Below are 57,336 nucleotides of genomic sequence, written 5' to 3' on the forward strand. Positions count from 1 at the left end.
CGATTTCGTGAACGTTCATACCGGAAGCATAAAGGGCACCAACCGCGGAGCCGGCGCTGGTGCCCACCACGATATCCACCGGTATTTTCAGTTCCTCCAGCACTCGCAGCACACCGACATGGGCCATGCCCTTGGCGCCACCACCGCTGAGTACCAGCCCTACCTTTGGCCTCCCTGCATCGGCCAGTGCCGGCATACCGGCCAGCACCACACCCACCAGAACCAGTAATCTCAATGCCGACATCATCCCGCCTGTAGTTTATTGGTCGTCCGTGCGGTCTTCGTCTGCCAGCGACAGGTGGGATACATCGGGTACGACCGGTGGCGGCAGGTCTCGCTTGACGCCCAGTTCGGTGCCCGGTGGCGCCAGCGTCCAGTCGTCCAGGTGCTGAAACATGGGGGTCGGAGCCTCCCGGTGTTCCTCAAGGGTTACGCCGACCGGATCAAGAGTCAGCCCGGATCCGGACAGGATCGAGTCAACTTTCTCACCCGCCACCGGCAAGCGATCACCCGGCTCCACGGCCACGGATGACGCCGGTTTACCCGCAGCAGATGCAGGCTCAGCCTGTTCTGGTGCGGCTTGCGCAGGTGCCTGTTCGGGTTGCGCCTGTGCCCGGGGCCTGGTGGCTGGCGCCGGACGGGAGGGCGGAGGTGGCGCTGCACCTTCCATTGGCTGCACGTAGGCCACCATACCGTGTTTTTGCAATACCGCCCGGTATTTTTCCGCCTGCAACTCTTCCAGCTTGTTGCGGATAACCACCGGCTGACCGCTGAACATGCGGTCAACCTGTTCTACCGTGGCCTTGAACAGGTTTTTTGCATTACTACGGGCTGTCGCCGGGTCCGTCCCCGGCGTACACTCACCTCTGAAAACGAGCTGGAACATGATCCTGCCTCTTACTGCATCTGTTTTTCATCATAATAGTTGATCCTGGCGGGCTGCGGAAACTTGCAGCTATCTGTCCAGTGTTTGGGCAAACTGCAAACAATTGAAAAATGTGTGCAACAATCAGGCAAAACTGCCTGGACTCTGCAATAATGATAAGTAACTAAATGTTACATATGTTTACAAACCTCCACGGACTCACATCACAGGAGTGACTCCATGCCCATCAGATGCATCACTGGCGTCTTTGCTCTGTTGCTGGCCATGTCCTTGCAGCCCGCAGCGGCTAGCAATCTGGACCTTCTGCTGAGCGGGATTTTTCCGGACCAGCAGGCCACCTACATCGGCTATGAGAGTATCGAGAGGGAGGATATACCCACGACATCCCACATTGAACGCAAGTACCTGGTGGTGGACTTCCGCTTCAAGTCCGATCCTGCCAGCGACCAGTTACAGGCCAGTGTCCACAAGGTCTGCATGGCGCTTCTGAAAGACCGGGAACTGATTCGGTCCCTGTCCAATTCCGGTTACGACATGGTCGCCGTCGCCTTTGACCGACAGTCCCAGTACGACTGTCTCTGAGGCGACCCTACTGATCCCGGCCCAGCAGGCGCGGAAATGCATCCAGCGCACTGTTCACCGAGTCCAGATTGAAAGCCTCAACATCCGCCAGCAGTTTCTCACCGTAACGGGTGACAGAGGGCGACCGGAAGCGCTTGCCCCATTCCAGCAAGCGCAAGGCAAAGTCCGTCATCTGTTCCGGGTCGCCGCTTTCCCGTACGGTTTCCCATTCGTTCCCGAAATCCCTGGCCAGCTGCTCCCGCAGCCAGCCACGCTCCTGCATGCTCAGGGTCTGGGCCAGCAAACGCTCTGACTCCTCCGGCGTGCCCTCCTCCTCGGCCTGCTCCTCTGTCACTGCGACCCGGGGCAGGCTGACAGTAAAGGTGGAGCCTGCCCCCGGCTCACTTTCAACCTTCAGCTCGCCCCCCATCATTCGTACCAGCTTGCGGCTGATAGCCAGGCCCAGGCCGGTGCCCCCGTAACGCCGGCTGTTCTGTCCTTCCTGTTGTTCAAAGGCTTCGAAGATCTGCTCCTGTTGACCCGGGGGAATACCGATACCGGTGTCCGCAACCGTTACCATCAGGCGATACCATCTGCGCTTGTCGGTGTCGCCATCCCCGGGGGGCTCGCCACCCGCAGATTTGTGGGGTGTGGCAGTGGCACGAACGGTCACACCGCCCTCATGGGTAAATTTGATCGCGTTACCCACAAGATTGAACAGCACCTGACGCAGCCGGGTTTCATCCAGCATCATCGCCGCCGGCATTCTGGAATCAACACTGACCTCAAGTGATATCCCCTGCTCGGTCGCTCTCAGATCAAATATATGCCGTACGTCACTCAGCAGGCGGCGCACGGACACCGCCGAATAGTCCAGCCGCATTTTCCCCGCCTCGATGCGGGAAAGATCAAGGATATCGTTGATCAGCATCAGCAAGCTGCGACTGCCGGCACGAATGGCATCCAGGTAATTTCTTTGCTGGGGGTCCGTCACCGTGTTGCTGAGCAGATCGCTGTAGCCGATGACCGCATTCATCGGGGTGCGGATTTCGTGGGACATATTGGCGAGGAATTCGCTCTTGGTCAGGCTGGCTGCCTCTGCCTCCCGCGCCAGGCGCTCTGCTTCCAGTTTCGCCGCCCGCAACTCGTCTTCACTTCTGCGCAAGGCATTTTCCGAGCGGATTCTTTCGTCCACCTCCCGCGACAGCTTGCGGTTCCAGTACAGGAAAATCAGCACTACCACGATGGCAATCAGCACAATCCGGCGCACCACGGTGTAATCCGTTTCCTGCTCGATATCCAGGTGAATCCAGCGGTTGTAGATAGACTCGGTTTCAGCAGCATCCAGGCTGCCCAGTGCCTTGTTCAGGATGCGCTGCAGTTCCGGCCGGTCCTTGTCGACGGCGAACCGCAGCTCGTACTGGTAAGGTGTAATGCTGGTAATCCGCAGATTTGAAAGCCCCAGCCTGGCCACCGTGTAGCTCACTGCCGGGATGTGCGTCACCATCACATCAAGGTCACCATTGGACAATGCCAGCAGCCCTTCCTCAATGGACGTTACCGGATAGAGGTCGAGATTGGGATGGTTGATCAGCAGGTAATCATGCCCGGCCTGGCGACTGACCACACCTACTTTTTCATCCCTGAGCTGCTGCAGCTCACCAATAAAACGCCCGTCATCGCGGATCGCCAGGGCAATGGGCACCGTCAGATAGGCACGGCTGAAAAGGAATTCCTCCTCCACCCTGGGCGTTCGGGACAGTGCCGGCAGGATGTCCACATCCCCGGAACGCAGAGCCGCTTCGGCATTGGCACTGTCGGTCATCACTTCGCGACTGAAACGGATATTGAGCTTTTCTTCCAGGCGAGTAACCAGGTCCGGCACCAGCCCGGTGGGCTGACCATCCTGGGTGAACTCGAACGGCGGCCAGTCTGGCCGGAAGGCCAGTTTCAGATCGGAATGACGCTTGAGGAATTCACTTTCGCTGGCAGACAGTGAGATGGCGGTTGGATCCTGCTCGGGTATCTCCGTTTGCAGCCAGGACTGGCGAATGGTCCGATGCTCATTGTGGTCAATGGCGAGAACGGCCTGGTTGAGAACCCGGTAAATCTGGTCTTCGCCCGCTTTGACTTCAAGTACCGCGTCCACGGACTGATGATTCAGCAGCGTGGCCATCCCCACTCCGTTCACCATGGCGGACTGGAGGTAATCGGAAACCACCGGAACCGGCCCGAGGAAGGCATCAGCCTGGCCGGACAGAAGCATACTGACCGCTTCACTGATACTGGCTACGGGTACCGGGGAGAGACGGTCAACTGGATCCAGCAACGCAAACTGATTGGAGTCGTTGGTAATCAGTGCAATGCGTGCGCCTTCAAGGTCAGCCAGCTTGCGGATGCCGGCATCCCCGGAGTGGACAAAAATGCCATAGGTCAGACTCATCAGTGGCGACGTTACGGCAACATCAGACGGCGCCGGTTGTCGGGCCAGGCGGGTGGTCAGCCTGGCATCCAGCGTGCCGTCCCTGAGCCATTCCTCCAGCTGCGCCTCGTCGCCTGCAACCGGTTCAACGGGCACCTTCAATTTGTCCGATAGCCGGTTGAGGTAGTCGATGAATATGCCGGCCAGCTCCCCCTCCCCGGTGTCGAACGCCAAAGGCACCTGGGCGGCACGGACACCAATGCGGAAGGCGTCACGTTGCTGCAGCCACTGCAGGTCTTCCTTGCCCAGAACCGGCGCCGGTGAGGGCTGGGGTGGCTCTGCGGCGGACATACCGGAAACCAGAAGGCAACTGACTAGCAACAGAAAATAAAAGGCGCCCCTCACTGGATATCCTCACCGGTTTGGCTACAGTTCAGGGAACCATACCCGTAAATTCTTCTGATTGCATTCAGCGGCTTACCCGCTTTATCGTAAGCAGACCCGCAGTCATCGACAAAACGGGGACCACCCCGGGGAGAACCATTCCGATGGACACCAGCAACCACACGTTCAGCGCCCTTTTTGAGCAGCTTGGTATGCCCGCTGACAAACAGAGCATCGAGGATTTCATTGCGAAACACTCACCCCTTCCTTCCGAGATTGCGCTGCAGGATGCGCCCTTCTGGTCCGAAAGCCAGTCCCAATTCCTTGAAGAAGGCCTGGAAGACGACTCCGACTGGGCGGAAATTATTGATGAACTGGATGCGCTGATGCGTCACTGATGACCACCTTGTCGCGCCCCGAGTCCTTGGCCAGATAAAGTGCTTTGTCTGCGCGATCAAAAACGTCATCCTCGTCATCTCCTTCAACAAATTCCGCAAGCCCGGCGGAAAAGGTGACAGACACAGGGTCACCCCGGAAATGGAACGGCAATGCCGCGATGTGCTTGCGCATGCCGTCGAGGACCGAACTGGCGATATCCGGTGGCGTCTCCGGCATCAGAACCACAAATTCCTCGCCACCAAACCGGGCAATGAAATCCGTTGTTCGCAGCCGGTCACTCAGGGCCTTGGCCACCAGTTGAAGGACCCGGTCACCAGCCTTGTGGCCGTAGGAATCGTTGACCCGCTTGAAGTAATCAATATCGAGCACACCGACTGTCAGGGGGTGACGGTATCGTTGCCAGCGTTGGTACTCAAAGGCAAGGCGCTCCTGCCAGGCCTCCCGGTTGGGCAACTGGGTGAGGACGTCTCTCAACGCCTTCTGACGTTCTTCTGCCAGCTCTTCCCGCACCTGCTCCGAGTGCGTTTCAACCGCCGCGAGTTTTTCGTGCATCAATTCCAGCTGTTGTGACAGGTTCTTCTCACGTTCGGTCTCCTGAGTGCGGAAGCGTTCAACAGCGCCACTGATCGACTCCAGATGCTGCCCCACTGACGCCTTCAACTGGTCAAAATCGGCACTGGACTCCACCTGTTCGCCAAGTGTCTGCAGTTCATCCCGGATTTCACGATCCAGCGCTTCGGAGGCATTGAGGCGCCCGGTCTGCGCAGTGGTCTGGTCGGAAAAACACTGCCGCAATGACTCCAGCCGCTCATCCAGCCGCCGAAGAAAGGCTTCAAACTCCCTCTGGCTACGGGTAACGGCAGCAATCACCAGCTCCGCGACACCGTTGAGGCCCTCACGTAATTCATCCCAGTTGTCACTGTTAAGCAGTGACTCCTGAAGCCGCTTGGCCCTGGCTTCGGAGGCCGGCTCCAGGGCTACCTGACCCAGCATGTGCCCGAGCAACTCGCCAACCCGCCGGGCAATTCTCAGGCGCTGATTGGCCTCTTCCACGCCACCCTGGTCCAGCTCCGATTCGTCCCGGCATGGTTTGTCAGACTCACTATCGGCGCCCCCTTCCGTTGTCGTCGGCCGGGAATCCCGGGAACCGAACAGCCGGCCCAACACGCCGGGCCTGGCCGCCTGCTCTCCGGTTTCCGCCAGCCCGCCCGCCAGTGCCTTCTCCAGAACGACACCAAAGTCCGACAACCAGTCGGCAAAGTACAATTGCAGCGTTTCCGGTTTATGGAGCCGTTTTTCCAGATCCTTCAGTTGATCCTTGCTGCCCGCAAACAGGGAACTGGAGCGAAGCCCGGACAACAAGTGTTCAAGGGTCGTCCTGGTCCGGCGGGCAGATTCGGCCTTCTGGTCGTCGAGTTCGGATACCTGGCGATCGATCCGGTCCTGCAGCTTGTGCCAGCTCCCGGAATCGGGAGATGTTTTACGCAATTCGCTGCGCAAACCTGCAAGCAAACGGTCCAGCTCCGGATTCTGTCCCTCGGAGGCCAGGCTGGTACGAACCAGCATTCGCTGCAGCTGATTTCTTTCACTCTCCCACTGCAACTCGCGCTCTTCCGATTGTTCAAGCGCCCTCAGATACTTTTCCTTCCAGGGTGAATCCGATGACATCTAGCTCTCCCTGCCTTTCTTCAGGCCACGGCGGGCGCGGGGATGGCTCTGGTCGTAAACCTTTGCCAGGTGCTGGAAATCGAGATGGGTATAGACCTGTGTCGTTGCTATGTCGGCATGGCCCAGCAACTCCTGCACCGCCCGCAAGTCACCACTGGATTCCAGCATATGACTGGCAAAGGAGTGCCGTAAAAGATGAGGGTGCAAACGCTGGTCCGCCCCTTTCGCCAGGCCCCACCGGCTCAACCGGGACTGGATACTGCGGGTGCTCAGCCTGTCTCCACGCCGGCTTACATACAGGGCGCTCTCATCGTCAGGTGCTATGGCCTTCCGCACTTCGAGCCAGCGGGCAAGCGCGTCAAGCGCCTTGCGTCCCACGGGGAGGATGCGTTCCTTGCTGCCTTTGCCCAGCACCCGGACTTCTCCGCCACGAGGGTCCACCGAGTGCAGGTTCAGACCGGCCAGCTCGGACAACCGCAGGCCGGATGAATACATCAGTTCAAACATGCTCAGGTCACGAATTTCCAGCGGGTCGTCAGGGGTGGCATCGAGCAGATGGTTAAGCTGGTCAACGTCCGCCACCTTGGGCAGACGACGCCCCGCCTTCGGGGCGCGGATATCCAGGGCCGGATTATCAGTGGCCAGGTGTTCCCGCAGCAGGTATTCGTAAAAGCGCCGTATCGCGGACAGGTGACGGGCGATACTGCGCCCCCCGAGCCCTTCCCGGCTCAACTGGGCGACGTAGCGCCGCAGCTCATGGCTTGTCACAGCCCGCCAGGCGGGGGATGGCTGTTGTTCTACCCAGGCGAGGAAACGTTTGAGGTCGTCACAGTAACTGCTGCAGGTGCGTGGTGAGTGCCGTTTCTCCGATGCCAGGTAACGCAAGAAACCTTCCAGCGGCTCCGAGAGCGCCGCAACCGGGGCCCTCTCACCAACAGCGACCGTCATACTCAGCGAGACTCCGCCACCACGTCAGTCACCGGTACCGCAGCGGTATGTCGCTGCAGGATGGGTGGCAGTAGCCGGCTGAGAGTATCGCTGATATAGGTCAGGAACAGTGAACCCATGCTCTGGTCGAAATACCCGGTTTCACAGCTGCCAACCGCGAACACCCCAACCAGTTCGTCAGTTCTTAGAGGCACCAGCGCCACTGAAGCAATCGGCTCTTCCCGGTCAGGAAACAGGAAACTGCGCTCACTTTCACGGAACTGGCCACACACCGCGCGATCACCCTCCAGAAGGCCACCCAGCCGGGCTTTTGCCACTTCCGGCGCGACCACATGCAGGGCACCCTGCGCAGCTGTTGGTAGCTCGGAATCGGTGAACAGAATGACTGACGCCGCATCCAGGCCGAAGTCGCCACGAATACTGTCATCAATCGCCGCCGCCATGTCATTCAGGTTGCGGGCCTCGATTACCTGCATCAACAGCCGTTTGCTTTTCTCGAACAGCCGGTCGTTATGACGGGCAATGGAGACCAGCTCGACCAGCTCGCGGCGGAGGGTATCGCGCTGCTCACGGAACAGGTGCACCTGACGCTCCACCAGCGATATCGCACGGCCGCTGTCATGGGGCAGTGTCAGGCTCCGCAGGAGTTCGTCCTGTTCAACAAAGAAGTCGGGGTTGTCCCGCAGATAGTCTGCGACCGCTTCCGGGCTGAGCTCTCCGGCCTTCTTGTGGGCCGTTTGGTCTGTCATGCTGCTCTCCTGATAGTCAGGGCTTTGATGTAACTGGCTGGCGATGGCGATTCTGCTGCCGTTGATGCCCCGGCCTTGTATCGCCCTGCCGCGCACTTCTGCGACGTCGAGGGGGCTGGTCTCCCGGCAGGCGAAGCTGACCTTCGAACACGCTGGACGTGGGGCCCTCCATCATAACAGGGGACCCTTCACCCTGCCATTCAATGACGAGGTGGCCGCCTTTCAGCTCTACATCCACCCGGTTGTCCAGCAGGCCGCGCAAACAACCCGCAACAACAGCCGCACAGGCACCGCTGCCACAAGCCATGGTTTCACCGGAACCGCGCTCGAATACCCGCAGCCGGGCGTGAGTGCGATCTACAATCTGCAGAAAACCGATATTGGCCCGCGCGGGAAACCGGGGATGGTTCTCCAGCCGGGGGCCGAGTTCACCCACCGGCGCAGTGTCCACATCATCCACCACCAGCACCCCATGGGGATTGCCCATGGATACGGCGCTGAGCTCCACGGTTTCACCACCCACTTCCACCGTATAGACATCCTTGCGACGGTCGGCGGCAAAAGGAATGGCCGGGGGATTCAGCTCCGGCACGCCCATGTCCACTGTCACCATACCGCCACGGCCGACCCTGAGTTCAATCACGCCCTTGGCGGTCTGCACCCGGATCACCTTCTTGTTGGTCAGGCGCTGATCGCGGACAAAACGGGCAAAACAGCGGGCGCCATTGCCGCATTGTTCCACTTCCGAACCGTCGCTGTTGAAGATCCGGTAACGAAAGTCCACATCCGGCAGACCCGGGGGTTCAACCACCAACAGCTGGTCGAAGCCGATGCCAAAGTGCCGGTCGGCAAGCTCGCGAATCGTTTCCGGGCGCAGGCGGAACGGCTGGCTGATGGCATCCACCACCATGAAGTCGTTCCCCAGACCGTGCATCTTGGTAAAATTGAGCATTGGGCCCTGCCCGCGTCGAGGCTGATTCATAGCATCATCCTCATTCATTCCGGCAAACAGCTTTCAGGACCAAGCTGCTCTTCCAGGGTTTCCCGGCGGCGCACCACGTGCACCTGGTCGCCATCCACCATCAGTTCCGGAGGGCGATTGCGGGTGTTGTAGTTGGAGCTCATGACAAAACCATAGGCGCCAGCGGAGCGGACCGCCAGCAGATCCCCGGCCTGAAGTCGTAGTTTGCGATCCTTGCCCAGAAAATCCCCGGTTTCACACACCGGCCCCACCAGGTCCCAGGCTTTTTCCTCGCCGTCTGTGCGGGGCGTCACCGGTATGATCGACTGCCAGGCGCTATAGAGGGCAGGCCGGATCAGGTCGTTCATCGCCGCATCAATAATGGCAAAATTGCGATGCTCGGTGCACTTGAGGAATTCCACCCGCGTCAACAGGATACCGGCGTTGGCCGCGATGGAGCGGCCCGGCTCCATGATCAGTTCCAGTTTCCGCGTGCCGAGACGTTCCGACAGCGCCGTGACATAGTCCGACGGCTGTGGTGGTTGCTCCCGGTCGTAGGTAACACCCAGGCCGCCGCCCATGTCCAGATGGCGGATAACGATGTTCTTTTGCGCCAGGGTCTCGATCAGCACCAGCACCCGGTCCAGAGCATCCAGGAACGGTGTTACCGACGTCAGCTGGGAACCGATATGGCAATCCACGCCCTGTATGTCGAGGTTGGGCATGGTGGCGGCGCGCTCATAGACCGCAGGTGCTTCAGCGATATCGATCCCGAACTTGTTTTCTTTCAGGCCCGTGGAAATGTAGGGATGAGTCCCTGCGTCCACATCGGGATTCACCCGCAGGGACACCGGAGCCCTGACGCCAAGCTCACCCGCCACTTCGTTGAGCCGGTCCAGCTCGGTGTCGGATTCCACATTGAAACAGCGAACTCCGGCCTCAAGCGCCTGCCGCATTTCCCAGCGCTGCTTGCCCACCCCTGAGAAAACGGTTTTTGCAGGATCGCCACCGGCGCGAATCACCCGCTCCAGTTCTCCGGCAGAGACGATATCGAAGCCCGCACCAAGCCGCGCCAGCACATTCAGCACAGCCAGGTTGCTATTGGCCTTGACGGCATAACAGACCAGGTGGGGGCGGCCTGCCAGGGCATCATCATAAGCGTGATAATGACGTTCCAGAGTCGCACGGGAATACACATAAGCGGGCGTCCCGAAGCGATCGGCAATGGTAGCCACCGGTACGTCTTCGGCGTACAGCTCGCCATTGCGGTAGTTAAAGTGATCCATGGATATCCTGAGTCTGTTGATGGGGCAGCCGGCCGGCCCTAGCGGTCACCGGTGTCATCGCTACGGCTCTGTTCGCTGTCGCTGGCCTGCTCGGCAGCCGTGTTGTTATCGGAAGGTACGTCCCGGTACAACGGCCCTTTCTGACCACAGCCCGCAACAAACCCGGCCATAACCAGCAGGAAGATGATTGTCTGTCCTGGTTTCATGGGTAACTGCCCCTGTTTTCTGTATGGGCGAAGTATACCTGAGTGGGGCCGTGCCCGGCGAGATGCCAGAGGTACTGAATGAGTGGCGTTAAAGGTGCTGATTCAGGGCATTTTCCAGCTCTGACCGGTAATACAGGTACTGAATGGTCTGAATGTCCTGCTGATAGACCTGGGGGTCCAGGTCATGGGGCAGGTGAATATCGGTAAGATACACCGGATACCGCTCCGGGCTGTGACGGAGGGAGCGAATATAGTGGGCCACCGCCGGAATCAGCTGATTGCCATATTCCTGCACGGTGAACTCCTGATCGCCACAGAAAATGTCAAAACGAACCCTGGAATCCCCTTCCTGAATACCGATCGCCTGCACCTCAAGCCCGGGCAGCGGTACGTTGCTGTCTGCATCGGGACGCCGCTCGGCATGCCACTGGCCGTCCCGAAGTGCCATTTCATAGCATTGGGTGCCGCCGATATCCGCCACTGTCTCGAGCTGCCTTAACTGCCGCCGCTCAGTCAGATTCTCCAGGAATCGCAGCAACGGCACCAACAGATAGCGACGATTGACATACCCCTGCTGCCAGGAAAAAACAGACCCCAGCTCATCCACCACCCAGACACGGGCCTTGTCACCACTCAAGCGGTAAAACACCTGGATATTGCCTGACTCGCTGGCATGGCAGACCGTTCGCAACGGCAGGTCTGTCAGCAGGGCATGGCGGTCAAACACCACCGGAACATAGGATTGCTGGGGCTTGGCCAGGTAGTCCATCAGGGCTCCGGTGCTGTCCAGGGCCACAAACCCGGGCTCGGTCCCATTGAACCGCAGCACAAAAAACCGCCGGTCCATCTCGATGACATAGCGCAGCGGATGAGGCCCCAATCCACCGGCAAAGAAGTGGCGCATGACGTCGGTGAAGAGCTCCTTCACCCGGCGGGCGATGGTGGCACCGTGCCCTTTGTTGTGGCTGTGAACCATGATTTCCGGCAGGCGCTCCGGTGCGCCTGCAACCGAAGCCAGTACATTTTTCAGGCACTGGATCAGGGTGTCGCCGGCCGCATAATGTTGCAGACTGACCTCGTGCCAGCTGTTGAAAGTAACCTGGTCAATGGTGTTCACCAGGTTTTCCCGGCCACCGCTGAAGCCCAGCGAATCGTGCCGGGCGCTGAGTTTGTGCAGTCCCCGTTCGGTCAGGTGGGCCTGTGGATCCAGCCCCACATTGACGAACAGCAAACTCCGTAACGGATGCACACCCCGGGACAGGGCCTCCCGGGCGGCCGGTTCGACAGGAAACGGCAGAAACGAACCCAGGGCGTCCAGCATTTCCCGCAACTCCGCCACCGACGCCGTACTGGTGCCGCCACGCACATTGAGACGGGTAGATCGACTCAACAGGCCATTGCAGTAGCACCAGACCATCAGTTCGGTCAGGTTTCCGGAACGGCGAATCACCGGTTGCCAGAACGCATCGGAAGGATCTTCAAGATCCCGGTATAACAGCCAGCCGTCATAACCGGCTGCCCCACCCTGCTCTGACTGATGATGGAAGGCCAGATTCTCTTCCGCCAGGGAGGGCGCCAGCCCGGGATTGATCTGCTCAATCTTGCCGGCCTTGCGCTGGAACGCGGCATAGAGCTTTCGCCCCAACAGGTTCATATCGTTACTGCTGATGGCGGCACGAGTGCCATGATCCCGGGCCAGTCGGGACAGCAGGCGGTAGCTGTGGGTGAGCTCCGCCACCACGGCCCTGCGCAAGGTCACAACGTCTTCAGCGCGCCAGCGGACCCGGTTATCCAGATTCTCGATTTCCGCGGCGGACCAGCCCCAGTTGTCAACCAGTGACTGAAGCAGGCCGGTTCGCCAACCGGAGACCAACTGGGCAGAGCGGGTCAGCGGCAGCCCGGCTTTCAGGTAGAGGCTCTGCCGCACCAGCGCCAGGCGCTCAGGGGCCTCTTCTTCCAGCAGCCACTGCTCCAGGCGCTCGTAAAGCAATACATAGGGGTCAAGCCGGTCAGGATCGGTTTGTCCGGCATAGATCGCCGCCTTGAACACCCGCGACAACAGCGGCTGGTGCTCCCCCCGGGCATAACACTCGATCAGCAGCAACTTGAGAATGGACTTCCAGGGCGCATCAATGCCCTTGTACAACTGCCAGACACCGGCACCGAGAAATTCTTCCTGCGGTATCGACAGCGCCGGTCCGAAATCAATGTACTCATCGCCACGGATAAAGCGACAGTCAATCAACTGCCGGGCACATTCGTCATAACGGCCTTCGTCTTCAACCGGAACCAGCCACCACAACGGGTAGCAGCCACCCAGGTGTATGCTGGTGCGATAGAACTCGTCCAGCAGAAGATAATGCTGCGCACTGCCGCAGTTTTCGCCAGTGACCTCGGCGCGCTGGCGCCCGGCCCGCCAGTCTGCGGCGGAGAAAACAAACACATGAAGCTCCACACCCAGCGTTGACGCCCAGGCCGCAAGGCTCTCTGCCTTACGCTCGAGACAACGCACCCCGCGTTCGGGCAGGTCCGCGCGATGACACAACCAGATATCCAGGTCGCTTGCCACCGAGTGCCCCAGTGTACCGGGGCTGCCCATCAGGAACAGGGCCTCCAGGTCCGGCTTCCGTCGCCCTTCGTCCTTGATCGAGAAGGTCCGCGCAAGTCGCCTGGCAGCGTTCAACGTAGACTCCGTGGGCCGGTAGTGGCTCAGTCCATAGGGGCAGTCGCTGTCGAGGTAACCGGGAAGCGCAGGATGGTTGAGGTGAAACACCAGCGGCAGTACTTCCAGGGCTACCTGCTGGCGATAGGTCAGTGCCGAGCGGGCGCGTTCCCAGCGATGCTGATTCACGACCATGAAACGGTCCCGCAGCCGGCGCAGCGTTTTTCGGTCGATACCCTCGTCAAAATCCAGGGCAATAGGAGCGGTATGGACGGTCACGGCGACTCCGCGGGAGAGGTTCTTTCCGATGTCATTATCAGTATGATGAACGCATCGTGGCAAAACCGGCAAAAAAATAAAAGCGGGACTACTTTATAACACTTCTTGTAACACCCCGCGGCAAGACTGGCTGAGGTTATTGTGTCGTGAAAGAATTCTTTATCCGTCGAGACCGCTCCGACGCGCCTCCGGGCATCGAGCGCCGAACCCTGATCCGCATTGACGATGAGGGCGTGATTGTCTTTGCCGACCATCATGCCGAGTCGGTGCTGGGTTACGACGCCAGCGAGCTGGAAGGGCACAAAGTACAATGCATTCTGGCTGCCCGCCAGGACGATCCGTTCGCCCCGGCTCACCGCCATCGTATCGAAAACGGCGAATCGATACTGATCACCTTCCGCCACAAGGAAGGTTTCTTCTTCACCGCCGGTCTCAGCCTGCGCATGGATATCCGTGATGCGGACCAGGCTGCCAGCGCCTGTATCAGCCAGCGTGACCACTCCCCCATTGACCACCGCCTGATACGGCTGATGGAAACCTCGGGTGATCTTGGCCTGTGGGAACTGAACGTCAACAGCAATGAAATGACCTGGACAGATGGCATGTACCAGTTACTGGAGTTACGGCCCGGCAGCGAGATCACGCCGGACCAGGCACTGTTCTATTGCCAGTCCAGTCAGGGCCGTATTCGCGCCCGCATCCGGCGATGCATCCGCAGCGGGCAGCCCTTCTCCCTGACCCTCGACCTGCTGACCGCCAGGCAGAACATACGCCAGGTCAAGCTGACCGGCCGCGCACTGAAAACCGGCGAACGGATTCAGCGCCTGGGGGGCACCCTCGTTGACCAGACCCCCGAACGACGCCAGCACCTGGCGCGCAAACAGGCGGAACAGTTGCTGGGTGCCACCATCGATGCCACCAGTGATCTGGTGGTGGCGGTGGACCGTGCGCTGAACCTGCTGCACTTTAATCAGGCCTTCAGTCGCCAGTTCGAACTGACTTTTGGCCAGATTCCGGAACGGGGCAACAACCTCAACAGCCTGTTACAGGACTACCCCAACGAACGGCGACTGATCGAACGGCTATGGGCCAGGGCCTTTGAGCGCGACAGTTTTGTCGTGGAAATGCCCATGGCCCAGCAACACCGGGAGCTGCCCCTTTACGAGATTCATTACCAGCGGCTGACCAGCGAGCAGGGCGAAGTCATCGGCGCGGTGCACGTGGCCCGAGATATCAGCGACCGGCTGCAGAGCTCCTCCAGCAGCGAGTACCGAATCCAGCACGACCCGGTGACGGGCCTGATGAATCGCAAAGCCTTTCTGGCCCGCCTGCAGCGTACTCTGGAGCAGAAATCAAGGCGCGAGGGTAGCAACAGCCTGCTGTACCTCGACCTGGATGGCTTTGATCACTTCAATGAGATTGCCGGCAGCGGCACCTGTGACCGCTATCTGCGCGAACTGGCCGGCAACCTGGGCGTCAAGGTGCGGCAGCGGGATGCACTGGCAAGACTGGCGGGCGACACCTTCGCACTGCTGATCGATAACTGCCCCGAGGCGCGTGCCCGCAAGATTGCCGACAGCATCCTTGAGCTGATTGGCGGCTTTGTCTTCCACTGGCAGGACAAACAGCTGCAGACCACGGCCAGTGGTGGCCTGCTGTTCATGGACGACGATTCGCCAGGCGACCCGGAACAATTACTGACCCAGGCCGCGGACCTGTGTCACACCGCAAAAACCTCCGGGCGCAACCGTATTCATGCCGCCCAGGTCATGTCACAGTCCATGGACGAAGGCGCCACCAATGTGGTCCTGGACAGGCTCCGGCAAGCGCTCGATAACGGGCACGTTCAGCTTGAGTTCCAGTCACTGCGACCAGTGGCCAGCGTTACCTGGGGTGATCATATTGAAATCCTCACCCGGATACCCGGCGAGACTCCCGAAAGCCCACCGCTGACCCCGGATGCCTTCCTGCCAGTGGCAGAGCGGTTCGATCTCGCCAAACGCCTCGACCGCCAGGTCATCCGCCAGACCCTGGCCTGGCTGGAGCAACACCGCCTGATGGAGCCACGTCTGAAGTACTGCGGTTTCAATCTGTCCCTTGCCAGTGTGCTCGACGACACCTTTGCGGACTTTATCGAAGCGGCGCTCAAAGACTCACCCTATGCCCCGGAGTGCTTTTGCCTGGAAATCCGCGAAGCCCACGCCACCCAGTACCCGGACGACGTCGCCGTGCTCTGCGACACCCTGCACCGCATTGGTTGCCGGGTGGCACTGGATGGCGCAGGCGCCTCGGTTGAGAGCTACAGCATGGCGGCGAAGCTGCCAGTGGATATCATCAAGCTGGACCACAAGATCATGCAGCACCTGAACGATGACCCGGTGCAACAGGTGATGGTGGAAGCACTGCACAAGATCGCGGCAGCCTCGGGCAAGATGACCGTGGCCACCTTTATCGAGAACGACGACACCTTGCGCAAGGTACGCACCCTGGGCATCCATTATGGCCAGGGCTTCCGCCTCTACCGGCCCCGCCCCCTGGAGGAGCTGACACCGGCAGAAGTCACCCTGACCACGGGGAAAATCGGCGGCTGAAATTCGCTGACTAGAGTGCCTTCCGCGCGCGGGCAACGGCGGCACGCACCTGGTTGGGCGCGGTACCGCCGAGGTGATCACGTGCCTGCACCGACCCTTCCAGGGTCAATACATCGAACACGTCCTCACCGATAACATCGGAGAAACGCTTCAGCTCGTCGGTGGTCATTTCTGACAGGTCACGACCCTCGGCCACACCAAAGGCCACTGCCTTGCCCACAATCTCGTGAGCATCGCGGAAGGCCACGCCCTTCTTGACAAGGTAGTCCGCCAGATCGGTGGCGGTTGAGAAACCCCGCTTGGCCGCCACGCGCATGTTGTCTGCCCGGGCTTCGATGGCTGGAATCATGTCGGCGTAGGCTTTGAGACAACCCTTCACGGTATCCACCGTGTCAAACAGCGGCTCCTTGTCCTCCTGGTTGTCCTTGTTGTAGGCCAGCGGCTGGCTCTTCATCAGGGTCAGCAGGCTGATCAGATGGCCGTTCACCCGGCCGGTCTTGCCGCGCACCAGCTCTGGCACGTCCGGATTCTTCTTCTGGGGCATGATCGAGGATCCGGTGCAGAAACGGTCCGGCAGATCGATGAAATCAAACTGTGCGGAGGTCCACAGCACCAGTTCTTCGCTGAATCTCGACAAGTGCGTCATCAGCAGGGCCGCGAAGCTGCAGAATTCGATGGCAAAGTCCCGGTCGCTGACGGAGTCCAGGGAGTTCTCGCTGGGCCGGTCAAAGCCCAACAGGTTTGCGGTAATGCTGCGGTCAATCGGGTAAGTGGTCCCGGCCAGTGCGGCGGCACCCAGGGGCATCACATTCACCCGCTTGCGGCAGTCCTGCAGGCGCTCGGCGTCCCTGACCAGCATTTCATACCAGGCCAGAAGATGGTGGCCGAAAGTAACCGGCTGGGCGGTCTGCAGGTGGGTGAACCCGGGCATGATCGTCTCCGCCTCACGCTCGGCCAGGTCCAGCAAACCGGCCTGCAGGCGCCGGAGCTCTTCGGCAATGACATCGATTTCATCGCGCAGGTACAGGCGGATGTCCGTGGCCACCTGGTCATTACGGCTGCGACCGGTATGCAGCTTCTTGCCGGTAATTCCGATGCGGTCCGTCAGCCGCGCTTCGATGTTCATGTGCACGTCTTCCAGGCTCACGGACCATTCGAACGTGCCTGCCTCGATGTCTGCCTTGACGGCTTTCAGACCTTCGATGATGGTGTCACGCTCTTCGAGGGTCAGCACGCCCACTTCCGCCAGCATGGTGGCGTGGGCAATGGAACCGGTAATATCGTGGTGATACAGGCGCTGGTCAAAGCCCACGGACGCGGTAAAACGTTCCACGAAGGCATCGGTGGGCTCGGTAAAACGACCGCCCCAGGGTTTCTCGGCGCTCTTGTTCTGATCCGTCATGGTCTATCTTTCCTGCTGACAGCCCGGCATCATTCTGCGGGAATGGGTAAATGGAGTGTCGCGGGATTATAGCATTCTGCAGCCGACAGTTGCCCTCTCGATTGCCCTCCCGATTCACGAACAGGGATTCAGGAACAGGTTCAATGGCAGCACGACAAAACAGGGAGACCCCGGCAAGGGAAGCTCCAGTCAGCGACTCCGATTTCTATGTGCCGGACCTGTGCCGGGTGCGGGCCGTTTTCATGCTGGTGGTGACCAGCGAACTGCTGGTGCTGGTGTTGTCCATCGTTCAGGCCCAGAGTCACTGGATTGACTGGAACTATTTCGGCCTGCTGTCGCTGTTCGTGCAATGGACCGTCCTCACCAGTGCCGCCCTGATCTGCCTGCTGCGGCGCTGGCTCTCAGGGCTGAACGTTCCCCGCGCCACCGCCGTGATTGTTGCCATCGTGTTGCTGGACGTGCTGGCTTTCAGCCTCTTCGCCGACAGCGTGCTGAATCCCCGGCCCGGTGTGGAAGCCTGGCAGGGCGTGGCCAAGAAACTGTTACTGGCGCTGCTGATCACGCTGATGGTACTGCGTTACTTCTACCTGCAGTTCCAGTGGCAGCAGCAGCGGGAATCGGAAATGCAGGCGCGGCTGACGGCCCTGCAGGCGAGGATTCACCCCCACTTCCTGTTCAACAGCATGAACACCATTGCCAGCCTGATATCGGTAAACCCGGAAAGGGCCGAGGACGCTGTACTCGATCTGTCCGAACTGTTCCGCGCCAGCCTCCGTAACGGTGACCGCCTGATCGCCCTGGCTGATGAGCTGGACCTGTGCCGGCGCTACCTGGCCATCGAAAAGCTACGCCTGGAAGACCGGCTGACACTGGACTGGCATATTGAGGACGGCCTGGACCAGCAGGCCATTCCACCCCTGACCCTGCAGCCTCTGGTGGAGAATGCCATCTATCACGGTATCCAGCCCCGGCCGAACGGGGGCACCGTGAAGGTTGAGGGCTACCGTAAGGGGCCATTTGTCTATCTGATGGTGCAAAACCCTCGCCCCGCCCCCGACCAGGGCGGCCACGACGGCAACCGCATGGCGCTGGCCAACATCCAGTCCCGCCTCCACGCCCTGTTCGGCGAGCCAGCGGTACTGAAACACAGCCACCAGAATGATATATATACCGTCACTGTCCGTCTGCCCTGGCAGAAGGCGAGTGGCAATGCCAACCCGGGATAAGGAGTGAACAGCCGCCTATGGCCGATGTAAACAGCCGCAGTGTACTGATTGCCGATGACGAGCCCCTGGCCCGGGAACGCATCCGCAGGCTGGTGGAAGCCATGCCAGGCTATGATGTGTGTGGCGAGGCCGGTGACGGTGAAGAGGTGCTGGCAAAAATCGCGCAGCAGGCACCCGATATCCTGCTACTGGACATCCGCATGCCGGGCATGGACGGTATGGAAGCCGCAGAGCGAATTGCGACACTGGAAGCACCACCGGCCATTATCTTCTGCACCGCGTATGACCATTACGCCATCCAGGCATTCGATGTGCATGCAGTGGCCTACCTGCTCAAGCCGGTTCGTCGCGAGGCCCTGGCAGAGGCATTGAAGCGTGCCGGCCGGGTCAACCGGGTGCAATTGCAGGCGCTGGCAGCAAAGGAGTCAGGTACGGATGAACAGATTGCGGTTCGCACCCACCGCGGCACCGAACTGGTCGATATCCGGGGAATCCTCTACTGCGAGGCCGACCAGAAATACGTCACCATCCACCATGTCCGTGGCGAGACGGTGACCGATTACACCCTGAAAGAACTGGAAAGCACTTATCCACAACACTTGCTGAGAATTCACCGCCACACCCTGGTTGGCGTGCGGTTTATCCAGGCCCTGCTGAGACGCGGTGACGGTCAGAATTTTATCGACCTGACAGACAATCACGGCCAACTGCCCGTAAGCCGGAGGCACACGGCCTCGGTCCGGCAGTGGTTAAACGAGCACCGCCCCGGGTAGCCCTTCCGTCAACGCAGGAGCGCGACATTCGGCTCCACAATTGGCCCCACAAAGGGTACCCTTGGCATACCATTTTTCAGATCCGGCAACGAGCAACATGTCAAAACGAACCCTTCGCATTGCAACCCGTAGCAGCGCCCTGGCGCTGTGGCAGGCGGAATTCATCAAATCCGAACTGGAACGGCTCAACGACAGCATCGAGGTTGAGCTGGTCAAGATCAAAACCCAGGGCGACAAAATCCTGGACGTACCGCTGGCCAAAATTGGCGGCAAGGGCCTGTTTGTCAAGGAACTGGAAGAGGCCATGCTGGCAGGTCAGGCGGATCTGGCCGTGCACTCCATGAAGGATGTACCCATGGAGTTCCCGGAAGGTCTCGGCCTGGTGGCTATCTGCGAACGAGAAGATCCCACCGACGCTTTCGTCAGCAATGACTTTGAAAACGTGGACGCGCTGCCCCACGGCGCTGTCGTGGGTACCGCCAGCCTGCGCCGTGAGGCCCAGCTTCGTGCCTATCGGCCGGACCTGGAAATCCGCACCCTGCGCGGCAACGTCAATACCCGTCTGGCGAAGCTGGATGCCGGCGACTACAACGCCATCATACTGGCCAGCTCCGGGCTCAAACGCCTGGGCTTCCAGGAGCGTATCCGCTATTGCCTGCCGGACAGCATCTCTCTGCCCGCCGTGGGCCAGGGCGCACTGGGTATTGAGTGCCGGCTGGACGATGCCGAGCTGATCAGCATGCTGGACCCCCTGGATCACCGGGACACCTCGGATCGCGTCAAGGCGGAGCGGGCATTGAACCGTCGCCTGCAGGGTGGCTGCCAGGTGCCTATCGCCGCCTACGCCCTGCTGGAAGACGATGACACCCTGTGGCTGCGAGGCCTGGTGGGCGCCGTTGATGGCACCAAGGTGTTCCGGGTGGAAGGCCGCGCCCCCCGAAGCGAAGGCGAACGCCTGGGCCGCGAGCTGGCAGAAGACCTGCTCGCCCTGGGCGCAGACAAGGTACTGGCTGACATCTATGGCCACACCCCGACCTGACTCCCCGCTGCTTGAAGGCCGGCGGATCCTTATCTGCCGGCCACAACCCGAGGCAGACCGCCTCGCCGCCAGCTTCCGTGATGCCGGCGCCGATGCGCGGGTATTGCCGCTGATTACCCGGAAACCTCTTCCGGAAGACCCCGCTACCCGCACGCTCATCCTCAACCTGGATGAATTCTCCCATGTGATTGCCGTCAGCCCTTATGCCGCCAGCCTGCTGCTGGAATGGCTGGATACCTGGTGGCCGCAAACCCCTGAAGGCATAAACTGGTACGGCGTCGGGGCAGGAACCGCAGCGGTGCTGGCCAGCCATGGCCTGAATACCCGACAGCCGCAAACCGGCCATACCAGTGAAGATTTGCTACAGTTGCCAGAGCTGGCCACGCTGGACCATGAGAAAGTTCTGGTGGTGCGGGGGCAGGAAGGCCGCGAATTGATCCCGCAAACTCTGGAACAACGGGGCGCGCGGGTCACTATGCTGCCACTTTATCACCGGTATTGTCCCGACTATGATGAAGCCACACTGAGAGCGATGCTGAATGACTTTTCCCCCGAGGCCATCGTCACACTGTCGGGAGAAACATTGAACAATCTCATCGCACTAAGTGAAAATACCGGCCATAATCTTGAAGATACTTTGCTGGTTGTCCCCGTCGAGCGGATTGCCGAACAAGCACGTCAGGCCGGCCTGCGGCGAACGTGCATACCAGGAAGCCTTGCCGATAGCACAATTGTGGCTGCAGTTGCCGAGCAACTTGCCAGCCTGGACGGTGGCTCCGGAAACACCAAGTAAGGATGCCCGTGACAGAATCAAAAGCACAACTGCCCGCCCCGATTGCAAAGCCCCAGCAAACCCGGCAACGGCTGTGGCCTCTCTGGATCATCACCCTGCTGGCGCTTGCCCTGGCGATAGCGCTGGCGCTGTGGAGCTGGCAGCAGTGGAATAATTACCAGGCACTGCAGCAATCCATTACCAGCCTGGAAAGCGACACCGAGCAACTGGACCGCATGTACGGCCAGACCGGTAGTGAACAGAGCCAGCGCCTGCAGGCGCTGGAAGAAAAACTGGCGGAACAGCGCGAACTCATCGCCACCCAGCAACGCCAGATCGACCATAATGCCCGCGAACTGCTGGAAGCCGGTAACCGCACCCGCACCGACTGGCTGCTGGCGGAAGCCGAATACCTGCTGCGGGTCGGCAACCAGCGCCTGATGATTGAAAAGGATATCCGTGGCGCACTGGCGGCGCTGGAATCGGCTGATGAGGTTCTTGCCGAGTCCGACGATATTGGTGTCTACCCGGTACGCCAGCAATTGGCAAAGGAAATTCTCGCCCTCAAAGGCCTGGCCGACGTCGACCGCACCGGGCTCTACCTGAAGCTGGAAGCGGCGATCGACAGCATTCACCAGCTCACCGACAGCGCCCTGGTCCACGATCGTGCCCCCGGGTTTATCAGCGACAGCAACAGCCAGGAAAGTGCCAGCGCCGAGCCAGGGCTGGTGGCCGAAGCGTGGCACGAAGTCAAGCAAACCCTGTCACAGGTGGTTGTGGTCCGCAGGATGGATGAGCCGGTCAAACCCCTGCTCTCCCCGGAACAGAGCGCCTACGCCCGGCTCAATATCCAGTTGATGCTGGAAGAGGCGGAACTGGCAGTGCTGCGCGGCCACCAGGAGCTGTATTCCCGCGCCCTAACCAAGGCCAGCAACGCCATCAACAACTGGTACGACAGCAGCAACAGCCGCATCATCGCCCTCTCCAAAACCCTGGAGGAGCTGTCGGACAGGAACGTTGACCCGGAACTGCCGGACATCAGTCGCTCCCTGGAACTGCTCAAGTCCCGCCTGGCAGGACGACTGGACAGCAACGAGAACGGTGAAAGCAACGAGGAAAACACGCAGGAAACCGGTAACAACGGCGAGCAGGGAGATGCCTCATGATCCGCATTCTGCTGATCATCCTGATAGCCCTGTTGCTCGGCACCGCCCTTGCCATGGGGCTGCAGTACGACCTCGGCTATATTCGCATCAGTCTGGGCAACTACCTGGTTGAAACCAACTTCTGGATCGGTCTGGCGTTGCTGGTAGTGCTGGTTGTGGGCTCGGTAATGACCATCAACCTGTTTCGCCGCCTGCGCCATGGCACCGGCATGGTTGCGGGCTGGCTGGCGCGCAGCAATGAACGCCGCGCACGTCGCCGCACCACCCAGGGCCTGCTGGCCCTGGCGGAAGGCAACTGGCCCCGTGCACGCAAGCTGCTCACCTCATCGGCGGAGCACGCCGATACGCCGCTCATCAATTATCTGGCCGCCGCCCAGGCCGCGTTTGAGTCCGGCGATCACGAAGCCGTTGACGAACTGCTGCGTAAAGCCTTTGAAAGCACCCCCGGGTCTGACATGGCCGTGGGCATCACCCAGGCCCAGCTGCAACTGGCGGGAAACCGCCTGGAGCAGGCCCTGGCGACATTGTTAAGGCTGCGCAAGCAGGCCCCCCATCATCCGTTCGTGCTCAAACTGCTGAAAAACACCTACGTTCGCCTGGAAGACTGGCGCGAACTCTCCCGCCTGCTGCCGGAAATCCGCAAGCGCAACCTGATGGACAGCGAAGAACTGGGCGACCTGGAGCGACTGGTCTGGCACAACCTGCTGCAACGTGCTGCTGAAGAATGCCGGCGCCAGTCAGGCGATCCTTCCGCCTCGCTGGAGCCGCTGACCCGGCTGTGGGATGAACTGCCTGGCTTCCTGCGCCGTGACGAACACACCATCCGCGAATATGCGCGCTTGCTGGCGCAACTGGGCGACGAAGCCCAGGCCGAAACTCTGTTGCGGAAAGTGTTGCGCAATCACTGGGGTGACGATCTGATCAATCTGTATGGACGGGTGAAGGGCCTGAAGCCGGACGAGCAGTTGTTGATTGCCGAACAATGGCTGAAAGACCGCCCTAATAATGCGGAACTGTTGCTGGCACTTGGTCGCCTGAGCCTGCGAAATGAACTCTGGGGCAAGGCCCGGGAATATTTTGAAACCAGCCTTCGTTTGCGCCGCAGTCGCGAAACCATGGCCGAACTGAGTCGCCTGAATGCCCATATGGGCGAAGGTGAGAACAGCGTGAAGCTGTTGATGCAGGGGTTGGTCAAGGACAGTGGGTTGCCGGATTTGCCGATGCCGAAGGCCTGAAGTCACCGAGAACCCACTTAGGTCGGATTAGCGAAGCGTAATCCGACAAATGGCGGCAATATTCGAATATGGTGTCGGATTACGCTTCGCTAATCCGACCTACGTGGGTTCGTTGCAAAACCCGATAATGGTCTTGTCAGATCGGGCACGGGGTGGGGTGCCTTTTCTGGCGGGAAAAGGTGTCTGAGCGAAGCGAGTTCTTTTCCCATAAGAAAAGGTACCCCACCTCGGGACCAGCCACCCTAACCCGCAGGCTTCCTGGCATCAGGCACGCACCCGGCTAATCCCTGGGCGCGTACTCCAACACATCAGAGAAAAACGCCTTCTGCGGCAACCCGGCTTCAATCAACGCATCCATCAATGTATAAACCATCGTCGGCGAGCCGCTGGCGTGGACTTCCACGTTGTTCCAGTCCATGCCTGAAGCCAATACCGTGCGCACCAGCTGATCATGGTGTCCGCCCCACTCGTTATCTTCGTCATCCCCGACCACCGGCAGGAAGGTAAACGGTGGCCAATCTTCCTGCCATCGCTGGGCGAGGGATCGAAGATACATGTCTTCGTGGCGGCGAACGCCCCAGTAGAACTTTACCGGCTTGTCGTAAGCCGTTTCCCGCAGGTAATCCACCAGGCTCTTCATCTGGGCGAAGCCGGTTCCGGCTGCGACCAGCAGCAGTGGCTTATCCGGAGCTGACGCAATGCAGGCGCGGCCATGTGGCATCTCAACGGTAACCTCGCCTCCGGAGGTAAGCGCATCAATCACTTTCTGCGCAGAGACCCATTCCGGGGTGGCCTGGATATGGAGCTCAACCAACTCTGCCGATGGGCTGCTGGCGATGGAGAAGTAGCAGGGGTCAGTGTCGGGCAGGTTTACCGAGAGGTACTGGCCGGCATGGAACGACAATTCCCGGCGACGGGGCAGTTGCAGTTCCACACGGTATACATCGTGGTTGATGGAACGGACGTCCACCACCTTTGCCTGGAACTTGCGGGGCTGGTTGTCTCCGGCTGCCATAACGGCGTCTATCTCCAGTTCTAGGTCACTGAGCGCGAGGGTACGGCACATCATCAGGCGCCCGGTGACCGGAATTGTATGTTGATTACGTGTGTTCAGGGCCTCGCCGCCGACCAGGCGGGCCTCACAGAGCTCACACACCCCGTTGCGACATGCAGCGGGAACTGCGATGCCTGCCCGGCCAGCGGCGGCAAGCAGCGTCTCGTCAGCCACTGCTGTATACGATAATTGCGCAGGCGAGAGGTGAATACGAAACGCTTCGCTGGCCATATCAATCGGGGCGGTCGGATGAAACTTCAATCCCCAGGCTGTCCCAGATGTCATCGACACGCTTTTTCACGTCATCGGACATGGTAATGGGCGTGCCCCACTCCCGGTCGGTTTCTCCCGGCCACTTGCTGGTGGCGTCCATCCCCATTTTCGACCCCAGCCCGGACACCGGCGAGGCGAAATCCAGGTAGTCAATGGGGGTATTCTCCACCAGCAACGTATCCCGGGCCGGGTCCATCCGGGTGGTCATGGCCCAGATCACGTCCTTCCAGTCCCGCGCGTTCACGTCATCGTCGGTAACAATCACGAACTTGGTGTACATAAACTGCCGCAGAAACGACCATACACCCATCATCACCCGCTTGGCATGGCCGGGGTACTGTTTCTTCATGGTCACTACTGCAAGACGGTAGGAGCAGCCCTCAGGCGGCAGATAGAAATCCACGATCTCGGGGAACTGCTTCTGCAGGATGGGGATAAACACCTCGTTCAGCGCCACCCCGAGAATCGCCGGCTCATCGGGCGGCCGACCCGTGTAGGTACTGTGGTAAATCGGGTCTTTGCGGTGAGTCATCCGCTCGACCGTGAATACCGGGAACTGATCCACTTCGTTGTAATAGCCGGTGTGGTCCCCGAACGGCCCTTCAGGCGCCATATCATCCGGGTAGATAAAACCTTCCAGCACAATCTCGGCACTGGCCGGCACCTGCAGATCGCTGAGGCCACACTGCACCAGTTCGGTACGACCGCCCCGCAGCAGGCCGGCAAAGGCATATTCGGAGAGGCTATCCGGCACCGGTGTTACGGCACCGAGAATCGTCGCCGGGTCTGCCCCCAGGGCCACGGCCACCGGATAGGGTTGGCCCGGATTGGCCTTCTGGAACTCCTGGAAATCAAGCGCGCCCCCGCGGTGGCTGAGCCAGCGCATGATCAGCCGGTTACGACCGATGACCTGCTGCCGGTAGATGCCCAGGTTCTGGCGCTCCTTGTTCGGCCCGCGGGTAATCACCAGCGGCCAGGTCACCAACGGTCCGGCGTCGCCCGGCCAGCAGTGCTGCACCGGTATCTGATACAGGTCCACCTGATCTTTTTCGATCACCACGTCCTGACAGGGCGCGGAGCGAAGCACCTTGGGACTCATCCGCATCACCTGCCGGAACAGCGGCAGCTTTTCGATGGCGTCTTTGAAGCCCTTGGGGGGATCGGGTTCTTTCAGAAAAGCCAGCAGCTTGCCGATCTCCCGCAGCGCAGTGACGTCATTCTGCCCCATACCCATGGCCACGCGCTTAGGCGTGCCAAACAGATTGGCGAGCACGGGCATGTCATAACCTTTGGGATTCTCGAACAACAACGCAGGACCACCTGCCCGCAGCGTGCGGTCGCAGATTTCGGTCATTTCCAGGTGGGGATCAACTTCCACTGAAATTCGTTTCAGCTCACCCAGCTTCTCAAGCTGGCCTATGAAGTCTCTCAGGTCGTTGTATTTCATCGGCTGCTCCGGTTGATTCCGGCATTGTACGCGAATTCTGTGGTTTTGGTTTGGCTCTGGTGTCGGGCTGGGTGCGGGAACAGGGCGAGAGATTATTAGGTGTGATCAGCGCGCGCAATGCCCTGGATCGGTAACGCCGGGGATCGTCTCCCCGGACCGTGCATTGCCATGGATGGCAATGCCGAGCCCCCATGGATGGGTTCACGGCGTGTCCGGGGAGACGATTCCCGGCGTTACCAGCCCCAGAAGCAAATGCGCAAAGAGGGCTGAAACCAAAAACCAAACTTACCGACGCTTCATCGAGTCAAAGAACTCAGCGTTGGTCTTGGTTTCCTTGAGCTTGTCCAGCAGGAACTCGATGGCCGCAGTGTCGTCGTCCATGGAGTGCAACAGCTTGCGCAAAATCCAGACGCGCTGGATATCCGCTTCACTCATCAACAGGTCTTCACGGCGGGTACCGGAACTGCGGATGTTGATCGCCGGATACGTGCGCTTCTCGGCAATCTTGCGATCCAGATGGATCTCCATGTTGCCAGTTCCCTTGAACTCCTCATAAATCACCTCGTCCATCTTGGACCCGGTGTTTACCAGCGCCGTCGCCAGGATGGTCAGGCTTCCGCCCTCTTCCACGTTCCGGGCAGCACCGAAGAAACGCTTGGGTTTTTCCAGGGCGTGGGCGTCGACACCACCGGTCAGTACCTTGCCGGAGGACGGAATCACCGTGTTGTAGGCGCGAGCCAAACGGGTGATGGAGTCCAGCAGGATAACCACATCTTTCTTGTGCTCGACCAGGCGCTTGGCCTTCTCGATCACCATCTCGGCAACCTGAACGTGACGGGCCGGGGGCTCATCGAAGGTGGAGGCGATGACTTCGCCGCGCACGGTGCGCTGCATCTCGGTCACTTCCTCCGGCCGCTCGTCAATCAGCAGCACCATCACATGGCACTCGGGACTGTTGCGGGTGATGGACTGGGCAATGCTCTGCATCAGCAACGTTTTACCGGCCTTGGGCGGCGAAACGATCAGGCCACGCTGACCCTTGCCGATGGGCGCCACCAGATCCAGCACGCGGGAGGAGAGATCCTCCGTGCTGCCATTACCGGCTTCGAGCATCAGGCGTTCGTCGGGGAACAGCGGTGTCAGGTTCTCGAACAGGATCTTGTTACGGGCGTTGTCCGGCTTGTCGAAGTTAATCTCGCTGACCTTCAACAGGGCAAAGTAGCGCTCGCCGTCTTTCGGCGGGCGGATCTTGCCGGCAACGGTATCGCCTGTCCGCAGGTTGAAGCGGCGGATCTGGCTGGGTGAAACGTAGATATCGTCCGGGCCGGCAAGATAGGAAGCGTCGGCGGATCGCAGAAAGCCGAAACCGTCCTGCAGTATTTCCAGTACGCCATCGCCGTAAATGTCTTCGCCGCTTTTTGCGTGCTTCTTCAGGATTGTGAAGATGACATCCTGCTTGCGCGAACGAGCCAGGTTATCGAGGCCCATCTCTTGCGCAATATCGAGCAATTCGGGCATGGAATTCTGCTTGAGTTCAGTAAGATTCATAGGTTATTAGATTGTCAGGAATGGAAGTAAACGAACATTGGAATGACAGGGGCGCCCGTGAACAGATTGGTCAGGTATACGTTGGTCTAGGTGCTGGCCAGATGGAGCAACCGGTGTAGATGGAGTCCGGAGTAGTACTGAAGCCAGAGACAGGAAGAACAACCGTTCGCCGGGCAAGAAGGATCATCAGCCACCTTGCGTATCAATGTCAAGTGATGTTGCACACTTTTGAACCGATTTCCGGTTTTCCGGGCACCGGCACCCCTCCCCCTGAAGAGTTACTCCCCTTCCATTCATTACCCCCGATGAGGATACTGTCAGAATGACTTCACATTTTTCGGAGAAACTCCATGAGCAGTGATACCACCAGCGACCTGAAACCTCTGAACATCGCCTTGCTGACCGTGTCTGACAGCCGTGGCATCGCAGAAGACTCTTCGGGGCAGTTCCTGGAAAACAGCATCATTGAAGCAGGCCACAGGCTGGTTGCCCGACGCATCCTGCCAGACGATGTGTACCTGGTGCGGGCACTGATGTCAGGGTGGATTGCAGACCCGGAAATCAATGTGGCGATCATCACCGGCGGCACCGGATTCCACGAGCGCGACAGCACTCCCGAAGCCGTCACGCCATTGCTGGACAAGGCCATTGAAGGGTTTGGCGAGGAATTCCGCCGCCTGTCCGCCAGCGAGATCGGCACGTCCACCATTCAGTCCCGCGCTTTTGGCGGACTGGCTAATCACACCGTGATTTTCTGCCTGCCCGGCTCTACCGGCGCCTGCCGTACCGGCTGGAACGGCATTCTGAACACCCAACTGGACAGCCGCCATGGCCCCTGTAATTTCTCGGCCCTCGCCCTCGGTAAGCCGGACAAGCCTTTCGACCGCATCAACCAGGTCATTGGCGAGCGCTCGGAGCGATAATCCATGGCAAGTTCTGACCTGATTCCCGTTGACGATGCCATTGACCATCTCCTCGCCCGCGCCCGCCCGGTCGCACAGACGCAAACCGTGGATCTGGCAGACAGCCTGGACCGGGTTCTGGCCCGGGATTACACGGTTCCGGCGGATGTACCGCCTGCTGACAATAGCGCGGTGGATGGTTACGCCGTACGAGCCGGGGACCTTTCCAGCGAAGCCGTGTTGCAGGTTTCCGGGCGAGTAGCCGCCGGCCAGGCACCCGGATCGCTTCAGCCCGGCACCGCGGTGCGGATTTTTACCGGCTCGGAGATCCCTGAAGGCGCAGACTCGGTGGTCATGCAGGAGCGGGTCACCGTGACCGATGGTGGCATCACCATCAACGCAACGGTAAGCGAAGGCCAGAATATCCGCCGCCAGGGGCAGGACCTGGCCCGGGGTGAGCTGGCACTGGCCAAAGGCACCAGGATCCGGGCCCAGGAGATGGGCCTGCTGGGATCCATGGGCGTGGCCGAAGTTACCGTGTACGCGAAACTGAAAGTCGCCATCCTTAACACCGGTGATGAGCTGGTAGCCCCCGGGCAACCTCTGGCGCCCGGTCAGATCTATAATTCCAACCAGTTTACCCTGCTGGGGCTGCTGGCGAAGGCTGGCTGCGATGTATCGCTGTGTGAAACCCTGGCAGACACCCGGGAGGCGACCGGCAGCACGCTCAAAAGGGCGGCCGCAGAGTCTGACCTGATCATCACCACCGGCGGCGTTTCGGTGGGCGAAGAAGATCATGTACGGGCAGTGCTGGAGGAGTCCGGCGATCTGTCCCTGTGGCGCATGGCCAGCAAACCCGGCAAGCCGCTGGCGTTCGGCGCGATGGACGGTACCCCGGTTCTGGGCCTGCCCGGCAATCCTGCGGCGGTGCTGGTCACCTTTATGGTGGTGGGCATGCCGTTTATTCGCGCCTGTCAGGGCCGGGAAGGCGTTACCATTCATGGCGAACGGATGCCGGCCGGGTTTTCGATCGAGAAGCCTTCAATTCGCCGGGAGTATGTCCGCGCCCGCAAAAGCCTCGGCGATGACGGCCCGGTGATAATGGCCTACCCTAATCAGAGCTCTGGTGTGCTGAGTTCGGCGTGCTGGGCTGACGGGCTGGCTGTGGTGCCGGAGAACCAGACCATCGGCCAGGGAGATATTATTAGCTACTACTCGTTTGCGGAGCTGCTGGAATAACCATGACTGCGGACAATACCATTACTGTGAAGTTTTTTGCCCGCCTACGGGAAGAGCTGGATACCGCGTCGCTTACGGTAGAGGCGGAATCCGGGCTGACAGCAGGCAGATTGCTGCACAGCCTTGCCGCAAGGGGTGGGAACTGGACTCAGCTGGATGGCGCGCAACCGGTGATGATTGCGGTCAATCAGGTGATGACGAAGCCGGACAAGGTGTTGCAGCCTGGCGATGAGGTGGCGTTTTTCCCGCCGGTAACAGGAGGCTGATGTGATTCGGGTCCAGCAACAGGATTTTGATCCTGCGGAAGAATATCGTGCACTCCGGGACAGCGGTTCCGGGACCGGAGCCATTGCGACGTTTACCGGGCTGGTTCGCGACAGTGGCGACCTGAAGGGCGTGACGGGGCTGTTTCTGGAGCATTATCCGGGGATGACAGAGCAGGTTATCGAGGGACTGGTTCGTGAGGCTTCGGAGCGCTGGGATGTGCGTGAGGCCCGGGTTATTCACCGGGTGGGATATCTGGCGCTGGGTGAGCAGATTGTGTTTGTGGGGGTGTGCAGTGCCCACCGTGGGGATGCGTTTGCGGCCTGTGAGTTTATTATGGACGCTCTGAAGACGTCGGCGCCGTTCTGGAAGAAGGAAATTACCGGCGATAGCGAGCACTGGGTTGAGCAGAAGACTGCTGACCTGGACCGTACTCAGAGTTGGGAATAGTCTTCGGGCTGGTTTATAGCAAAAAAACCCGCCCGTGAGCGTTTGCTCAGGGGCGGTTTTGGCCGTTGGCAGCTATCAGAGATTGCTGTCCAGGAACGCGGCCAGTTGTGACTTGGACAGGGCGCCCACTTTGGTGGCGTCCACGTTGCCGTTCTTGAACAGCATCAGTGTGGGAATACCGCGGATGTTGAACTTGGGCGGTGTCTGCTCGTTTTCGTCGATGTTCAGTTTGCAGACTTTCAGCTTGCCTTCGTACTCTTCGGCCATTTCTTCCAGCACCGGTGCAATCATCTTGCACGGGCCGCACCATTCTGCCCAGTAATCGACCAGTACAGGTACGTCTGACTGCAGTACGTCCTGCTCAAAGGAGGCGTCTGTTACGTTTACAATATTTCCGCTCATTGCAGTTTCCTGATTCGTGCATCTTTCAACGGCACTAGCCGCCTGCGAGATGCTATTGACTGTGGCTGGCGGTCCTGCCACTGGCTATTGATAACCGCTCACCGTGATCATGGTATGCAATACTTTACGCGATTGGTCCCGCTTATGTGAAGCGCTTCCTTCTGTCCGGGTACTTCGGATTACACTGACCACCAGTGCACCATTGCGTTACACGGTATATCGCTTATAGTAATCACCAGATCCGGCGGTTTCCGCCTGCTATCGCATTTGCACTGGTCATTACACAACCGTTTTCGGGCTTTCCCGCGTACGGCTTATCAAGTTCCCTTCCCTCTATTCAGGGCCTGGCAGAAGGAATTCAATACACGTGACGGCCAACTCCTCCGCCACCCCGCCAGAACTGCTCGCAGCAATTGATATGGGCTCCAACAGTTTCCACATGGTGGTTGCCCGTCTTGTTCACGGTGAAATCCGCACCCTTGAGAAGATGGGCGAGAAGGTTCAGCTTGGAGCCGGCCTGGACAGGTACAACCGCCTTACCGAAGACGCCCAGCAACGGGCCCTGGCCTGCCTTAGCAGGTTTGCTCAACGGCTGCAGGGCATGCCTCCGGAAGCGGTTCAGGTAGTGGGCACCAATGCCCTGCGGGTTGCCCGTAATACCCAGGAGTTCATGGCCCGGGCGGAGGAGGTACTGGGCTATCCGGTGGAGATCATCGCTGGCCGCGAAGAGGCTCGTCTGATCTATCTGGGGGTGTCCCACACCCTGTCGGATGACAGTGGCCGACGCCTGGTGATTGATATTGGTGGCGGCAGCACCGAGTTCATCATCGGTGAGCGCTTCGAGCCCCAGGATCTGGAAAGCCTGCACATGGGCTGCGTGTCGTTCCGCAACCGGTATTTCCCCGATGGCAAGGTGACCCGCAAGCAGATGGACAAAGCTGTCACCCACGCAGAACAGGAGTTGCTGAATATCCGCCAGCACTTCCGCAACAAGGGATGGCAGAGTGCCGTAGGGTCATCCGGTTCGATCAAGGCCATTGCCAGCGTGCTGGCCAGCCTGAAGATAACCGATGGCACCATCACCCTCGAAGCCATGACCGAGCTCAGAAAACGTCTGGTGGACATGGGCAAGGTGGAGAAGCTTGGCGACCTGGGTGTGCGCACTGACCGCCAGAGCATTTTTCCGGCGGGGTTCGCGATTCTGATGGGGGCCTTCCAGTCGCTGCAGATCAAGGAACTGACTTTCGCCGACGGCGCCCTGCGCGAGGGTCTGCTCTACGATATTGCCGGCAGGATTCAGCATGAAGACGTGCGGGTGCGGACCATACAGGCCCTGCAGGAGCGTTACCACGTGGATCAGGAGCACGGCGGCGCCGTCGAGGACACCGCTATCGCGGCCTGGCGGCAGGTAGCAGATACCTGGGGGCTGAATTCCCCGACAGACGAGGAGGTATTGCGCTGGGCCTGCCGACTGCATGAAATCGGCCTGACCATATCGCACAGCCAGTACCACAAGCATGGCGCCTATCTGCTGCGCTACTCGGATCTTCCCGGTTTCAGCCAGCAATTCCAGCGTGACCTGGCAACCCTGGTTCGTGGCCACCGGCGCAAGTTCTCTTCCGCCATTTTTGAGGGCCTGGACCCTGAGGACATTCCCCGCTTGCGTTACCTGTGTGTATTGGTTCGGCTGGCCGTACTGCTCCAACATCCGCGCAATCACGAGCAGCCACCGGAACTGCGCCTGTATCCTTCCAACAACGGTCTCGCGGTGGAATTCCCGTCCGGCTGGCTGGATGACCGCCCTCTTACCCTCGCCGACCTCGAGAATGAACGGGACTACCTCGCCAAACAGGATTTCAGCCTGAAGGTGAATTTCTAGGGCGTCAGCTCTGCCTCCAGGTTTTCCACCGTCTCGCTGATATCAAGCCACTCTGCCTCTACCTGGGCAAGACGGCTCTTGGCGGCGGCCTGCTGACCCAGCAATTCTTTCAGCTTCTGTTTGCCCTGGTCGGCATAGAGATCAGGCTCCGAAAGGTCTCGTTCCAGTGTCGTCAGTGTCGACTGCAGCTTGTCCATTTCCTTCTCCAGCGCAGTCTGCTGCTTGCGATAGGGGCTGAGCTTCTGGCGAATAGCCGCTTCTGCCCGTTTGCGGGCCTTGCGGTCGTCCGCATTCTCACCGGGACCGTCTGCGGCTGTCGCCGAACCAGCAGTAACACTTCCGCTCTCGCGCCTGGGCGCTTCTGCTTCATCTTTACGCCGGTCTGCCAGCCAGCGCTCGTAATCTTCCAGGTCGCCATCGTAATCCGTCACCCGGCCATCGTTCACCAGCCAGAAATCATCCACCGTGTTACGTAACAGGTGACGATCGTGGGAGACCACGACAATCGCTCCGTCGAAGTTCTGCAGGGCCATGGTCAGGGCCTGGCGCATTTCCAGGTCCAGGTGGTTGGTGGGCTCGTCCAGCAACAGCAGGTTGGGTTTTTGCCAGGCAATGACGGCCAGGGCTACCCGCGCCTTTTCCCCACCGGAAAACGAGCGGATGGCACTCAGGGCGCCGTCTCCGTGGAAGTCGAAGCCGCCCAGAAAATTGCGGATGCTTTGTTCCGAGGCTCTGGGAGACAGCCGTTGCAGGTGCAGAAAGGGGCTGGCATCCAGGTCAAGGGACTCCAACTGATGCTGGGCAAAATAGCCGATGGCCAGATGCTCCCCGGTGGTCCGCTCGCCCCGTAGCAACGTGCTCTCACCGCGAAGGGCATCCATCAGCGTGGACTTGCCAGCGCCGTTGGGGCCCAGCAGACCAATTCGGCTGCCGGGCATCAGGGAGAGATTGATCCCCTCCAGAATGGCCGTATCGCCGTAACCGGCGGCACCGTTGCGGATAGACAGCAGCGGATTCGAGACCTTGTCCGCCATCGGGAACTCGAAACTGAATGGCGAATCCACGTGGGCGGGAGCAATCCTCTCCATACGCTCCAGCGCTTTGACACGGCTCTGGGCCTGGCGTGCTTTGGTGGCCTGGGCTCTGAATCGGTCAATGAAGCGCTGAATCTCGGCTATCTTCGCTTGCTGGCGTTCATAACCGGCCTGCTGTTGGGCAACACGTTCGCTGCGCTGGGTTTCAAAGGCTGAGTAATTACCCGTATATAACTCCAGCTGCCGTTGATCAAAGTGCACAAGGTGTGTCGCCACTCGATCCATAAAGTCCCGATCGTGTGAGATGAACAGCAGCGTGCCCTCGTAACGCCGCAGCCAGTTTTCCAGCCACAGGCATGCATCCAGATCCAGGTGGTTGGTGGGCTCATCCAGTAGCAACAGATCCGACGGGCGCATCAGTGCCTGAGCCAGGTTCAGACGTATCCGCCAGCCACCGGAAAACGACGATACCGGCCGGTCGGCGTCGGCATCGGAAAACCCGAGCCCCCGCAGCAGGGATTCCGCCCGGCGCGGCGCGGACCAGGCCTCGTGAACGTCCAGCTCGCCATGAATACGTGCAATGGTGTGATCATCCCCGCGCTCTTCCGCGGCAGCCAGTTCTGCCTCCATCCGCCGCAGGTCGTGGTCGCCATCCAGCACGAAATCCCGGGCACTCCGGGACGAGGCAGCCACTTCCTGGGCCATGTGGGCAATCCGGCAACCACCGGGTAATGACACACTCCCCTGCTCCGGTGACAGCTGCCCCAGCAATAACTGGAACAAACTGGATTTACCGGCACCATTGGCACCGACTATCGCCACCCGTTGGCCAGGCTGAACGGTCAGGTTGACGGCTTCTAGCAACCAGACGCCACCCCGTTGTAAACTGAGATCGGTTATCGTTAGCATAACGTAATGGTATCAGGGAACGTTTAATAAGGAACCGGCAGGTGCCCCATGTCGTGTAGTAGCGGGAGCAAGATACCTGAGGATGCTGATCCGGAAAACCCGTTATGGCATTTTGCCTGCCGATTCTGGGAATCTCCCCGGGCACAGGAAATGTGTCTGGAGCTGCAGAGCCGGGGCTGGAGTGTTACCCGGATTCTATGCGCGATCTGGCTTGCGTCCTCTGGCTACAGATTTACCGGCCGGGAGAGTCGCTCGGTAACAGACTGGCGAAGCCAGGTTACCGGGCCACTCAGGTCTGCGAGAAAATACATAACGAAAACCAACCCTCACACTGCTATGGTGAGGGAATGCATAGCCCGCAGCGAACTTGAAGCAGAGCGGGTAGAGCTGGCGCTGGCCTATCAGGCCCTGGTTTCAGACACAAATACAGGCTCCAGCGAGGAACCCACGGCCAGTCTGGCCCGGAATAACCTTCTTGCTGCAGCACCGGAGGGTAACATGGATAACGGGACCGGCAGACTGCTGGACACACTCGCCAGAGAACTGTCAATACTCGCAAAGGGAGATAACGGGCCATGTTGATGAAATGGCTGATCCGGCTGGCGTTTCCCGCACTGGGCGTTCTTGTTGCGTTAATGTTCTTTGGTCTTAACGACCCCGCGGAAACGTCATCCAAGCCTGCAGAAACAGAAGCAAATGTGGACATTCCCTCGTTCGAGGGGCTGGTCCCTTCTCCCGTGCCCACTGAGGGACCGGATATCGTTTTCAAGTGGCAGGACAGCGACGGGAGCTGGCATTACGCCGACAAACCTCCAGCCCAGGGTCCATGGAATGCCCTGGCCATAGAACGGACAGACAACAAAACCCTGGGACCACCAGCCTCCGACCCGGATACCGACTGGCAGTCGCCCTACCGGGCGCCGTTCTCGCTATCTCCGAACACCGCCAACAACGGCAGTTAACGCTGCCGTTACCCCTCCCTTAACACATGTTCAGTGGCATCTGGCGACAGAACCCGTTACCTTCTGTGCGTTCGTAATCATTCAACAGTAACCACAATGAAGGAACAGGCAATGAACAAAACCCTGATCGCACTGGCCGTTGCCGGCGCCCTGGTCGGCTGCTCTTCACCACAGGATGCGGCCCCGGAAAATCCCGCACTGGAATCCACCGATGAAAAGGTCAGCTATGGCATGGGCCTGGTGATGGGCGAGCGGATGGGCAACGATCTGCCAGATCTGCAGATGGACCAGTTCCTGCAGGGCATCCAGCATGGCCACGCCGGCGATGAAGAGCAGACGCGCATGAGCCGGGAAGAAATCCAGGAGGCCCTGATGGCCTACCAGACCCAGTTGCAGGAGCAGGAGTCAGCCCAGACAGAAGAGCTGGCCCAAAAGAACCGTGAGGCAGGGGAAGAATTCCTGGCCGAGAACGCAGAGCGTGATGGTGTTGAAACCACCGATTCTGGCCTGCAGTACGAAATACTGGAAGAAGGCAACGGCGAGAAGCCGAGTGTAGATGACCGGGTCCAGGTTCACTACACCGGCGAGCTGATTTCAGGAGAGGTGTTCGACAGCTCCCGCGAGCGCGGCGAACCGGTTACCTTCGGCCTGAACCAGGTTATTCCGGGTTGGACTGAGGGCCTGCAACTGATGTCCGAGGGCAGCAGGGCCAAGCTCTATATTCCGGCGGATCTGGCCTACGGACCCGGTGGCAACCAGAGGATCGGGCCAAACGAGACCCTGGTGTTTGACGTGGAACTGCTGGAAATCAATCCGGAATAATCACGTCTGCCCTGCGCTTCCCCCGCTTCACCATGTGATGCCGGGGGAAGCCATCAAGCGTGCCATTCAGGCAGACGACATGACCTTCTCTGCGTGGGCATTGTGAAGGTGTTCAATGAGGTAATCTTCCATTTCAAAACGACTTTCCAGGGTTTCCCCCAGTTCTGAAAGCTGCTCGAACAACTCGCGGACCTCAGCTTCCGTCAGCGACTGGCCATTGAGACGATCATTAAAGTTCAATGCCGTTTCCGTCGTTTGTTCAATCTTCGGATACAGCCTTGCCGCCAGCTCCAGACCGCCATCATTGAATTCCCTGGCTTCCTGTACCAACTGATCGTATATCTCGAAGTGCCCTGCCGATACGTAATCCACCAGCACTTCGCAGAGCCTGACGAACTTCGCATGCAATGCGTCTGTCTGGGAGTAATCCGCGGTGCCGGACAAATCGCAATAGTGCACCAGCAACTCCTGCCTTTCTTTCAGCCAACGGTCGATCAGTTCGCTGACACCACCCCAACGCTCCCTGGCATTACGGCAATTATCCAACATGAGGTCTATCTCCGGTTACCGGGTTCTGGTTTGATTCTTCTTGTTGTGTCGAGTCTCAAGTTACCCCATGCTGACGGTCCGTCGCAACCGTTTCAGCCCTGTATCCAGCCAGACTTTTTCCCGGGCCGGAACAGCATGATCAGACCAATGATCACCAGCAGAGTAAAAAAGATGGCGGTCCACCCGGGAATACTGAGCCCGAGGAAACGCCAGGTCACTTCGGCGCAATCGCCAGTCCCCCTGAGCGCAGTGGTCAGCACCTCCATCCAGGGCAGAACGTCAAGCATATACTCCACCGACGGGCCGCAGGCCGGAACCTGGTCAGCAGGCAGGCTCTGCAACCAGAGCTGACGCCCCGCTACCCCAAGACCGGCCCCGGCACTCACCGCCAGAAAAAAACCATAGACTCTGATCCCGAATCCCCGGGGGCCGTGCAGCGCCGCCAGCAGGCTGACCAGGCCCGCGGCCATAAATCCGAACCGCTGCAACCAGCACAACGGGCAAGGCTCCAGCCCCATGACATGTTCCATGTAGAAGGCCACGCCAAGCAGGCCGGCACAAAGCAGGAATATCAGGAAAAAAACGGCTCTGGAAGTCAAATGTGTACCTCTGATCAACATTCATGTCAGACAGTTCGTCCCGCCGATGTGGCGGGACCAGCAGATGCTGCAACCCTGCATCGACCCTGCTATTCTCCCAGCATCGGTGGTGCCTGCAGGCGCCCAGCCACTTAACCTTAAACCAATACGAACTTCAAGCCTATGACACTTAAGCCAAAGCATCTTTTGCTGACTCTGCTGATGGCCCTGCCCCTGGCCTCCATCACCTTTGCCCAGGAAGACGAGGAAGCCGAGCAGGAAGAGCTGCAGGAGGAAGAGCCGGGAATAACCGACTACATTGAAATGGACCCTCCCTTCGTGACTCACGTGGGTGAGCCGGGCACCAGGCTGACCTACCTCAAGGCGGCCGTCACCATACGGGCTTCCAGGGAAACCACGCGCCCGGCGGTAGAAGCCCACATGCCCAGGCTGCGCCACGAGCTGGTGATGCTGTTCGGAGAGCAGACGGATACTGACCGGCTATCTGGAAATGAAGGACAGCAGGCGCTGCGAGAGGAAGCTGCAAGTCGAATTAATGCGGTACTGGAAGAGCAACAAACCGGCGAAAGCATCACCGGCGTGTTATTTACCGAGTTTGTGGTGCAGAAGTAACCACGAGGAAGTGCGGCGAGAGTCAGGCAATGCGGGAGAACAGGTCATCGACGGGCTGCGCCTCTCTGGCCACCTGTTCGGCGTCTTCCCAGCCTGCTTCCCAGGCAGCAATCACCACGTCACCGCGGTACGGACAACGATTGCGATCCATTCCCATGGAGGCCGCCATGTAGCCCTGGCGATAGGCCTTGTTCAGGGACTCCACATCCCATCCCAGCTTGATGTCTCTGGCCATGTCGGTTCTCCGTTTACCTGCCCGGCCACCCTCGGACGGTGGCCTTCTGTTTACAGAAATTAACAGCGCCGGCAGAGCCTGACAAACTTTTGTTACATTTCTGTGCGACAGGTCCGGAACTTCCACGTCAGGAACGCAGGTACTGCTCCAGGAAATCGCCAAAGGGCTGGTTATCACCTTGCTCCATGGCAGCCTGTTCCGAAAGAGACTCCTTGCTCATTTGCTCGAACGCCGCCATCACTTCATCCGGCAGGCCTTCGTCCCGCAACGTCTGCTGGTGGCGCCTGGACACCTCCAGCCCCCACTCGCGGTGCCCCATACCGGAACTTTCCATGGCTTCCAGCACCCTTGCCGAGGGAACCCGAAGCGGATCCTCCAACTTGGCTCTCTGGTCACCCAGGGCGCGGCGGTAGGTTTGGTCACCATTCCAGCCGTCCAACTGTTCCGCCAGCAGCGCCAGTCGGTCCAGCAAAGCCCTGGCCGCATCATCGACAGCGACCGGCTCACCGGCACGACACAGGGTAAGTTTCGGGTCCCTGCCCCTGGCCACCACATCCTGGTAGTTGTCGTCCAGCCGGTCACACTCGTCATCGTCAATGCGCGGGCTGTCGGACAGCAGGCAATCCAGCAGGAACAGATCGAGGAAATCGACCTGGCTTTCGTTGACCCCGACCGGGGAGAACGGGTCGAGATCCAGGCAACGCACCTCAATGTATTCCACGCCACGGGATTCCAGGGCCTGAATCGGCTTCTCCTCGCGCTCGGTGGTACGTTTGGGGCGTACGGCACTGTAGTACTCATTCTCGATCTGCAGCACGCTGGTGTTGATCTGGATAAACTCGCCATCACGCCGGATGCCGATCTCTTCATAGGGCGGCCACGGCGTGTGAATCGCCCGGTAAAGGGTGTCCGTGTAGGTCTTCAGTTCGTTGAAACAGATATTCAGCGAGGCCTGGGCATTATTGTGATAGCCCAGATCTCCCATGCGCAGGGATGTGGCGTCCCGGCGGTACCAGGTGTCGTCTCGGAAACGGGCAAGGTCGTGACGCACCCCCTTCACAAAGCTGGCATCCAGTGCCGGCGACGCCCCGAACAGTAACATCAGCAGCCAGCTGCGGCGGCGGAAGTTGCGAATCAGCCAGAAGTACTGGTCCGATTTGAAATCCTGAAGGCTTTGCTGGTTGCCAACCGCCTGCTGCCACAGGTTCCAGAAGCTGTCCGGCAGGGACAGATTGTAATGGGCACCGGCAATGCTCTGCATCATGCGGCCATAACGCACTGCCAGGCCCTGACGGTAAACGTGCTTGAGGCGCCCGATGTTGGAGGTACCGTACTCGGCAATGGGAATACTTGCGTCGCCATCCAGCTCACAAGGCATGCTGGCAGACCAGAACACCTCATCACCCAGATTATGCTGAACGAACCGGTGTATGTCCCGCAGGGAGTCAAGCATGCCCCGGGTGGTGTCGAACACTGGCGTGATCAGTTCCAGCAGAGCCTCGGAGTAGTCCGTGGTGACCCGTGGATGGGTCAGCGCGGAGCCGAGGGAGCGTGGATGCGGAGTCTGAGCAATAAAGCCGTTGCGATCGACCCGCAGGCCTTCTTTTTCCACGCCCTTCCTGAACCCTGTCCACTGACTGGCAGTGAACTGCTGAAAAAGCTGATGGCGGGATTCACCCATGAATGACTCCTGCTGGGATCACGGCCGGGATCACCGGCCGTCATCAGAATAATGTGTAACGGCGCGGGTTAACGGCCGTCTTTACGGGCAGATGCCAGCGCCTGTGCCAGTGCTCCGGCCATGGCACCCTTCTGCGGGCTTTCCGCGCCCTTCTGGCGATCGTTCCTGGCGGAAGGCTTGCCACTGCCATCCCTGCGGTTACCACCGGAACCGGCACGATGGTCGGCTTTCTCACCAGGCTGGTCATCCATACGCATGGAAAGCGCAATCCGCTTTCTCGGGATGTCCACGTCCATCACCTTGACCTTGACGATATCCCCCGCCTTGACCACCTCCCTCGGGTCTTTGACAAAGGTATTGGACAGGGCGGAAATATGCACAAGTCCGTCCTGGTGAACGCCGATATCCACGAACGCCCCGAAGTTGGTGACGTTGGTGACAGACCCTTCCAGCACCATGCCCGGTTTCAGGTCGTTCAGCGTTTCCACTCCTTCCTCAAAGCTGGCAAAGCGGAATTCCGGGCGCGGGTCCCGACCCGGCTTTTCCAGTTCCGTAATAATATCCTTTATGGTGGGCAGACCAAACTGCTCGGTGACGTAATCCTGCGGTTTCAGTGACCGCAGGAAGGCAGCATCGCCAATAATGCCCTCAACCTTGCGGTTGTTCTTGCGGGCAATGGCCTCAACCACGCCATAGGCCTCCGGGTGAACCGACGAACGGTCCAGCGGGTTGTCGCCACTGACAATGCGCAGGAAGCCGGCCGCCTGCTCGAAGGTACGGTCCCCCAGCCGCGACACTTTAAGCAACTGCTTGCGATCACGGAATACGCCATTCTGGTTACGGAAATCGACGATGTTCTGGGCAATGCTCTGATTCAGGCCCGACACCCGTGCCAGCAGCGGAATGGAGGCCGTATTCAGGTCCACGCCAACACCGTTAACACAGTCTTCCACCACCGCATCCAGGCTGCGGGCCAGCTGCACCTGTGAGACATCGTGCTGGTACTGCCCGACACCGATGGACTTGGGTTCGATCTTGACCATTTCCGCCAGCGGGTCCTGCAGGCGGCGGGCAATCGACACCGCGCCACGGATGGTCACATCCAGGTCCGGCAGCTCGCGGGAGGCAAACTCGGAGGCGGAATAGATGGAAGCGCCGGACTCACTGACCACAATGCGTGCCAGTTTCAGTTCCGGGTAACGCTTGCACAGGTCCGCCACCAGCTTTTCGGTCTCACGGGAAGCGGTGCCGTTGCCGATGGCAACAAGTTCAATGCGGTACTCGCGACACCATTTGGCCAGTTGCTCAATGGACTGGTCCCACTGGTTGCGCGGCGCATGGGGGAAAATGCCACCATGCCCCACCACCTGGCCGGTACCATCGATAATGGCGACTTTCACGCCGGTGCGCAGGCCAGGGTCCAGCCCCAGGGTCGGGCGCTGGCCGGCGGGCGCCAACAGCAACAGGTCCTTGAGATTGGCGGCAAACACGTTGATAGCTTCGGTTTCCGCCGCTTCCCGCACCTGGGCCATCAGGTCGGTTTCAATCTGGGTAGACAGCTTTACCCGCCAGGTCCAGCGCACCACTTCCGACAGCCAGCGGTCGGCAGCGCGGCCGTTGTCTCGAACGCGCCAGCGAGCGGCAATCCGCTGCTCAGCGGGATGCGGCTGTCGGCGGTCGTCTTCGGCATCGCCCACCACAATGGAATAGGTCAGCACCCCTTCGTTGCGGCCGCGAAGGATGGCCAGGGCACGATGGGAAGGCACTTTTTTCAGTGGCTCGACATGGTCGAAGTAGTCGCGGAACTTGGCGCCCTCGTTCTCCTTGCCGGCCACCACGGTGACCTTGAGCTGGCCCTGCTGCCAGATGAAATCACGCAGCTCACCCAGCAGCTCCGCGTCCTCGGCAAACCGTTCCATGAGGATATAACGGGCGCCATCGAGAGCGGCCTTGGCGTCGGTGATACCGGCTTCTTCGTTCAGGTAGCCTTCCGCTGTCTGCTCGGGCTCCAGGGTGGGATCGTCATAAAGCGCATCCGCCAGGGGCTCCAACCCTGCCTCACGGGCAATCTGGGCCTTGGTACGACGCTTCGGTTTGTAGGGAAGATAAAGGTCTTCCAGGCGGTTCTTGGTATCCGCCGCATCGATGCTGGCACGCAGCTCATCGGTCAGCTTGCCCTGCTCCTCAATGCTATTGAGGATGGTGGAGCGGCGGTCATCCAGTTCCCGCAGATAGCGCAGGCGTTCTTCCAGGTTGCGCAACTGGCTGTCGTCCAGCGAACCGGTGACTTCCTTGCGGTAGCGGGCAATAAAGGGGACGGTGGCGCCACCGTCCAGCATTTCCACGGTGGCATTAACCTGCTGTTCACGAACACCCAGTTCGTCAGCAATGCGCCTGATGATACTGTTCATGCAACCTCATCTGATGCTTACGAGTCAAAGCGCAAAGGTACAGCGGCTTATTGCTGCAGGCAAGCAGAGCGGCTCCGGTTGTCCAGGAATTGAACAAGATCATTCCAGGGCATGGGGCGGGCGTAGTAGTAACCCTGGATTTCATCACAGTGGTGCTGACGCAGGAATTCCAGTTGTCCTTCGGTTTCCACGCCCTCTGCGACCACACTGATCTGCAGGCTGTGGGCCAGGCTGATGATGGCGCGAATAATGTGTTCGGCATCCGCCGAATGTCCCAGCTCCTGTACGAAGGACTTGTCGATTTTGACCAGAGAGATGGGCAGATGCTGGAGATTGCTGAGGGAGGAGAAACCGGTACCGAAGTCATCAAGGGCAAAGCTGATACCCAACTGGTTGAGCTCCCGAAGGCAACGCTGGGCGTATTCCGGGTCATGCATCATGGCGCTTTCGGTGAGTTCCAGTTCCAGCAGGCTGGTATCCACATTGGCATTGAAGATAATGCGGAAAATGGTTTCCGTCATCTTGCGGTCATGAAACTGGCGGAACGAGAGATTGACGGCAAATACCAGCCCGGGATGCCCCAGCTCGGAAGATTCCTGCAGGCGCTTGCAGGCCTGCTCGATTACCCAGTAGCCAATGGGTACGATCAACCCGCTACGCTCCGCCACCGGAATAAACTCATCCGGGCCCACCAGCCCCCGCTCCGGATGATTCCACCGCAACAGGCATTCCACACCGCGAACTTCCTCGGACGCCAGGTCAATCCGCGGCTGATAGTAGACTTCCAGTTCGTTGCCCCGCAGGGCATTGCGGAGATCCGCCTCCAGGCGTAACTGGTAGCCTGCCGTAATGTGCAACTGGCGATCGTAAAAACGGTAGCTGGTGCCGGGATCGCGTTTGGCCTCGAACATGGCGCGGTTGGCCCGGCGCATCAGGTTCTCCGGGCTTTCGCCGGCCTCGGGATAGGTGGCAACCCCAAGGCTGGCGCTGACCACCACGTTCTGGCCATCGATGCTCAGTGGCTCACCGATCGCGTTCACGATCTTGCGGATAATCTGGGTGATATCCAGTGAGTCTTCCACTTTCTCGACAATGATCGCGAACTCATCGCCACCAATACGCATCAGCGAATCCATGCGCCGCAGGTTCAGCCGCAGGCGCTCCGCCAGTTTGAGCATGATCTGGTCGCTTTTCTGGTAGCCGAAGGATTCATTGAAACTGCGAAAATCGTCGAGGTTGATGTGCAGCAGGGCGAGCCGCTGACTGGCGCGCTCTGCCCGCAACAAGGCCTGCTGCAGGCGGTCGAAAAACAGATCGCGATTGATAAATCCGCTGGCGACTTCTCTGCCCAACTGGCCATGGGAGTACTCGGCCAACTGTTCCCGGTACCAGAGGCACCGAACTGCCCGGCAAAGGCCCCACCGATCGAGCCCCTGGCGACACAGGTAATCCGCGGCACCATTGGAATACAGGCCTGGCGCCCGCTCTGCGGCCGGCTCCGCACTCATGGCCAGCACCGGCTTTTCATTACTGGACGCAGACAGGTATTGCAGGAAAGCATCTTCGGAACCACCATGAAACACGCAGTCCCAGAGGATGACATCAAAGTGGGTGTTGTGAATCAGGTCGTCGCAGTCAATCAGATCCGGACACCAGGTCAGATCAGGCTCCAATTCCCTGTCTTCTGCCAGCATGGCCCCCAGCCACAAAAAATCCGAGTACTCGGGTGTCAGTACCAACAGGCGCACATGGCCGGAATTAAACGATTTTACTGCCAGGGTCATCAACAAGCGTCCCGTTGCTGGTGAGCAAACATCTCCGTTTCCTCAAGAATAGCTGATAGATCCTCAAGGTACAGGAAGTCTGGCTGGTGTAGAATAACCGCTTCCCGAGTTAACCCCTCAAATTCCGATTTGGCGCCCATATTGTGAACATGCTCAACCCCCGACAGAGTGAAGCCGTCCGGTACGCGGATGGCCCCATGTTGGTACTGGCCGGTGCCGGCAGCGGCAAAACCAGCGTGATTACCCGCAAGGTTGCGTACCTGATCGAGCACCTGGGCATTCCCGGGCGACACATTGCCGCAGTCACCTTTACCAACAAGGCCGCCCGGGAAATGAAAGAACGGGTCGGGCGGCTGGTGGATCGCAAGCTGACCCGGGGGCTGATTGTGTCCACCTTTCACAACCTGGGGCTCAACATGATCCGGGAGGAGCACGAGCACCTGGGCTATCATCCCGGTTTTTCCATTTTTGACGCGGAAGACGCCAAGGCACTGCTGCAGGATCTGATGATGCGGGAGGCCAGTGCGGATGCCGGCGATGAACTGTCCGACGTGCAGATGACCATCTCGTCGTGGAAAAACGCCATGCGCAGCCCCCAGGACGCCTGGAGCCGGGCCGCGGATGAGCGGGAGCAACGCATTGCCATTATCTACCGGTATTACAACGAATACCTGAAGGCCTACAACGCCGTTGATTTCGATGACCTTATCCTGCTGCCGGTGCAACTGTTTCGCGACAATCCGGAGGTGCTGCAGAAATGGCGCCGGAAGATCCGCTACATGCTGGTGGATGAATACCAGGATACCAACCTCTGCCAGTATGAAATGGTGAAGCTGTTGGTAGCAGAGCGCGCTGCCTTCACCGTGGTAGGCGATGACGACCAGTCCATCTACGCCTGGCGCGGCGCCAGGCCGGAGAACCTGGCGCAACTGAAGGAAGACTTCCCGAGCCTGAAGATCGTCAAGCTGGAGCAGAACTACCGCTCCACCGCCCGCATCCTGCGTTGCGCCAACACGGTCATCGCCAACAATCCCCACGTGTTCGAGAAAGCCCTGTGGAGCGACCACACCATCGGGGATGAATTGCGCATCGTCCGTTGCCGCAACGAAGATGCGGAAGCCGAGCGTGTGGCCACGGAAATCCTCGACCAGAAGCTCAAGAAAGGCCAGGCCTTCCGGGATTTCGCCGTGCTTTACCGGGGCAATCATCAGGCACGCCTGCTGGAGATGAAGCTGCAGGCCTACCAGATTCCCTACCGCATCTCCGGCGGCCAGTCGTTTTTCTCCAAGAACGAGATCAAGGACGCCATGTCCTACCTGCGCCTGCTGGTGAACCCGGATGACAACGCCGCCTTCCTGCGGGTGGTCAACGTACCACGCCGGGAGATCGGCCCCCGCACCCTGGAGCAGCTCAGCCATTACGCCCGCTCCCGCGATGTCAGCCTGTTCCGCGCCCTGGGCGATATGGGTGCTGAAACCCATGTCACGGAAAAGGGGCTCGACCGCCTGCGCCGCTTTGCCCACTGGGTAGACAACACCTGTGCGCGCCTGCTTAGCGAAGACCCGATTCCCGTGATCAAGCAGCTGTTTACCGACATTGAATACGAGGAATGGCTACACCTGCATTCCGGCTCACCGAAACAGGCGGAGCGGCGGATGGAGAACATCTGGTACCTGGTGGAATCCATCAAGCGCATGCTGGACGATGGCAAGGGCACGGCCGACGAGATGGGCATCGAGGATGCCATCAGCCGGCTGATCCTGCGGGACATGATGGAACAGCAGGAAGAGGAAGATGACAGCGACAAGGTTCAGTTGCTGACCCTGCACGCCTCCAAAGGCCTGGAATTTCCCCATGTGTTCATCCTGGGCCTGGAAGAAGAAATCCTGCCCCACCGCTCCAGCATCGAGGAAGGCAATATCGAGGAAGAGCGGCGGCTGATGTACGTAGGCATCACCCGGGCCCGGGAAACCCTCACCCTCACCTACGCCGCCCAGCGCAAACAATACGGCGAAAAACTGGAAACCATCCCCAGCCGCTTCCTGGATGAGCTGCCGGAAGACGACCTGCGCTGGGAGGGTACCGGTGATCTTGATGTGGAAGCCAACCAGAAGAAGGGCAAGGCCACGCTGAGCGCACTTCTTGGCGACCTCGGAACATGAATACAATTTAATGTTTTATGCCTGCATCTCCCGACTGTTTTGTCCCGTTGTTGATTCGGGAGGCTCTGCCTCCCCGAGTCCAAAACAACAACACACGGGAGATCAATATGTCTCGAAACGAGATAACCCATACCTGGAACCTTGCCCTGGCCGCGGGATCCGCCATCCTGCTTACCACTGCGTTACCGTCCTCAGCGGGGCTGCTATCGACACTGACCGGGAGCTCTGACACAACAGAAGCCGAGCCCACCGATGATGCCGCCTCAAAAGGTCGCTTCAGCGCACCCTTTGCGGAGCCAACCATCATTGTGGACGGCGAGGCCGTCGAAACCAGCGAAAAATGCATCACCCGGTCCGACGGCATGCTCGAGTGCAAACCCGCAGCGGGCACCATCGCCCTGCTGGAAGACGACCGCCTGCTTTACCTGAATGCCCTGGAGGGCACGGAGAACGTAGAGCTTTCGATAGTGGCGGAGTTTGGCGAAGTCTCTGTCAACGACCAGACAAGGGTGTTGTCACTGGGCGAGAACGACACGCCAACCTGGCTGAAGCCCGACCCACTGCGCGCCGGCGCCAACCCCGACGGTAACGACAGCGAAACCCTGCTCAATGGCACCGAACTGGATGGTGTGATCGACACCGCCGACAACACCAGCAAGAATGACGGTGCCCTGTTCTGCTCCGACGTGGTTGGCCTCGCTGACGGACGGGTTATGGCCGTTGGTGGTACCGACTATTATTCAGAACCCGGGATTGATGGCCTGCCCCTGGGCGCGGCGGAACTGGAAGGCATCAAGAATTCCCGGATCTTCGATGAGGAGACCAACACCTGGACCCAGAGTGGCGACATGAATTATGGCCGCTGGTACCCGTCTCTTGTCACGCTGGGCAACGGCGACATCTTTGTCGCCAGTGGTGTCACCAAACTGCTGAAGCCAGTGTATCCGGAAGACCCCCTCAATTCCGGCCGCAACGTGGTCCAGACGGAAACCTACGACCCCTGCGCAGGTACCTGGGCGCAAAACCCCTCCACCGCAGATCGTTCACTGCCGCTCTATCCGCGCATGCACCTGCTGCCCAACGGCCATGTGCTCTATAACGCCGGTGGCCAGGCCTTCAACCCGTTTGGTCAGGGCTACGACCAGGCCTTGTGGAACATCGTTGCCAGCTATAACCCGGACAACCAGAGCTGGACAGACATCGGCTATGCCGGACTGCCGCTGCGGCTGGACGAAATCGGTCTTGCAGAGCTCAGCAGCACGCTGAACGTGACCAATGTTTCCCTGGAACAGAGCACATCATTACTCGGCGGCGTGCTGCAGTCCCCCACTGACCTGCTGACCGCAGCCAGTGACCTGGGGCTGGATGAAGACACCCTGAAAACTGCCATCGCCGGCGGCATGCGGGGGTCCACTTCCTCTACCATGCTGCCACTCAAGCCTGATGAAAACGGTGACTATACAGATATTGAGTTGCTCACCGCGGGGGGCGTACCCAGTTACGCGCTGCTCACCAATCCCGGCGGCTACCTGCCCACGGACCAGAGCCGCATTGATCGTATCAGCACCAACGGTGACCAGATTGAATACGGGTCCCGTCTTACCGGCTCTCTCAATCAGCCACGCTGGTATGGCACCAACGTGGTGATGCCCGACGGCAGCGTGATGGTGTTCAGTGGCGGCAATCGCGATGGCGTAGTCGGGCCGGGCCTGGAGGGGCCAATCATGACCGCCGAGCGGTTCGACCCGGAAACCTCAACCTGGACGGAAATGGCCGCGGCCAATCGCCCGCGCACCTACCACAATACCGCCCTGCTGATGGCAGACGGCCGGGTCATGATCGCCGGCCATGCACCGATCAATACCGCCTACCTGTCACACATCAACCTGGAAGACTTTGGCCTGGCACCCAATGCCGGCCGTGACCCCAGCTTCGAGATCTACACACCTCCCTATGCGATGAGGGACGACCGCCCGCAGATTACCAGCGCGCCGGAAGACCTGACGGTTGACGAGGACTTCTGGATCCAGGTGGACCAGGCCGAGGAGATCGACAAGGTGCTGCTGATTCGCCGCACGGTGATGACGCACCTCATTGATGGTGACCAGCGCGCCATTGAGCTCCCGGTACAGGCTCGCAACGGCCGCAACCTTCGCCTGACAATGCCTGAGACCCACAATGTTGTGCCAGCAGGCAAGTACATGCTGTTTGTCAGCAAAGACACCGCCGACGGTAGAGTGCCATCCGTTTCAGCGCCCATCACGGTGATCAATAACGCCCTGCAATGCATGGCAGAGACCCATACGGCCACCTCCGATACTTCGTCTGACGATGACGACTCATCCGGCAGCCTGTTGGGCCTGCTCTGAGGCTATGACATGACAATGAGCTTCAACAACGACATGCGTTCGAAAAAGCATCTGTCCGGACTGTTGCTCTGCGTGTTGACCCTGTTAGCCTCCGGGCTGGCAGGGGCTCACGGAGCGCCAGAGGCCGAGAACATACCTTCGCAGCGGCTTACCGCCAGCATAGAACGGACGCCGCGAATTAACGGCTTCACTGCCATGATCATCGACGCCCCAAGGCCCGCCATTCTGGTGACCTACCGTGGTGAGGAAACCGCGATGATCCAGGGAACGGAAGGAGAGCCCTTTCTCCGGTTTACCAGTCAACAGGTGATGGCGAACACTCACAGCGCGAGTTGGCACAAACTGGCTGATAATCAACCGGGGGAAGGAAGGGATCACGACATCGCACCCGGAGAAACCAACTGGGTGGAAGTGTCGGGCTCCGGCAGTTACGCCTGGCTGGACCCGCGACTGAATGGCGAGCTGTTGCAGCACGCCGGCGACCGCACTGGCGCGGCCTGGTCTATCCCGGTGGTCAGTGCCTCCGCCGGCACCACTGCGGTCGCCGGGCGGATAACGTCAATCCCTGTTCGATAGTGTTATGCCGCTCACCGGACCGCACAAAAAAGCCCCGCAATGCGGGGCTTCTCGGTTCAGATGTGACGCAGCGACAGGTTATTCGCTCTGTTCGACCATATATTCGACCGCCACCTGAATTTCCTCGTCAGAGCAGCTGGAACAACCACCCTTCGCTGGCATGGCGTTGAAACCGTTGATGGCGTGATCAACCAGTGTCTCAAGCCCCTTGCCGATTCGATCGCCCCAGGCACCCGAGTCGCCCACTATCGGTGCACCGGCTGCGCCGGAGGCGTGACAGGCTGCACAAGCGGCGTCATAGACTTCATTACCGGCGCGAGGTTCAGAGCTGGCCGACGCAGCAGGCGCTGACTCCTGTCCGCAATCTTCTCCCTGTACACATACGTCACCGACCGGAGCGATACGGGCGCGGATTTCATCTTCAACGTTGGCCATTACGGCACCTGTTGTCAGGCCGAAGCCAAGCAGTACGGCAGCCAGGACTCTCTTCATCTTCACAATGCACCTCGCAATTGGGCGTTATAATAATCAGTTGTCGCATTATAGCGATTGCGGCGGGGCAAAAAAACCAAAGTGCAAAATGAACGTGCCGTTTCAATCGGATTCGTTGCCATTTCGTAAGTCAGAAGGCCCTGCCCGCTTATTCCGGGTACCATACACAAAACAGAGTCCGAAGGTCGGAATTTATGCCTGATGCGAACCAATCGCAACCCCATTCCTGGCGCAAACCGCTGCTGATCACAGAGTTCACAGCGCTTGCCGTATTGCTGGCGTCCATGGGATGGTTTTCCAGCCGCACCGAGAGCGGGGCCGAGCTCAGCCCCGCCTGGCTGTTGATCCCTGCCGCTGCAAGTCTGGTCGTGTTTATCTGCTTTATCGGCCTGATGTATTTACGCTGGGTGGTGGCTGCAGCTGCGGAGCGCAGAACCCGGCACAAGATTGTCTTTTCACTGCTGGTGATGACCCTGCTTGGGGTCTGGGCCTACGGTATCGCCAATACATGGATCAGTCTTTCCACTGCATAAGGACAGCGCAATGCCAGCCAGCCATAGCTTACCCTCCCTCCTCGCCAATGGTTTCGCCCTTTGTCTGTGCGCCGCCCCACTGGCAAGTGCAGAAGAAACCCAGACGCAAGCAGAGCAGCGTTTCGAGGACGTGTCACCAGAAGAGTGCGCCCTGATTGAGGACGGTATCCAGCGGCTGGCCTGTTATGATGCCATCACTGATCCCGACGAAGCCCGGGCGCGGGCGCCAGAGGATAAGCTCGATGCCATCTCCGAGTCCGTCGCGGCACCGGAGGAAAAGGAATCGGAAGCCGGCGAAGAGGGCGACTCCGGGGTAATGTCAGAATTGGTGAATCGCTACGCGGAGGCCGAGAAAGCCATTTTTTCTTTCTCTGGCAGTTTCGTTGGCCACCGGCCGATGTACATTCTGCCTTTCAGCTACATGAAAGGTGCGAACCGGGAACCCACCAGCCCCAGGCTGGGTAACGCTCGCTATGACTACGGTATCGATAACCAGGAGTCGAAGTACCAGATCAGTTTCAAGGTTCCGCTACTCACTGGCTGGCTGGATAACCGCACAACACTCTGGTTCGGTTACACCCAGAGGTCGTTCTGGCAGGTTTTTAACACGGATGATTCCGCGCCGTTCCGGGAAACCAATTTCGAGCCGGAGATCTTCCTGCGGCAGTCGTTAAACTATGACATCGGTCCGGGCACCCTCAATGGTGTCACACTGGGGCTTAATCATGAGTCCAATGGCCAGTCGGAGCCTCGCTCCCGTAGCTGGAACCGCATCATGGGCTCAGCAGCCTATAGCTATAACCGCTGGCTGTTCATGGTGCAGCCCTGGTACCGGCTGCCGGACAGTGAGGATGACAATGCGGATATCGAGCGTTATCTGGGGCATGCCAATTATCTGGCCATCTACAAGTGGTCGGAGGACCGGACGCTGTCACTGACGTTGCAGAACAATCTGCGTTCTGACAATAACAAAACGTCGATTGAGCTGGGTTACAGTTTTCCGATGGGGGATACGGTCAAGGGCTATGTTCAGTACTTCAACGGGTACGGTGAGAGTCTGATTGATTACAATGAGCGGATTCAGCGGATTGGCATCGGGATTATGCTGAACGACTGGCTTTGAATTTTTGGTGCAAGACCGGTCGGAGCGGATACCCGTGTCAGAAACACGCTCAAGCACATCCATGTGGCGCTTGAGCTCCGCCATCCATGGCTCCGCACAGTTTCTGACACGGGTATCCGCCCCGACCGGCCCCAGAATACTGGGTTAGCCTTCCTCGTTTAGCCTTTGCATTTCTGCCAGCAACTCTGCCGTTTTTTCCTTCATCAACGGAATATCCCCCCTCGACTCCACATTCAGGCGAACCACCGGTTCGGTATTGGACATCCGCAGGTTGAAACGCCAGTCGTCGAATTCGATGCTTGCGCCGTCAACGTGTGAGACGTTTTTGGCACCCACGCTGTATTTAGCTTCGATGGCAGCGATGACCTTTGGAGGGTCGGCGATGGTGCGGTTGATTTCGCCGCTGGCGGGGTAGGCTTCGATGCGGGCGTCGATGAGGGATGACAAGGTCTGTCCGGACTGGCACAGGCGTTCGGCCACCAGCAGCCAGGGGATCATGCCGCTGTCGCAGTAGGCGAAGTCGCGGAAGTAGTGGTGGGCGCTCATTTCGCCGCCGTATACCGCGTCTTCATCACGCATGCGCTGTTTGATGAAGGCGTGGCCGGTTTTGCTTTCGATGGCTTCGCCGCCGGCGGCTTTGACCAGGTCGATGGTGTTCCAGGTCAGCCTTGGGTCGTGGATGACCTTGCCGCCGCCGGTTTTGCGGAGGAACTGGTCTGCCAGCAGGCCGACAATGTAGTAGCCCTCGATGAAGCGGCCGTTTTCGTCGAAGAAGAAGCAGCGGTCGTAGTCGCCATCCCAGGCGATGCCCATGGCGGCGCCGTACTCGATGACGGCTTCCGAGGTAACGGCGCGGTTTTCTTCCAGGATGGGATTGGGGACGCCGTTGGGGAAGTGGCCGTCGGCCTCATGGTGCACTTTGACGAAATCAAACGGCAGGTGCTGTTCCAGCTCATCGATAATCAGACCCGCTCCCCCATTGCCGGCGTTGACCACGATGGTCTTCGGCTTGAGTGACCCGGCATCCACGTAGCCCAGCAGGTGGTCTATGTAGGCGGTGGTGACTTCCCAGGGTTCGTAGCGGCCCTGCTCCGGCGCGTCGGCAAAGGGCTCCGGCACCCGGTCGCGGATGTTGTTCAGGCCGTTGTCGGAGCTGATCGGGCGTGAGTCCGGACCCACCATTTTCATGCCGTTGTGGTCCCGCGGGTTGTGGCTCGCGGTGACCATGATGCCGCCGTCCATTTTGTAATGACTGGTGGCGAAGTAGACCATCTCGGTGCCGCACAGGCCGATATCGAAAACATCGGCACCAGCAGCCATCAGGCCGGAACTCAGGGCGTCGGCGATCTCGGGGCTGGAAAGGCGGATGTCGTACCCGACGATCACTCGCTTCGCTCCCGTCACTTCCACGTAGGCGCGGCCGATGCGCTCGGCCAGTTGCGGGTTGAGCTGATCCGGCACGCGGCCGCGCAGATCATAGGCTTTAAAGCAGGACAGATCCATTGTCACGGTGGTTTACTCCGCTGCGGAAGACTGAAGTTGAATATAGTTCTGAATGCCCATCTTGCCGATCATGTCGAGCTGGGTTTCGAGCCAGTCGATGTGCTCTTCCTCGCTGTCCAGAATACTGCGGAAGAGTTCGCGGCTGGTGAAATCCTGAACCTGCTCGCAATAAATGACGGCTTCCTTGAGATCCTTGTGGGCGATCATTTCCAGCTTGAGGTCGCAGGAGATCATCTCCTCGACGTTCTCGCCGATCATCAGCTTGTTCAGGTCCTGCAGGTTCGGCAGCCCTTCCAGAAACAGGATGCGTTCGATCAGCTGATCCGCGTGCTTCATTTCGTCGATGGATTCTTCGTATTCCTTGTCCGCCAGTTTGGTGATGCCCCAGTCCTTGTACATGCGGGAGTGGAGAAAATACTGGTTGATAGCGGTGAGCTCGTTGGCGAGCACTTTATTCAGGAACTGAATGACTTTCTTGTCGCCTTTCATGACGGGTCTCCATGCTTGAGTGTGCAATCCCTACAAGGATAGCCCCTCAGCCGGGGAGAAAAAATCACAAATAGGAAATGATTGCAGCAAACGCCGGGTCAGGCAGGCTGGGCAAGCATGTTTGCCATGGCCAGATAATCCGGTGCACGGCTTTCACGGAGGATTTCCCGGGCGGTGCAGGCGCAGCGGCCACACTGGGTTCCGACGCCCAGTTCCCGGCCAAGCTGGCGCATGGAACTGATGCCGTTGTCGGCAGCTTCACGGATTTCTCGGTCTGTTACACCATGGCAAAGGCAAACGTACATAGGGGTTACTCACGGGGCCGATGAAAGGTACTGATAATTATTGTCATTTGCATGCGGCTTTGCAAGCTCTGCGCGCGTTTTTTGTGCAATTAAATGTATCAGTACGCCTCAAATGCCCGTAAGTCGGAATGCCAGCGGCAGGATCAGGGCGGTAAAGATGCCCGTCAGACCCATCCCCAGTGAAGCAAAGGCGCCTGCGGTGGGGCCTATTTCGAACGCCCTTGCCGTACCGAGGGCATGGCCGTTCAGTCCCAATGCAAAACCGAGGATGCGCTGGTCAGTAATGGAGAGCCAGCGGGAGATCAGGTCCACAAACAGCGTGGCCAGCATGCCGGTAATCAGCAGCCCGCCCATCATCAGGGACACAGAGCCGCCCAGTTGCTCAGTGATGCCAATGGCAATGGGTGCCGTCACCGACTTCGGCGCCAGTGATGCCAGCACTTCCTCCGAGGCCCCCAGCGAGGCGGCGATCACCACGGCATACACCGCGGCCATCGTGGCCGCCACTGGCAGGGTGAACAGAATGGGGCGCCACAACGCCCGGATATGATGCATCTGCTGGTACAGTGGCACACCCAGCGCCACCGTGGCCGGCCCCAGCAGGACCGTTAACCATTGCGAGCCTTCGCGATATTCTGCGTAATCCATCGTCAGAATCGCGATCATCCCGCTGACCAGCATGGCTGAGATCAGGATTGGCGGCAGCCACACCGGTTGGTTCAATAGCCTGAAAATGCGGTTACCGGCAAAAAATGCCCCTAACGTCAGCACAATCGCCAATGCCGGGCTGGTCGAAAGCAGGCCCAGCAATTCCTGGAAGCGGCCGGACAATTCACTCATGGCCGCCAGCCTCCGGGCCACTGAAACGCTGCATCAGCCATAGCGTCGTGAGTACGCTCAGCAGGGTGCCCGCGGCCAGCGCGACACCAATGGCCAACCATTGGCCCGCAAACTCCTCGGCCACAAAAAACACACCCACTACACCGGGCATAATCAGCAACACCAGCACCGAAATCAGCGCCTGACTAGCCCCGGCAAGGCTGTCACTGATGGACCCCCTGGCCATCAGCAACAGGGTGAGCAGGATCATTCCGATAACGCCACCACTGACTGGTAAAGCCAGCAGCACCCTGAGGACCTCACCAGCGATAAAGAACACCGTCAAAACCAGAAAACCGTACAACATCGACATGGCTGTTGCTTCTCTACTGGATATTTGATTTACACTAGCACCCTGGCCACACCAATGCAGGAAGCTCAATGGCGCTCAAGGCAACCATCTTTAAGGCGACACTGAACATCGCCGACATGGACAGGCACTACTACGCTGACCATCACCTCACCATCGCCCGCCATCCGTCGGAGACCGACGAGCGCATGATGATACGCCTGCTGGCCTTCATACTGAACGCCAGTGACAGCCTGGAATTTACCAAGGGTATCAGCACGGACGACGAACCGGACCTGTGGCAGAAAAGCCTGAGCGACGAGATCGAGCTCTGGATCGAGCTTGGCCTGCCGGATGAAAGCCGCCTTCGTAAAGCCTGCAACCGCTCCGATCAGGTGATTCTGTACACCTACGGCGGCCGCGCCGTGCCCCTGTGGTGGGATAAACACCAGGGCAAACTGACCCGGTTCAACAACCTCACCATCATCAATCTGCCGCCGGAAGCCACTGAGCCACTCGCCGCCCTGTCTGAGCGCGGCATGAACCTGCAGTGCACCATCCAGGACGGCACCGTGAATATCGGCAATGAGGAAACCCTCGTCAGCCTGACCCCCGAGCCTCTCTACCCCGCCTGAAAAAATTGGCCTTCCGGGTCTACCAGAACAAAGCAGTTTACGTTAAGGTAAACTTTAGCCGATTTTGACCGGAGCCGCACCAGGTTCTGTCAGGTTGGCTATACTCAAAAAAACATCGACACCCTCACAAGGGGTGTTTTGTTCCTCAGGCCACTACCCCAGGAAGAGGATTATGACAACAACAAAAGCCAAAGTTGCTTATTCCCCGGTTTTTACCGACGGTGCGGAATTCCGGATTCCCACCTTCAAGTTACTGAAGCAGGACGGCTCGCTCTACAAGGGCGCCAAGGCCCCTGAAATCAGTAAAGAGAAAGCCCTGCGCATCTACCGCGCGATGGTCACCACCCGTATTCTCGATGAGCGGATGCTCGCCGCCCAGCGTCAGGGCCGCCTGAGTTTCTACATGCAGTGCACCGGCGAGGAAGCCGCCGTGATCGGCAGTACCGCCGCCCTGGACGACGCCGACATGATCATGGCGCAGTACCGGGAACAGGGCTCCCTGGTCTATCGCGGCTTCACTATTGATGAGTTCATGAACCAGCTGTTCGGCAACGAGCTGGACTATGGCAAGGGCCGCCAGATGCCGGTTCACTACGGTTCCGCCAAGCTGAACTACATGACCATCTCATCGCCCCTGGCCACGCAAATTCCCCAGGCCACCGGTTACGCCTACGGTCAGAAGCTCAGGGGCGAAGGCCACTGCACCATTACCTATTTCGGTGAAGGCGCCGCCTCTGAGGGTGATTTCCACGCTGCCCTCAACATGGCCGCGGTTCATCGCGTTCCGGTGATTTTCCTGTGCCGCAACAACGGCTACGCCATATCCACCCCGGCCGCCGAACAGTTCGCCGCCGATGGCGTGGCACCGCGGGCCTACGGCTACAAGATGGACGTGATCCGTGTTGATGGTAACGACATCCTCGCCATGCACGAGGCCACCAAAGCGGCCCGCAGCCTGGCGGTGGAGCACAATCGCCCGGTCCTGATTGAAGCCATGAGTTATCGCCTGGCCGCCCACTCGTCTTCCGACGACCCGTCCGGCTATCGCAGCAAGGACGAGGAAGCCGTGTGGCGCGAGAAAGACCCCATCCTGCGCATGCGGCTCTGGCTCGAGCGCAAGAAATGGTGGACCGAAGACGACGAGAAAAAACTGCAGGAGAACATGCGCCGCGAAGTGCTCGAGACCATGAAACGGGCGCAGAAACGGCCGCCACCGGCGCTGGATACCCTGGTTAGCGATGTTTACGACGAGGTGCCGCCAGCCCTGGCTGAACAGTTCGACAGGCTCAAGGCCCACATCCGCCGTCATC

At 59.4% G+C, this 57,336-nt stretch carries 53 protein-coding genes (2 of these 53 running past the window's edge); 25 read left to right on the plus strand and 28 right to left on the minus strand.

Annotated features, from left to right (window positions below):
- Positions 1–244, minus strand: partial view of a patatin-like phospholipase family protein gene (locus tag QPL94_RS18635; protein WP_285359432.1) — the start only. The gene continues 1,958 nt to the left of window position 1, outside the view; the window shows 244 of its 2,202 coding nt (coding positions 1–244); the start codon lies at positions 242–244; the stop codon falls past the left edge of the window.
- Between the two features lie 15 nt (positions 245–259).
- Positions 260–886 carry a hypothetical protein gene (locus QPL94_RS18640; RefSeq protein ID WP_285359433.1) on the minus strand — a complete coding sequence of 209 codons (627 nt, stop codon included), beginning with the start codon at positions 884–886 and terminating at the stop codon, positions 260–262.
- A 219-nt stretch (positions 887–1,105) separates the two neighbouring features.
- Here QPL94_RS18640 and QPL94_RS18645 point away from each other — a divergent pair, with 219 nt between their 5' ends.
- The gene (locus tag QPL94_RS18645) at positions 1,106–1,468 is read left to right on the plus strand and encodes a hypothetical protein (protein WP_285359434.1); all 363 of its coding nucleotides are present in this window, start codon (positions 1,106–1,108) and stop codon (positions 1,466–1,468) included.
- Between the two features lie 7 nt (positions 1,469–1,475).
- On the opposite strand, the gene QPL94_RS18650 is transcribed toward QPL94_RS18645, so the two are convergent.
- The gene (locus QPL94_RS18650) at positions 1,476–4,220 is read right to left on the minus strand and encodes a transporter substrate-binding domain-containing protein (RefSeq protein ID WP_285359435.1); all 2,745 of its coding nucleotides are present in this window, start codon (positions 4,218–4,220) and stop codon (positions 1,476–1,478) included.
- 197 nt (positions 4,221–4,417) lie between these two features.
- On the opposite strand from QPL94_RS18650, the gene QPL94_RS18655 reads away from it, so the two are divergent.
- Positions 4,418–4,651, plus strand: a complete 234-nt coding sequence (locus QPL94_RS18655) for a DUF2789 domain-containing protein (protein WP_285359436.1) — start codon at positions 4,418–4,420, stop codon at positions 4,649–4,651.
- On the opposite strand, the gene QPL94_RS18660 is transcribed toward QPL94_RS18655, so the two are convergent.
- The 7 genes from QPL94_RS18660 to QPL94_RS18690 form a co-directional block, all read right to left on the minus strand.
- Complete coding sequence (locus QPL94_RS18660; protein WP_285359437.1) at positions 4,617–6,320, minus strand: GGDEF domain-containing protein; 1,704 nt, start codon at positions 6,318–6,320, stop codon at positions 4,617–4,619. The two genes, QPL94_RS18655 and QPL94_RS18660, sit on opposite strands and share 35 nt — an antisense overlap.
- Positions 6,321–7,268, minus strand: coding sequence for a tyrosine recombinase XerC (gene xerC, locus QPL94_RS18665; protein WP_285359438.1), 948 nt, complete (start codon positions 7,266–7,268; stop codon positions 6,321–6,323).
- Between the two features lie 2 nt (positions 7,269–7,270).
- Positions 7,271–8,017, minus strand: coding sequence for a DUF484 family protein (locus QPL94_RS18670; protein ID WP_137437067.1), 747 nt, complete (start codon positions 8,015–8,017; stop codon positions 7,271–7,273).
- A 16-nt stretch (positions 8,018–8,033) separates the two neighbouring features.
- Positions 8,034–8,999 (minus strand): diaminopimelate epimerase, encoded by a 966-nt coding sequence (dapF, locus tag QPL94_RS18675; RefSeq protein ID WP_285359439.1) that lies wholly within the window; start codon positions 8,997–8,999, stop codon positions 8,034–8,036.
- A 14-nt stretch (positions 9,000–9,013) separates the two neighbouring features.
- On the minus strand, positions 9,014–10,264 hold the full coding sequence (lysA, locus tag QPL94_RS18680; RefSeq protein WP_285359440.1) for a diaminopimelate decarboxylase: 1,251 nt from the start codon (positions 10,262–10,264) through the stop codon (positions 9,014–9,016).
- A gap of 38 nt (positions 10,265–10,302) precedes the next feature.
- Positions 10,303–10,470 (minus strand): LPS translocon maturation chaperone LptM, encoded by a 168-nt coding sequence (gene lptM, locus QPL94_RS18685; protein WP_285359441.1) that lies wholly within the window; start codon positions 10,468–10,470, stop codon positions 10,303–10,305.
- A gap of 88 nt (positions 10,471–10,558) precedes the next feature.
- Positions 10,559–13,411, minus strand: coding sequence for a class I adenylate cyclase (locus tag QPL94_RS18690; RefSeq protein ID WP_285359442.1), 2,853 nt, complete (start codon positions 13,409–13,411; stop codon positions 10,559–10,561).
- A gap of 146 nt (positions 13,412–13,557) precedes the next feature.
- Here QPL94_RS18690 and QPL94_RS18695 point away from each other — a divergent pair, with 146 nt between their 5' ends.
- Positions 13,558–16,002: an EAL domain-containing protein gene (locus QPL94_RS18695; RefSeq protein ID WP_285359443.1), complete on the plus strand. Its 2,445-nt coding sequence runs from the start codon at positions 13,558–13,560 to the stop codon at positions 16,000–16,002.
- Positions 16,003–16,012: 10 nt separating this feature from the next.
- Here the strand turns inward: QPL94_RS18695 and argH are convergent, their stop codons facing one another.
- Complete coding sequence (gene argH, locus QPL94_RS18700; protein WP_285359444.1) at positions 16,013–17,404, minus strand: argininosuccinate lyase; 1,392 nt, start codon at positions 17,402–17,404, stop codon at positions 16,013–16,015.
- 143 nt (positions 17,405–17,547) lie between these two features.
- On the opposite strand from argH, the gene QPL94_RS18705 reads away from it, so the two are divergent.
- The 6 genes from QPL94_RS18705 (at position 17,548) to QPL94_RS18730 (ending at position 23,615) form a co-directional block, all read left to right on the plus strand.
- Positions 17,548–18,630, plus strand: coding sequence for a sensor histidine kinase (locus tag QPL94_RS18705; protein ID WP_285359445.1), 1,083 nt, complete (start codon positions 17,548–17,550; stop codon positions 18,628–18,630).
- Between the two features lie 17 nt (positions 18,631–18,647).
- A complete protein-coding gene (locus QPL94_RS18710; protein WP_285359446.1) occupies positions 18,648–19,403 on the plus strand; it encodes a LytR/AlgR family response regulator transcription factor in 756 nt (251 codons plus the stop codon).
- A gap of 97 nt (positions 19,404–19,500) precedes the next feature.
- Positions 19,501–20,442, plus strand: a complete 942-nt coding sequence (gene hemC / locus QPL94_RS18715) for a hydroxymethylbilane synthase (protein WP_285359447.1) — start codon at positions 19,501–19,503, stop codon at positions 20,440–20,442.
- Positions 20,423–21,235 (plus strand): uroporphyrinogen-III synthase, encoded by an 813-nt coding sequence (locus QPL94_RS18720; protein WP_285359448.1) that lies wholly within the window; start codon positions 20,423–20,425, stop codon positions 21,233–21,235. Before hemC ends, QPL94_RS18720 begins: the two co-directional genes overlap by 20 nt.
- A gap of 2 nt (positions 21,236–21,237) precedes the next feature.
- Positions 21,238–22,380 (plus strand): uroporphyrinogen-III C-methyltransferase, encoded by a 1,143-nt coding sequence (locus QPL94_RS18725; RefSeq protein WP_285359449.1) that lies wholly within the window; start codon positions 21,238–21,240, stop codon positions 22,378–22,380.
- Positions 22,377–23,615 (plus strand): heme biosynthesis HemY N-terminal domain-containing protein, encoded by a 1,239-nt coding sequence (locus QPL94_RS18730; RefSeq protein WP_285359450.1) that lies wholly within the window; start codon positions 22,377–22,379, stop codon positions 23,613–23,615. Before QPL94_RS18725 ends, QPL94_RS18730 begins: the two co-directional genes overlap by 4 nt.
- Before the next feature lie 280 nt (positions 23,616–23,895).
- Here the strand turns inward: QPL94_RS18730 and QPL94_RS18735 are convergent, their stop codons facing one another.
- From QPL94_RS18735 to rho, 3 genes are all read right to left on the minus strand, one after another.
- Positions 23,896–24,900, minus strand: coding sequence for a 2Fe-2S iron-sulfur cluster-binding protein (locus QPL94_RS18735; RefSeq protein WP_285359577.1), 1,005 nt, complete (start codon positions 24,898–24,900; stop codon positions 23,896–23,898).
- Between the two features lies 1 nt (position 24,901).
- Positions 24,902–26,389, minus strand: a complete 1,488-nt coding sequence (gene ubiD / locus QPL94_RS18740) for a 4-hydroxy-3-polyprenylbenzoate decarboxylase (protein ID WP_285359451.1) — start codon at positions 26,387–26,389, stop codon at positions 24,902–24,904.
- A gap of 285 nt (positions 26,390–26,674) precedes the next feature.
- On the minus strand, positions 26,675–27,937 hold the full coding sequence (gene rho, locus QPL94_RS18745; RefSeq protein ID WP_137437053.1) for a transcription termination factor Rho: 1,263 nt from the start codon (positions 27,935–27,937) through the stop codon (positions 26,675–26,677).
- Positions 27,938–28,287: 350 nt separating this feature from the next.
- Here rho and moaB point away from each other — a divergent pair, with 350 nt between their 5' ends.
- The 4 genes from moaB to QPL94_RS18765 are packed head-to-tail and all read left to right on the plus strand — an operon-like array spanning position 28,288 to position 30,792.
- Complete coding sequence (moaB, locus tag QPL94_RS18750; RefSeq protein ID WP_285359452.1) at positions 28,288–28,860, plus strand: molybdenum cofactor biosynthesis protein B; 573 nt, start codon at positions 28,288–28,290, stop codon at positions 28,858–28,860.
- 3 nt (positions 28,861–28,863) lie between these two features.
- Entirely contained in the window at positions 28,864–30,078 is a 1,215-nt protein-coding gene (locus QPL94_RS18755; RefSeq protein WP_285359453.1) for a molybdopterin molybdotransferase MoeA, read from the plus strand.
- A 2-nt stretch (positions 30,079–30,080) separates the two neighbouring features.
- A complete protein-coding gene (gene moaD / locus QPL94_RS18760) occupies positions 30,081–30,344 on the plus strand; it encodes a molybdopterin converting factor subunit 1 (RefSeq protein ID WP_285359454.1) in 264 nt (87 codons plus the stop codon).
- Between the two features lies 1 nt (position 30,345).
- Positions 30,346–30,792, plus strand: coding sequence for a molybdenum cofactor biosynthesis protein MoaE (locus QPL94_RS18765; protein WP_285359455.1), 447 nt, complete (start codon positions 30,346–30,348; stop codon positions 30,790–30,792).
- 75 nt (positions 30,793–30,867) lie between these two features.
- On the opposite strand, the gene trxA is transcribed toward QPL94_RS18765, so the two are convergent.
- On the minus strand, positions 30,868–31,194 hold the full coding sequence (gene trxA, locus QPL94_RS18770; RefSeq protein WP_007153552.1) for a thioredoxin TrxA: 327 nt from the start codon (positions 31,192–31,194) through the stop codon (positions 30,868–30,870).
- Between the two features lie 367 nt (positions 31,195–31,561).
- On the opposite strand from trxA, the gene ppx reads away from it, so the two are divergent.
- Positions 31,562–33,073, plus strand: a complete 1,512-nt coding sequence (ppx, locus tag QPL94_RS18775; RefSeq protein WP_285359456.1) for an exopolyphosphatase — start codon at positions 31,562–31,564, stop codon at positions 33,071–33,073.
- Here the strand turns inward: ppx and QPL94_RS18780 are convergent.
- On the minus strand, positions 33,070–35,016 hold the full coding sequence (locus QPL94_RS18780; protein WP_285359457.1) for an ATP-binding cassette domain-containing protein: 1,947 nt from the start codon (positions 35,014–35,016) through the stop codon (positions 33,070–33,072). The two genes, ppx and QPL94_RS18780, sit on opposite strands and share 4 nt — an antisense overlap.
- Positions 35,017–35,064: 48 nt before the next feature.
- Here QPL94_RS18780 and QPL94_RS18785 point away from each other — a divergent pair, with 48 nt between their 5' ends.
- The 3 genes from QPL94_RS18785 (at position 35,065) to bamJ (ending at position 36,800) form a co-directional block, all read left to right on the plus strand.
- Entirely contained in the window at positions 35,065–35,598 is a 534-nt protein-coding gene (locus QPL94_RS18785) for a TIGR02444 family protein (RefSeq protein WP_285359458.1), read from the plus strand.
- Positions 35,592–35,978, plus strand: coding sequence for a DUF4124 domain-containing protein (locus tag QPL94_RS18790; protein ID WP_285359459.1), 387 nt, complete (start codon positions 35,592–35,594; stop codon positions 35,976–35,978). The genes QPL94_RS18785 and QPL94_RS18790 overlap by 7 nt, the downstream gene beginning before the upstream one ends.
- 111 nt (positions 35,979–36,089) lie before the next feature.
- Complete coding sequence (gene bamJ, locus QPL94_RS18795; protein WP_285359460.1) at positions 36,090–36,800, plus strand: BamJ family beta-barrel-assembly machinery protein; 711 nt, start codon at positions 36,090–36,092, stop codon at positions 36,798–36,800.
- A gap of 66 nt (positions 36,801–36,866) precedes the next feature.
- Here the strand turns inward: bamJ and rsd are convergent, their stop codons facing one another.
- Entirely contained in the window at positions 36,867–37,349 is a 483-nt protein-coding gene (gene rsd / locus QPL94_RS18800; protein ID WP_285359461.1) for a sigma D regulator, read from the minus strand.
- Between the two features lie 92 nt (positions 37,350–37,441).
- Positions 37,442–37,948 carry a disulfide bond formation protein B gene (locus QPL94_RS18805; RefSeq protein ID WP_285359462.1) on the minus strand — a complete coding sequence of 169 codons (507 nt, stop codon included), beginning with the start codon at positions 37,946–37,948 and terminating at the stop codon, positions 37,442–37,444.
- A 162-nt stretch (positions 37,949–38,110) separates the two neighbouring features.
- Here QPL94_RS18805 and QPL94_RS18810 point away from each other — a divergent pair, with 162 nt between their 5' ends.
- Positions 38,111–38,560 (plus strand): flagellar basal body-associated FliL family protein, encoded by a 450-nt coding sequence (locus QPL94_RS18810; protein ID WP_285359463.1) that lies wholly within the window; start codon positions 38,111–38,113, stop codon positions 38,558–38,560.
- A 22-nt stretch (positions 38,561–38,582) separates the two neighbouring features.
- Here QPL94_RS18810 and rmf read toward each other — a convergent pair whose 3' ends face one another.
- The 4 genes from rmf to QPL94_RS18830 all read right to left on the minus strand — a co-directional run bounded on the left by rmf (position 38,583) and on the right by QPL94_RS18830 (position 44,671).
- Positions 38,583–38,795 carry a ribosome modulation factor gene (gene rmf / locus QPL94_RS18815; RefSeq protein WP_285359464.1) on the minus strand — a complete coding sequence of 71 codons (213 nt, stop codon included), beginning with the start codon at positions 38,793–38,795 and terminating at the stop codon, positions 38,583–38,585.
- A gap of 127 nt (positions 38,796–38,922) precedes the next feature.
- Entirely contained in the window at positions 38,923–40,476 is a 1,554-nt protein-coding gene (gene gshA, locus QPL94_RS18820) for a glutamate--cysteine ligase (protein ID WP_285359465.1), read from the minus strand.
- Positions 40,477–40,544: 68 nt separating this feature from the next.
- Positions 40,545–42,887, minus strand: coding sequence for a Tex family protein (locus tag QPL94_RS18825; RefSeq protein WP_285359466.1), 2,343 nt, complete (start codon positions 42,885–42,887; stop codon positions 40,545–40,547).
- Between the two features lie 47 nt (positions 42,888–42,934).
- Positions 42,935–44,671 (minus strand): EAL domain-containing protein, encoded by a 1,737-nt coding sequence (locus QPL94_RS18830; RefSeq protein WP_285359467.1) that lies wholly within the window; start codon positions 44,669–44,671, stop codon positions 42,935–42,937.
- A gap of 143 nt (positions 44,672–44,814) precedes the next feature.
- Here QPL94_RS18830 and rep point away from each other — a divergent pair, with 143 nt between their 5' ends.
- The 3 genes from rep to QPL94_RS18845 all read left to right on the plus strand — a co-directional run bounded on the left by rep (position 44,815) and on the right by QPL94_RS18845 (position 49,778).
- Positions 44,815–46,833 (plus strand): DNA helicase Rep, encoded by a 2,019-nt coding sequence (gene rep / locus QPL94_RS18835; protein WP_285359468.1) that lies wholly within the window; start codon positions 44,815–44,817, stop codon positions 46,831–46,833.
- Between the two features lie 107 nt (positions 46,834–46,940).
- On the plus strand, positions 46,941–49,202 hold the full coding sequence (locus QPL94_RS18840) for a galactose oxidase early set domain-containing protein (protein WP_285359469.1): 2,262 nt from the start codon (positions 46,941–46,943) through the stop codon (positions 49,200–49,202).
- Positions 49,203–49,211: 9 nt separating this feature from the next.
- Positions 49,212–49,778: a hypothetical protein gene (locus QPL94_RS18845; protein ID WP_285359470.1), complete on the plus strand. Its 567-nt coding sequence runs from the start codon at positions 49,212–49,214 to the stop codon at positions 49,776–49,778.
- Between the two features lie 78 nt (positions 49,779–49,856).
- Here the strand turns inward: QPL94_RS18845 and QPL94_RS18850 are convergent, their stop codons facing one another.
- Complete coding sequence (locus QPL94_RS18850; RefSeq protein WP_285359471.1) at positions 49,857–50,270, minus strand: c-type cytochrome; 414 nt, start codon at positions 50,268–50,270, stop codon at positions 49,857–49,859.
- Positions 50,271–50,464: 194 nt separating this feature from the next.
- Here QPL94_RS18850 and QPL94_RS18855 point away from each other — a divergent pair, with 194 nt between their 5' ends.
- Complete coding sequence (locus QPL94_RS18855) at positions 50,465–50,803, plus strand: hypothetical protein (protein ID WP_285359472.1); 339 nt, start codon at positions 50,465–50,467, stop codon at positions 50,801–50,803.
- A gap of 10 nt (positions 50,804–50,813) precedes the next feature.
- Positions 50,814–51,926, plus strand: coding sequence for a phospholipase A (locus QPL94_RS18860; RefSeq protein WP_285359473.1), 1,113 nt, complete (start codon positions 50,814–50,816; stop codon positions 51,924–51,926).
- A gap of 144 nt (positions 51,927–52,070) precedes the next feature.
- On the opposite strand, the gene QPL94_RS18865 is transcribed toward QPL94_RS18860, so the two are convergent.
- From QPL94_RS18865 to QPL94_RS18885, 5 genes are all read right to left on the minus strand, one after another.
- Positions 52,071–53,429 carry a phosphohexomutase domain-containing protein gene (locus QPL94_RS18865; RefSeq protein WP_285359578.1) on the minus strand — a complete coding sequence of 453 codons (1,359 nt, stop codon included), beginning with the start codon at positions 53,427–53,429 and terminating at the stop codon, positions 52,071–52,073.
- 12 nt (positions 53,430–53,441) lie between these two features.
- Entirely contained in the window at positions 53,442–53,918 is a 477-nt protein-coding gene (gene bfr, locus QPL94_RS18870) for a bacterioferritin (RefSeq protein ID WP_137437032.1), read from the minus strand.
- Positions 53,919–54,016: 98 nt separating this feature from the next.
- Positions 54,017–54,223, minus strand: coding sequence for a bacterioferritin-associated ferredoxin (locus QPL94_RS18875; protein WP_137437031.1), 207 nt, complete (start codon positions 54,221–54,223; stop codon positions 54,017–54,019).
- Positions 54,224–54,331: 108 nt separating this feature from the next.
- Entirely contained in the window at positions 54,332–55,063 is a 732-nt protein-coding gene (locus QPL94_RS18880) for an LrgB family protein (protein WP_285359474.1), read from the minus strand.
- Positions 55,056–55,415: a CidA/LrgA family protein gene (locus QPL94_RS18885; RefSeq protein ID WP_285359475.1), complete on the minus strand. Its 360-nt coding sequence runs from the start codon at positions 55,413–55,415 to the stop codon at positions 55,056–55,058. Before QPL94_RS18885 ends, QPL94_RS18880 begins: the two co-directional genes overlap by 8 nt.
- Before the next feature lie 68 nt (positions 55,416–55,483).
- Here QPL94_RS18885 and QPL94_RS18890 point away from each other — a divergent pair, with 68 nt between their 5' ends.
- On the plus strand, positions 55,484–56,026 hold the full coding sequence (locus tag QPL94_RS18890; protein WP_285359476.1) for a YaeQ family protein: 543 nt from the start codon (positions 55,484–55,486) through the stop codon (positions 56,024–56,026).
- Positions 56,027–56,198: 172 nt separating this feature from the next.
- A protein-coding gene (locus QPL94_RS18895) for a thiamine pyrophosphate-dependent dehydrogenase E1 component subunit alpha (RefSeq protein WP_285359477.1) crosses the window boundary here: on the plus strand, positions 56,199–57,336 show its 5' portion. The gene runs 47 nt beyond the window's last position; only the first 1,138 of its 1,185 coding nucleotides appear in the window; the start codon lies at positions 56,199–56,201; its stop codon lies beyond the right edge, outside the window.

Source organism: Marinobacter sp. SS13-12 (assembly GCF_030227115.1).
GTDB lineage: Bacteria > Pseudomonadota > Gammaproteobacteria > Pseudomonadales > Oleiphilaceae > Marinobacter.

What these genes read in the sequence shown, in the direction of transcription:
- trxA (WP_007153552.1), bottom strand. Translation starts at nt 31,194, where the DNA reads ATGAGCGGAAATATTGTAAACGTAACAGACGCCTCCTTTGAGCAGGAC.
- QPL94_RS18735 (WP_285359577.1), bottom strand. Translation starts at nt 24,900, where the DNA reads ATGGCCAGCGAAGCGTTTCGTATTCACCTCTCGCCTGCGCAATTATCG.
- QPL94_RS18880 (WP_285359474.1), bottom strand. Translation starts at nt 55,063, where the DNA reads ATGAGTGAATTGTCCGGCCGCTTCCAGGAATTGCTGGGCCTGCTTTCG.
- QPL94_RS18655 (WP_285359436.1), top strand. Translation starts at nt 4,418, where the DNA reads ATGGACACCAGCAACCACACGTTCAGCGCCCTTTTTGAGCAGCTTGGT.
- argH (WP_285359444.1), bottom strand. Translation starts at nt 17,404, where the DNA reads ATGACGGATCAGAACAAGAGCGCCGAGAAACCCTGGGGCGGTCGTTTT.
- QPL94_RS18730 (WP_285359450.1), top strand. Translation starts at nt 22,377, where the DNA reads ATGATCCGCATTCTGCTGATCATCCTGATAGCCCTGTTGCTCGGCACC.
- moaB (WP_285359452.1), top strand. Translation starts at nt 28,288, where the DNA reads ATGAGCAGTGATACCACCAGCGACCTGAAACCTCTGAACATCGCCTTG.
- QPL94_RS18660 (WP_285359437.1), bottom strand. Translation starts at nt 6,320, where the DNA reads ATGTCATCGGATTCACCCTGGAAGGAAAAGTATCTGAGGGCGCTTGAA.
- lptM (WP_285359441.1), bottom strand. Translation starts at nt 10,470, where the DNA reads ATGAAACCAGGACAGACAATCATCTTCCTGCTGGTTATGGCCGGGTTT.
- QPL94_RS18865 (WP_285359578.1), bottom strand. Translation starts at nt 53,429, where the DNA reads ATGGATCTGTCCTGCTTTAAAGCCTATGATCTGCGCGGCCGCGTGCCG.
- QPL94_RS18710 (WP_285359446.1), top strand. Translation starts at nt 18,648, where the DNA reads ATGGCCGATGTAAACAGCCGCAGTGTACTGATTGCCGATGACGAGCCC.
- QPL94_RS18855 (WP_285359472.1), top strand. Translation starts at nt 50,465, where the DNA reads ATGCCTGATGCGAACCAATCGCAACCCCATTCCTGGCGCAAACCGCTG.
- QPL94_RS18705 (WP_285359445.1), top strand. Translation starts at nt 17,548, where the DNA reads ATGGCAGCACGACAAAACAGGGAGACCCCGGCAAGGGAAGCTCCAGTC.
- ubiD (WP_285359451.1), bottom strand. Translation starts at nt 26,389, where the DNA reads ATGAAATACAACGACCTGAGAGACTTCATAGGCCAGCTTGAGAAGCTG.
- rho (WP_137437053.1), bottom strand. Translation starts at nt 27,937, where the DNA reads ATGAATCTTACTGAACTCAAGCAGAATTCCATGCCCGAATTGCTCGAT.
- QPL94_RS18875 (WP_137437031.1), bottom strand. Translation starts at nt 54,223, where the DNA reads ATGTACGTTTGCCTTTGCCATGGTGTAACAGACCGAGAAATCCGTGAA.
- QPL94_RS18810 (WP_285359463.1), top strand. Translation starts at nt 38,111, where the DNA reads ATGACACTTAAGCCAAAGCATCTTTTGCTGACTCTGCTGATGGCCCTG.
- QPL94_RS18725 (WP_285359449.1), top strand. Translation starts at nt 21,238, where the DNA reads ATGCCCGTGACAGAATCAAAAGCACAACTGCCCGCCCCGATTGCAAAG.
- QPL94_RS18840 (WP_285359469.1), top strand. Translation starts at nt 46,941, where the DNA reads ATGTCTCGAAACGAGATAACCCATACCTGGAACCTTGCCCTGGCCGCG.
- QPL94_RS18720 (WP_285359448.1), top strand. Translation starts at nt 20,423, where the DNA reads ATGGCCACACCCCGACCTGACTCCCCGCTGCTTGAAGGCCGGCGGATC.
- xerC (WP_285359438.1), bottom strand. Translation starts at nt 7,268, where the DNA reads ATGACGGTCGCTGTTGGTGAGAGGGCCCCGGTTGCGGCGCTCTCGGAG.
- rmf (WP_285359464.1), bottom strand. Translation starts at nt 38,795, where the DNA reads ATGGCCAGAGACATCAAGCTGGGATGGGATGTGGAGTCCCTGAACAAG.
- hemC (WP_285359447.1), top strand. Translation starts at nt 19,501, where the DNA reads ATGTCAAAACGAACCCTTCGCATTGCAACCCGTAGCAGCGCCCTGGCG.
- QPL94_RS18845 (WP_285359470.1), top strand. Translation starts at nt 49,212, where the DNA reads ATGACAATGAGCTTCAACAACGACATGCGTTCGAAAAAGCATCTGTCC.
- QPL94_RS18650 (WP_285359435.1), bottom strand. Translation starts at nt 4,220, where the DNA reads ATGTCCGCCGCAGAGCCACCCCAGCCCTCACCGGCGCCGGTTCTGGGC.
- QPL94_RS18785 (WP_285359458.1), top strand. Translation starts at nt 35,065, where the DNA reads ATGTCGTGTAGTAGCGGGAGCAAGATACCTGAGGATGCTGATCCGGAA.
- lysA (WP_285359440.1), bottom strand. Translation starts at nt 10,264, where the DNA reads ATGGATCACTTTAACTACCGCAATGGCGAGCTGTACGCCGAAGACGTA.
- bfr (WP_137437032.1), bottom strand. Translation starts at nt 53,918, where the DNA reads ATGAAAGGCGACAAGAAAGTCATTCAGTTCCTGAATAAAGTGCTCGCC.
- QPL94_RS18885 (WP_285359475.1), bottom strand. Translation starts at nt 55,415, where the DNA reads ATGTCGATGTTGTACGGTTTTCTGGTTTTGACGGTGTTCTTTATCGCT.
- QPL94_RS18645 (WP_285359434.1), top strand. Translation starts at nt 1,106, where the DNA reads ATGCCCATCAGATGCATCACTGGCGTCTTTGCTCTGTTGCTGGCCATG.
- gshA (WP_285359465.1), bottom strand. Translation starts at nt 40,476, where the DNA reads ATGGGTGAATCCCGCCATCAGCTTTTTCAGCAGTTCACTGCCAGTCAG.
- QPL94_RS18830 (WP_285359467.1), bottom strand. Translation starts at nt 44,671, where the DNA reads ATGACCCTGGCAGTAAAATCGTTTAATTCCGGCCATGTGCGCCTGTTG.
- bamJ (WP_285359460.1), top strand. Translation starts at nt 36,090, where the DNA reads ATGAACAAAACCCTGATCGCACTGGCCGTTGCCGGCGCCCTGGTCGGC.
- QPL94_RS18670 (WP_137437067.1), bottom strand. Translation starts at nt 8,017, where the DNA reads ATGACAGACCAAACGGCCCACAAGAAGGCCGGAGAGCTCAGCCCGGAA.
- QPL94_RS18790 (WP_285359459.1), top strand. Translation starts at nt 35,592, where the DNA reads ATGTTGATGAAATGGCTGATCCGGCTGGCGTTTCCCGCACTGGGCGTT.
- QPL94_RS18755 (WP_285359453.1), top strand. Translation starts at nt 28,864, where the DNA reads ATGGCAAGTTCTGACCTGATTCCCGTTGACGATGCCATTGACCATCTC.
- QPL94_RS18640 (WP_285359433.1), bottom strand. Translation starts at nt 886, where the DNA reads ATGTTCCAGCTCGTTTTCAGAGGTGAGTGTACGCCGGGGACGGACCCG.
- QPL94_RS18780 (WP_285359457.1), bottom strand. Translation starts at nt 35,016, where the DNA reads ATGCTAACGATAACCGATCTCAGTTTACAACGGGGTGGCGTCTGGTTG.
- dapF (WP_285359439.1), bottom strand. Translation starts at nt 8,999, where the DNA reads ATGAATCAGCCTCGACGCGGGCAGGGCCCAATGCTCAATTTTACCAAG.
- rsd (WP_285359461.1), bottom strand. Translation starts at nt 37,349, where the DNA reads ATGTTGGATAATTGCCGTAATGCCAGGGAGCGTTGGGGTGGTGTCAGC.
- QPL94_RS18825 (WP_285359466.1), bottom strand. Translation starts at nt 42,887, where the DNA reads ATGAACAGTATCATCAGGCGCATTGCTGACGAACTGGGTGTTCGTGAA.
- moaD (WP_285359454.1), top strand. Translation starts at nt 30,081, where the DNA reads ATGACTGCGGACAATACCATTACTGTGAAGTTTTTTGCCCGCCTACGG.
- QPL94_RS18890 (WP_285359476.1), top strand. Translation starts at nt 55,484, where the DNA reads ATGGCGCTCAAGGCAACCATCTTTAAGGCGACACTGAACATCGCCGAC.
- QPL94_RS18860 (WP_285359473.1), top strand. Translation starts at nt 50,814, where the DNA reads ATGCCAGCCAGCCATAGCTTACCCTCCCTCCTCGCCAATGGTTTCGCC.
- QPL94_RS18850 (WP_285359471.1), bottom strand. Translation starts at nt 50,270, where the DNA reads ATGAAGAGAGTCCTGGCTGCCGTACTGCTTGGCTTCGGCCTGACAACA.